Source organism: Adlercreutzia equolifaciens, assembly GCF_029076695.1.
Classification (GTDB): domain Bacteria; phylum Actinomycetota; class Coriobacteriia; order Coriobacteriales; family Eggerthellaceae; genus Adlercreutzia; species Adlercreutzia equolifaciens_A.
In genome coordinates this window covers 1,209,857-1,266,283 of the sequence record NZ_JARFIK010000001.1, presented here as the reverse complement: position 1 = coordinate 1,266,283, position 56,427 = coordinate 1,209,857, and the positions used below count along the sequence as shown (strand labels likewise).

The following is a 56,427-nucleotide window of genomic DNA, read 5'->3' as shown; positions in this document are numbered from 1 at the left end:
AGATAAGGCGCCAGCGTGGAGGCCAACTGCTTGGTGGCCTCGGGAGACGTGGTGGTACGCGCGTATGTCAGTCCATTTGCCATAGCGCTATAGTACGAACAGAATGTTGCATTGACCAGCACTTCCACCGAAAGATGCAAAACCCACGGGATTTGCTCATAAAACAAGCGAAAGATACAGCCTCTCGGTGCCGACCCCCTGCCGGCTCGCGGCCCTATTTCGCCTTCGTGCCGTGGCAGGCGTACATGACCAGACCCACCAGCACACCGCCCACAATATTGCCCAGAGTAACGGGGATAAGGTTGGCGGTGATGAAATCGCCGAAGGTCAGCAGCGCCGTGTTAATGCCCGCCGCGTCGATCATGCCCGTATAGGCTGGGTTCAAGTACGCGAAGATGCCCGCGGGCACATAGTACATGTCAGCCACGCAGTGCTCGAAACCCGCCAGCACAAAGCCCATGATGGGAAAGAAAATGGCCAGGAGCTTACCCGCCGTGTCCTGAGCCGTGTTGGCCAGGTACACCGCAATGCACACCATAAGGTTGCAGAAGATACCCAGAACAAAGGCGTTCATCCAGGGCAGCCCGTTCTTCGTAGCGGCCACCTTGGCGGTATAGACGGCCAGGTCGCCCCCGCCGATGTTCAGCTGTCCGAAAAACGCCATGAGCGCCGCCAGGGCCACCGCACCCACCAGATTGCCCAGAAACACGATGCCCCAGTTGCGCAGCAGCTTGCCCCAGGTGATCTTGCCGGAAATGGCGGCCGTCACCATGAGAGCGTTGCCCGTGAACAGCTCGGTGCCCAAAAGGATGACCATCATAAGGCCGATGGGAAAGATGAGACCCGACACCAGACGCACCATGCCGGCGTTTTCCAACGCATGGGCCGCCGTGGAGGATGTGACCGCGCCCAGACCGATGAGCACGCCCGCGGCCACCGCCAGCACGAAGAGGCGCCACGCGGGCGACTCCGCCTTGGCAATGGAGGCCTTGGCGTAATTGTCGGTAATCTCGGTGGGGGTCAGGATAGCCACAATCGCTCCTTCTCGCGCAGAATGATGCGTCCCATCATTCCACAACCCCGCACTTATGGCCGCCGCTAGCCGCCCCAGCGCGCAAGCCTTTCGGCAAGCGCACCGCCGAACTGCGAGGGGCGCCTGTCAGCAGCGTTTAATCCGCTTCCGCCGCGCTCGCGGCCGCCTCGGCCTCAGCCAGTTCCTCGCGCCGCTCGGCGGCGGCCGAGGAGCCAAAGGGGCACGACGGGGCCGACAGCTTGCAGCTGGTGGCGCATCCCTCGCAGTTCTCGCGACTCAAGCGCTCGTCGATATCCACTAGGCCTCCTTCGCGAACGGGATGTTTGCAGCCTGCTCAGCCGCCCGTACCACGTGGGCCATAGTGACCGACGTGGTAACCCCGCCGATACCGCCGGGCACCGGCGTAATGGCACCTGCGTCACCCAGCACTGGCTCCACGGCGTCGAAGTCCACATCGCCGCACAGGGCGCCGTCAGCGAAGTTAATGCCCACATCGAGTACCACCTGACCCGCGGAGAAATACTCCGGTCCGTAGGCCTTGGCACGGCCCGTGGCGCACACCACGATGTCGGCCTCGCGCGTATGGGCGGCAGCGTCGGCTGTGCGCGAATGCACCAGAGTGACCGTGGCGTGGCGGGCCAGCAGCATCATGGCCACAGGACGCCCGATGACCAAACTGCGTCCCAGCACCACCACGCGTTTCGACGCCACGGGAATGTCGTAGAAGTCCAGCATTTCCAAACAGGCCTGGGCCGTAGCTGGCGGAAAGCCCTCGCCGGTGTCGGCGAAGACGCCGGCCAGCGAGGCCGAGGAAATGCCGTCGATGTCCTTCTCGGGAGCCAGGCGGTCGCACACCGCGCGCTCGTCAATTCCTGCCGGCAAAGGACGGAAGAGCAGGCAGCCGTGAATGGACGCATCGGCGTTCACCTCGTCGATGACCGCCTCAAGTTGGGCTTGGGTGGCATCGATGGGCAGCACGAAGGAGCGCACCGCAATGCCCAGGCCCTCGGCCCGTTTCAAGGCCGTACGCTCATAGGACAGGTCGTCGGGACGCTCTCCCACGCGCACGATGGCCAACGTGGGCGTCACGCCCACGGCAGCGAGGCGCTCGATGCGGGCCAGCAGATCGTCGCGCAAAGCTGCAATCACTTCCTTACCCGTAAGCGTTTTCGCCATGAAACTCCTCCTCACTACCAAGCAGAAAGCCGCAGCTAAGCAAGCCGCTTCAACACGTCGTCATACACCTGGTCGGCCAAGGCACCTCCGGCAGCCAGGGCATCATCCATGCGCTCGCGATAGGACGCCGCGCGAGCCGCATCGTCCATGGAGCCGATGTTGATGACCACGTTCAAGCTGGCCGCCTGCAGCGCCGCTTTGGCCAGTACCGCCGCCGCACCGGCATCAGACAGAGCCATCACCGAGCCGTTGTTAGCCACAAAAGAGCAGGACTCGATAACCAGCAGGCACTGGTCCATGATGGCTAGCGGCACTTCGCAGGCCTCCACCAACGCTGTCTGAATAGCGTCGTTACGGGCAGCAGCTTCTTCCTCGGTGGCGCGGGGCAGCCCATAGGCCGCCGCCAGCGGAGCGAAGGCCGCTGCATCGCCGTCGATAAGCTCCAGCAAGCGCAGGCGCGTGTCAGCCAGCGCCCGCAGCTCGTTCTGCATAAGCTCTTCCACGGCAGCGTACTTCTTCTTGCCCACGGTCAAGTTACCCACCATGGAGGCCAGAGCCGAGGCCAGAGCGCCCACATAGGCGGCCGCCCCTCCCCCGCCCGGCGTAGGGGCATCCGAGGCCAAAGCCTCGACGAATTCCGTGTTTACCACCATCGTTCCTTTCTGCACGCCCATCTCGGACTTTGCCGGTGCTCGGCATTCTAACATCAAGCGGCCCCCGCTTTGCTTCGCGGGAGCCGCTTCCATGTTAATTCGGGTTAAGCCGAACTTTCTTCACAAGCGCCTTAGAACAGGCCGGTGATGGTACCGTCCTCCATGACGTCGATCTTGTGGGCGGCCGGCGCCTTGCCCAGGCCCGGCATGGTCATGATGGAACCCGTGAGCGCCACGATGAAGCCGGCGCCAGCGGACACCTTGACCTGACGCACCGTGATGATGAAGTCGCGGGGGGCGCCCAGCTTGGCGGCGTCGTCCGAGAAGGAGTACTGAGTCTTGGCCATGCACACAGGCATGCCGCCGAAGCCGAGAGCCTCCAGCTGTGCGATCTCCTTTTGGGCCGCAGGCTCGAACACCACGCCGTCAGCATGGTAGACGCGCTTCGCAATGGCCTCGATCTTCTCGGCAATGGACAGGTCGTCCTCGTAGGCGAAGGCGAAGGTGTCGGCCGAGCGGCCGGCCTCGTCGCCGTTCTCGCACAGGGCCACCACTTCGTCGGCCAGGGCCAGGCCGCCCTCGCCGCCCTTGGCCCACACCTCGGACAGGGCCACGTTCACACCCAGCTCGCGGCACTTGGCCTCCACCAAGTCCAGCTCGGCCTTCGTGTCGGTGGGGAACGCGTTGATGGCCACCACGCAGGGCAGGTTGTACACGTTGGTGATGTTCTCCACGTGCTGCAGCAGGTTCGGCAGACCCGCCTCCAGGGCTTCCAGGTTCTCCTCGTTGAGGTCCGCCTTAGCCACGCCGCCGTGATTCTTCAGCGCGCGCACCGTGGCCACTACCACCACGGCGTCGGGCTTGAGACCCGCCAGACGGCATTTGATGTCCAGGAACTTCTCGGCACCCAGGTCGGCGCCGAAGCCGGCCTCCGTGACGCAGTAGTCGCCCAGGGCCATGGCCATGCGCGTGGCCATAATGGAGTTGCAGCCGTGGGCAATGTTGGCGAAGGGACCGCCGTGCACGAAGGCCGGCGTGCCCTCGAGGGTCTGCACGAGGTTCGGCTTCAAGGCGTCCTTCAGCAGAGCCGCCATGGCGCCCTCGGCCTTCAGGTCGTGGGCCGTGACCGGCTTGTCGTCATAGGTGTAGCCCACCACAATGCGGCCGAGGCGCTCCTTCAGGTCGGTGATGGAGGTGGCCAGGCAGAAGATGGCCATAACCTCGGAAGCCACGGTAATGTCGAAGCCGTCCTCGCGCGGCACGCCATGGGCCTTGCCCCCCAGGCCGTCCACAATGTGGCGCAGCTGACGGTCGTTCATGTCCACCACGCGCTTCCAGGTGATCTTGCGCACGTCGATGTTGAGCTCGTTGCCGTTCTGGATATGGGCGTCCAGCAGGGCTGCCAGCAGGTTGTTGGCCGCACCGATGGCATGGAAGTCGCCCGTGAAGTGCAGGTTGATGTCCTCCATAGGCACCACCTGGGCATAGCCGCCGCCGGCAGCGCCGCCCTTGATGCCGAACACGGGGCCCAGCGAAGGCTCGCGCAGGGCCACGACCACGTTCTTGCCGCGCTTCGCCAGCGCATCGGCCAGACCCACCGTGGTAGTGGTCTTGCCCTCGCCGGCGGGCGTGGGGTTGATGGCCGTTACCAAGATGAGCTTGCCCGGCTCGTGCTCTTCCTCGCGCAGCAGGTTGTAGTCCACCTTGGCCTTGTAGTTTCCGTACAGCTCAAGGTACTTCTCGTCGACGCCGGCAACTTCGGCAATGTCACGCACGGGTTTCGGTTCGCATGCCTGGGCAATTTCAATGTCGGTCAACACGTCGGGCCCTCTTTCTCATGTCGCGGCGCCGGAGCCTCCGGTCAGCCATACTTGACGGATGGCTCTATTCTACCGATCTTCCCCACCCCGAGCCACGGCCCTCTGTCGAAGGGCAAAAAAGAAGGGCTTCCGTGCGGAAGCCCTTCGAAAAGCCAAGATGCAAGCGCCTAGGCCTTGAAACGGTAGCCGTAGCCGCGCACCGTCTCCACCAGACCCGGATCGTAACCGGCGGCGTGAATCTTGTCGCGCAGGCGCTTGATGTGGGTGTCCACCGTCTTGGTTTCGGTGAGGTACTCCCAACCCCAGGCGTCGCGCAGCAGATCCTCGCGGGAAACTACCTTGCCGGCGCTCTTCATGAGGCTGGCCAGCAGCTCGAACTCACGGGGGGTAAGGTCGATCTCGCCATGGTCGCCCGAAGCGGTGTGGGCGTCCTCGTCCAGCGTAATGCCGGAAGCGGTAATGGAATTGGAAGCGCCGGGGAACTCGCCGCCCTGGCCGCGGCGGAGCAGCGCGCGAACACGGGCAATCAGCTCGCGTACGCCAAAGGGCTTCGCCAGGTAATCATCGCCGCCGATTTCCAGACCGACCACTTTGTCCAACTCGGTGTCGCGAGCGGAGAGGAACAGCACGGGTGCTGTGGTCTTGGAGCGCAGGCGACGGCACAGCTCGTAGCCGTCCATGCCGGGAAGCATGATATCAAGAACGAACAGGTCGTAGTTATTCGCGCTGGCCAGCGCGAAGGCATCTTCGCCATTGTCGACAACGTCGGCCTCGTACCCTTCCTTCTTCAACGCATAGCTTACGAATTCGGTGATCGATGGCTCGTCGTCAACGACAAGGATTCGGCTCGGTGTCTCGATCATAGTCTTGCCTTTCTCTCGTCATTTCGACGATTGCCCCTGGAGGGCATATCGTTTAAACCTTGATATAATCAAGCTCAGCGTTCACTATACGCATTATCACGTATTTTGCCGTTAAATTGAGGAAGATTGTCATATTTATGTTACTTGCTATTGATATTGGTAACACTCATACCGTAATTGGCGTCTATTCAGGGGATTCTTTGGTAGCCATGTGGCGCATCGCCACCAACCGCTGCGCGGCCGCCGACGAGCTCCGCATCAAGCTCTCATCGCTCTTTTCCCTGGAAGGACTGGCTCTTGACGCCATGCGCGCCTCGGCGCTGGCCTCCGTGGTGCCGCAGCTGACCGAGGCCTGGACGCACGCCATCAAAGATGCTACCGGCTGCACCGCTTTGGTGTGCTCGGCGAAAACCGCCGGCGATCTGTTCCACACCAACTATCCCAACCCCAACGAGATCGGCGCCGACCGCGTGGCCGACGCCGTTGCGGCTCGCGCGCTCTACGGAGCCCCCGTTATCGTGGTGGACTTCGGCACCGCCACGAACATCGAAGTCATCGACCGCGACGGCACCTTCCTGGGCGGCGTCATTGCGCCGGGCGTGCAGACTTCGGCCAACGCGCTGTTCTCGCGCGGCGCCCAGCTGCCCACCATCGATTTGGTTGCACCGCCGGCCGTTATCGGCCGCTCCACCATCGAGGCCATTCAGTCGGGCATCATGCTGGGCGAAGCCGACCGCGTCGACGGCCTGGTGCGCCGCATCTTCGATCAGCTGGGCTACGAGGCGCCCGTCATCGCCACCGGCGGCCTGGCTCCGGTCATCGCCCAAACCGCCACCACCATCACGGCGGTGAACGCCGAGATCACCCTCGAGGGCCTGCGCCTCATCGCCGCCCGCGCTGCGGAATAGAGAGAAGCGCTCTGACGCCGCCGCGGGGAGAGGGCTCTGCGGCGGTGTCTGAGCGCCCCCTGGAGAACGCGGCCGTTAAGAAATAGCTTCTACTTCGCCAGCACCAGGCTTGGGATGGTACCGACTGATGGGCATCATCTTCGCTATTTCTTTTTGCCGCGTTCGGAAGGGGATCAGCGCGAAGTCTCCGCCGCAGAGCCCTCTCCCCGCACCTGCGCCATCAGGTTGCTTTTACCCTACAACTTCTTTCACGGCTCGGGCGCATACCACCGCTGCGATGATCTTCGCCAGGTCGAGCGCGATGAAGGGCGCGCAGGCTGTCAAGAACGCTACCTCGGGGCCCACTTGGGCTACCACCATATACTGCGCCCAGCCGCACACGTAGGCCACGGCGGTGAAGATGATGCCGGCCACCAGCTCTAAGCCGAAATTGCGCAGGAAGCTGGCCGCACGCTGTAGCACCGATTGAGCGGCGCGCTCGGCCCGCGAAAGGCGCGCCTCTCCCCTGGCGTTCCCAAAGGCCTTGCGGGCGCCGGCCAAGAACAGTGACGCCAAGGGCACGCCCAGCAGGTAGCCCCACAGAAAGCCGCCCGTGGGACCGGCCAGCACACCGATGCCACCGCGCATGCCCGAGAACACCGGCACGCCCACCGCACCCAGCACCAGGTAGCCTACGATAGCGGCCGTAGCTGCCTTCGGCGGCAACACCACAATGGCGAAGGTGATGGCGAACATCTGCAACGTGATGGGCACAGGCCCAATGGGCACGGCAATAATGGCCGAGGAGGCAATGAGGGCGATAGTCAGCCCCACAAAGGCCACCGAGCGAGAACGGGACGAGGCCCCCTTGCGAGAAGCGCCGTCAAGGACCTTCGCTGCGCCTCGCACAGGCTGCGGGCTCTTCGCGCCCAGCTCGCCCTCGAAGCTTTCACTCAAGTCGACAGATTCCATACCTAGTTCTCCTTTCCTCGAAGGAAATACTAGGCCAGCCCTCCTGCCGAGCCCGCGACAACCCTTTTGCAGCGGTCAGCGGGAGCGAGATTGCGCAGTTTTGTGCAACTGCCTGTCAACAACTGACTCCTGCATCAGCAGAGGCGCAGATGCCTACTTCCCGAACATCTGCTGCATACGGTGCAAACGGCGCATTTCCCATGCCACGAAAACAGCCGTGACCACAATGGAAAGCAGATCGGCCACGGGTGTGGCGAAGTACAGAGCGTCCAGTCCGTTGAACTGAGGGAGAATTTGCGGCAGAACCAGGGGCATCAGGTACAGCAGGGGAATAAGGAACAGTATTTGGCGCGTCAAAGTCAAGAACACGGACTTTGCCGGCTGCCCGGTAGCTTGGAAGTAATTCGAGCTGACAATTTGGAAACCCACAAAGGGCAGCATGAGGAACTGCACGCGAATGGCGAAGGCCGTAAAGTCGGCTAATCCGTCATGGGAAATACCGAAAGCGTGGGCAATGGGCGTCGCGAACACTTCGACAATGAGAAACATAACCAGAGCCAAACTGGTGGCAGCCCCAATGCCATACCACAGAGTTTTGCGCACGCGGGCCACATTGCGGGCACCGTAGTTGAAGCCCAAAAGAGGCTGGAGGGCAATGGCCGTGCCCACCAGGGGCATCACCGAAAACTGAGCGATTCGCTGCACCACGCCGATAGCTGCCAGGGCGTCCTCGCTGCCAATGGGCGACAAGGCCCCGTACTTCACCAGTTGGAAATTGATGAAGAAGTTTACAACCGCCATGCCCGCCTGCACGCAAAAGCTGGGTAAACCGAAAGCCAAAATGGTAGCATCCATGGAAGGCGCCAGCCGCAGAGCGGGCAGACGCAACCGCATGGGGACGTCCTTGCGCAGGCAGAAGTACTGGAGTACCGCCAAACACGAGCATGCCCAGCCAAGCACCGTAGCCAGTGCGCTGCCGAAAACGCCCCAGCCAAGCCCCAGCACAAACAGCGCGTTGAAGGCCACTGAGCCAACCAGGCCAATGACCATGGTTCCCAAAGCGCGGTTAGGGGCACCGCAGGTGCGGATGAAATTGTTCACGCCAAGGCCAATGCACTGCAGAATAAAGCCCGCGCAGATAATCTGAATGAACGTCTGGGCATAGGGACGCACGTCGGGCGTGGCGCTTGAAACATCAAGCACCCATGACACCAGCGCGGGGTTCCATCCCACGAACAGCACAACAACCGCTGCCACGAGGCTCATAGCCACCACGTTGCCCAAAGCGCGTTCGGCGTCTTCGCGCTTACCCTCACCCAGGCGAAGCGCCGCCAGCGCATTGCCGCCGTTGCCGATGAGCATGGCTATGGCCATGAACACAATCATGATGGGATTGGCCACGGTCATAGCCGAAAGACCGATCTCTCCTACCGCGTGACCAAGGAACATGGAGTCGATAATGGCGTAGGAGCCGTTGATGAGCATGCCCACCACTGACGGAATGGCGAACTCGGTAATCAGACGCGGAATGGAGGCCGTGCCCATGCGCATGACCTTGTCATCGCCCGTCGACTGAGCGTGAAGCTTCTGTCCTCGCGGGTCGGGAACCGCGCCATGAGAACCCGCAGAAGGAGCCGCGGGGAGGGTATCGGGTGTCTTGTCGTTCATAGTGCGCCTTTCTTGGTATCAGGCGCTATTGTAGTCTTAGGCGACGGGAATGACGTGAGCCTCCCCTGAAGACACGGGCACAACCCCGTCAGCGGCTCGCACAAGCAGGCGACCGCGATCGTCGATGCCGTCGGCCACGCCCTCCACGGTAACGTTGCCCGCCATGTCCTCGATGCGCACCGTGCGGCCGTCCAGGAACGAGGCAGCACTCAAGCTGGCCACGGAAGGCTGCAGGCCCAACTCGCGCCAGCGACCGTAGCTCACCAAGATGCGAGCGATGATCTCGCGCTGGATGTCGGTGATAATCTCCTCGCGGTACGCCGTCAAAGCACGGCCGGAAAGAGCGGCAGCCGCCTCGGCCACCGTCTGGGGATGCTCGGGCGTGGAGTCGGCCGCAGCCATGAGGTCGGCCATGTAGGAGGGCACATTGCGCCCCTCTACCGGTACCGCTACCTCGGGGGCGAAGACATTGACGCCAATGCCCACGCACACGCCACCGCCGCAGGTCTCCAGCGAAATGCCGCTCAGCTTGTGATACTCGTTGGCCGGCGTATCCTCGCTGGGCATGAACACCACATCGTTGGGCCACTTGAGGCGAATGCCGTCTTTGTGCTGAGGCGCCGCCAGTGTCTCAAGGGCACGCTGCACCGCCAAACCCACCACGAGGCTGAGCGTGGCCAAGCCGCTGCCGCCCACGTCGGGGCGAAGCAGCACGGACATATACAGGCCGCCCTCCGGGCTGTCCCAGAGGCGCCCTTGGCGACCATAGCCGCCGGTTTGGCGACGAGCGCGCACAATCAGACCCTCGGCCTTTCCCTCTAGCAGCGCTTCTTTGATTTCCTCGTTGGTGGATTCCACCTCGTCCAGAACAACCAGCTTCATGACTACAACCGATGTGCCTTTCCCACTCGCTCGTCCTCGGGGACCGAAGCGACAGGGGTGCCATCGGCCAGTTCGTATCCGGGAAGAATTTCCAATAGAGGCTTCACGACGAAGTCGCGCTCACAGACCCGCGGGTGAGGCAGCGTGAGCTCCGGCGTAGAGCCGACGTACATTTGATAATCAAGAATATCGATGTCGAGGGTGCGCGGACCGTTCTCGATCTGGCGCACGCGGCCCAGAGAATTCTCAATACCGTGCAGGTAGCCCAGCAGCTCTTTGGGCGGCAGACCGCAGCGCAGCGAGACCACGGTGTTCACAAAAGCGTCCTGGTCCTCATAGTAGGCCGGCTCGCTCTCGTAGAAGGAGGCCATGTCGATGATCTGCGTGTCAGGCAGAGCGCACAGCTGGCCCACCGCAAGGTTGATCTGGGCAATCTTGGCCTCGGTTTCCTCACCGGGCTCGGCTACCAGAGCCACGTTGGAGCCCAGGCCCAACAGCACCAGGGGGCGCAAGTCCTTCAGTGCCGCCACGGTTAGCGGGACGTTATGGGTGCGCACCACGGCGGCGCCCAGCTCGCACGCAAGAAGCGCCTCGGCGGCCGAGGCCACATCGCGCTCGTGGGGCTCGTCCACATGATAGGCGTAGCCCACGTAGCTTTTGCGCGAGGCCGCCACCATCACGGGATAGCCCAGGCGCACCAGCTCGTGGAGGTTGCGCATCAACTCGATAGTCTGCTTCGGCGTTTTGCCAAAGCCCGGACCGGGATCGATGCAGATGCGCGAGCGATCAATCCCCGCGGCCTCGAGCTCTTCGGCACGGGCGGCCAGGTAATCACGTACCTCGGTCACGACGTCCTCGTAAACGGGCTCGTCCTGCATGGTTTTCGGCTGGCCCTGCATATGCATGACTACGCAGCCGCAACCGGAATGCTTGACGGCCTCGACCATAGCGGGGTCGCGGAAACCCGACACATCGTTGATGATGGAGGCACCGGCGTGCAACGCCCGCTCGGCCACTGCAGCGTGGCGCGTGTCCACCGAAACGCACAGGTCATAGTCGACAAGTGCGCGCACGACAGGCTCGATGCGACGCCACTCCTCTTCGGGATCGACAGGATCGGCACCGGGGCGCGTGGACTCGCCGCCCACGTCGATGATGACGGCACCCTGCTCGACCATTTCGAGTCCATGGGCCACCGCCGCATCGGCATCAAGATACGCTCCCCCATCCGAAAAAGAGTCGGGGGTCACATTCAGAATGCCCATTACTAGAGGCGTCGTCGCATCGAAATCGAAGCGACCGCAGTGCCAAATCATCGAACCGTTGCCTTCCTATCATCGAGGGTAAGGGCACAGTATACCCATTGCCGCTGATGAATAAGGTAACGAACGGCGCAGCGGCACGATACCTCCATTGAAGTGCGGTACAAGAAAGGGCGCCCCGCAAGGCGCCCTTTCGTACTTATAGCTCTAAGCGGCTTCATCAAGCCATGGTGCTCCTACTTTTTGTCAGGATCGGGAGCATCGGCCGAGGAGTCCATGTCGTCCTCGCGGTCGATTTCGGCGTCGACCTGCTGCTGCGTGGGCATGTCAGCGCGGTCGGCATCCTCGGCCGGGGCCCGGAAGGGGCCGTTGGGATCCTGATCGCCCGGCTCCACCGGCTCCTCGCGCCAGTTCGGGTCGGCCAGGGTCTCGCCGGCGTCCGGGTTTCCACCCTCGGTAGCCTCGCGCTCAGCCAGCAGCTGCGCATCCTTGGCGCGCGCCGCCGCCTCTTCGGCCTCCTTGGCGGCAATGATGTCGCCCTCGCGGGCCAGGTACTCGTCCCACTTATTGTCGAGCAGCGCCTCGCAGGCCTCGCCCTCCACGGTCTCGCGCTCCAGCAGCACACTGGCCATCAGGTCCATCTGATCGGCGCGGGCGGTGAGGATGTCGTGGGCCCGATCGTGGGCTTCCTTCATGATCTTCGCCACTTCCTCGTCGATGCGGCGAGCCGTCTCCTCGGAGTAGTCCTGGGTGTTGCCGTAATCGCGACCCAGGAACACCTCGTGGTTGGGCTGGCCGAACACCTGGGTGCCCAGGGGGCTCATGCCGTACTGGGTGACAATGGCGCGGGCCATCTTGCTGGCACGCTCCAGGTCGTTCGAGGCACCGGTGGTAATGTCGTCGCAGAAGATTTCCTCAGCCACACGACCGCCCATGAACACGGCCAGCTCGTCCTTCATCTCGGAGAGCGAGTTGAGCACCTTGTCCTCATCGGGAATGGACAGCGTGTAGCCCAGGGCGCGGCCGCGGGAGATGATGCTGATCTTGTGCACCGGATCGGCATGGGAGAGCAGGTGGCCCACCAGGGCGTGACCGCTCTCGTGGTAGGCGATGGTGTGCTTGGTCTTCTCGTTGAGTACGCGGCCCTTACGCTCGGGACCGGCAATAACGCGCTCCATGGACTCGCTGACCTCGCGCATGGTGATGATCTTCTTGCCGCGGCGGGCCGTCAGCAGCGCCGACTCGTTCATCAGGTTGGCCAGATCGGCACCGGTGAAGCCCGGGGTGATCTTCGCGATCTTCGACAGGTCCACGTCGCTTCCAATGGGCTTGTCCTTGGCATGCACGTTGAGGATCTTCTCGCGGCCCTTCACGTCCGGCGTGTCCACCACAATTTGACGGTCGAAACGACCGGGGCGCAGCAGCGCCGGGTCGAGGACGTCGGAGCGGTTAGTAGCAGCCAGCAGCACCACCGAGTCGTTGGACTCGAAGCCGTCCATTTCCACCAGCAGCTGGTTCAGGGTCTGCTCGCGCTCGTCATGACCGCCGCCCAGGCCCGTACCACGCTGACGACCCACGGCGTCGATCTCGTCGATGAAGATGATGGCCGGAGCCGCGTCCTTGGCCTGCTGGAACAAATCGCGCACGCGGGAGGCGCCCACGCCCACGAACATCTCCACGAAGTCGGAGCCGGAAATGCTGAAGAAAGGCACCCCGGCCTCGCCGGCCACGGCGCGGGCCAGCAGCGTCTTGCCGGTGCCCGGAGGGCCCACCAGCAGGCAGCCGCGGGGGATCTTCGCGCCCATGGACTGGTACTTCGCCGGGTTGGCCAGGAAGTCCTTGATTTCCTGCATCTCCTCCACAGCCTCGTCCACGCCGGCCACATCGGAGAACTTCACGTCGGGACGCTCCTCGGCGGCCTTCTTCGTCTTGGCCTTGCCGAAGTTCATCTGGGAGTTGTTGGCTTGCTGCATCTTAAAGAAGAAGAAGAACAGCAGGCCGCCGATGATGAGGATGGGCAGCAGCGTGGTGAGGATTTCCAGGAAGGGGCTCGGCAGCGTGACCTGATAGGACACGTCGGGATGGGCGGCCAAAAGCTCGCCCAGCGAGTCGGAGCCCACGTAGGTAGAGCGGTACTGATGCTCTTTGCCCAGCGTGGACGGATCGAGCGTGGTGGTGCCCACCCCGGCCAGCGCTTTACCGTCGTCGGCGCGCTTGGTGGCCATGAGGGCGTTCATGGAGTCGAAGGCGCCGTTGAAGGCCTTGGCCGCCTCGGAGCCCGCCGTGGCCGCCGGGAAGTAGGTTCCCGACACCATGTAATCGCCGGCCGAGTAGGTAACGGACTTCACGCGGCCCTGCTCCACCGCCTGGGTGAACTCGGAGGTGATCAGCTCGTCGGTGACGGTGGCCTCATTACCGCCGCGCATGAACTGGCTGCCCACAAAAAACGCCACGGCCAGCAAGATGATGACCATGAGCATGGTGGTGCGGGACGACGAGGACGAGGGCCCGAGGTTTGGTTTCTTAGGGGTGTTGTTGTCTGCCATGAGTGTCTGCCTTTACTGATAAACTTCAGGCTTGAGGACGCCGATATAGGGAAGGTTGCGGTAGCGCTCCGCGTAGTCGAGGCCGTAGCCGACGATGAACTCGTCGGGGCACTCGAAGCCCACGTAACGGCAATTGACGTCGGCCTGGTTCGGGGTGTCCTTGCGCAACAGCGTGGCCACCGAAATAGAAGCGGGGCCGCGGGATTCCAGGTTCTTGATGAGATAGCTGAGCGTCAGGCCCGAGTCGAGGATGTCCTCGGCAATGACCACGTGACGGCCCTGGATGTTGCTGGACAGATCCTTCAGGATGCGCACCACGCCGGAGCTTTTCACGCCGCTGCCGTAGGACGACACCGCCATGAAGTCGACCTCCAGCGGCATGTCGATGGCGCGGATAAGGTCGCATGTGTACATGGCCGCGCCGCGCAGCACGCAGATGACCACGATGCCCTCATCGCCGGCAATATCCTTGTAGTCGCGCGTGATGGCGGCGCCGAGTTCGCTTACGCGATTGGCAAGATCCTGCTCGGAGAAAATGATCTCTGAAACGTCGTTATGCACCGTTGCACCTTCTCTTTTGTCGGAGGGACAGAGGCTCCGTCCGCCCGAGTTGGACTTGCCCGTGACCAGGAAGGCCCCGGGCGTCTAGTTTCCGTTTCAGTTTACCAAAGACCTTTCAACGAACGGACACAATACGGTAACGCCACACATTAAGCGCGGTTACCAATGGGGTTTATTTGCTGGAAAAGCATCCCGTTTAACTGCGAACGCCCTTAGGACTGCGCCAGATCGGGAAATTCCTTGATGAGGCGCTCGACAGGGAGACCAACGATGGTGTCATAGGCGCCATCGTAGTGATCCACCAGCGCCGCGCCCGCGCCCTGGATGGCATAGGCTCCGGCTTTGTCGAAGGATTCGCCCTTCTTCAGGTACTCGGTGATCTCCTCGTCGCTCAGATCCTTAAAGGTGACGCGGCTCACGTCGGCCAGCGTGCGGAAACCCAGGGAGACTTCCTCCACCGTGGGAGCCGACACCATCCACACCGACACCGCGGTGATGACCTCGTGGGTGCGTCCCGACAGCTGGCGCAGCATGTGTTTGCCGTCCGAGGCGCTGCGGGGCTTGCCGAAGATCTTGCCGTCGAGCACCACCATGGTGTCGGCGCCGATCACAATGAGCATGCCCGTGTAGTTCTCGGCCAGCACTTCTTGGATGACCGCGCCGGCCTTGCGCTCGGCCAACTTCTTCGCCGCCTCCACGGGATCAGCCGCCAAGTCGGGCTCCAGAGACTCGTCCACCGGGGTCACCGGCGTGCGCACCGTGAACTTCACGCCCGCGTCAGCAAGCAGCTCGCGACGACGCGGACTGCCGCTGGCGAGGACTACCTCAAAAGGGGCAACATCACCGGCTTCCTCATAGCGCTCGGCCGCAGCCGGATCCTCGTAGGCGTCATTGTAGTCGGCCGCCGTCTCATGCAAATCGGTCTGCGCTTCGCGCACCGCCTGCTCGAGAGAGGCGTTGCCCACTGCCTCGGCTATTTCGTCGGTTACCGATACCTTGCTCTCAGTCATGATGGTCCTTCTTTCTACGGGCGCGGAAGTAGGCCATGGGCTCTACCAACACGCCGCGCTTGTTCGCACTTACCGCTAGATCATACTGGATATTGGCCACGTAGCCGCTGTTGGGCTGGCCATCGGCAAAACCCTGTAGGACAGCCTCCACACTTGCCGCCTCGACACGGGCATCCGGACCGAGCATGGCCTGCAAAAGCTCGCGCACCGCGCGGCGCTGCAGCGGCCGTTTCGCCTGCCCGAACGCCGGCAGCAACCGGAAGCCCTCGGAACGATCGATACCGAAGGTATCGTCCTCGGCCACCCAGACGCTGGACTCCTCCACCAGATCGGCGGCCATTTCGTCAAGCATGTCGTCCTCGTCGGCAATGAGGTTCATGGAGCGCACCAGCACCTCAGGCAGGGCACTGTTCCATTCCTTGGCCGGAGGCACCACCTTATGGCGCACGTAGGCGCGGAAGCGATCGGTGTGGGCGTTGGTGGCGTCCTCACGCCAGAGCGCCCCCGCCGCATCGCGAACCACCGTCTCGCCCGCTTCCTCCCGGGCCGACAGGTAGTCGCGCAGCTGGTCGCGGGTCACATCGAGCAGCGGGCGCACCACCGGCCCGTTGCGATACTTCATGGAGCGGAAGCCGCCCGGTCCCGTGCCCACAATGGAGCGCATGTAGAAGTTCTCGATGCGATCGTCGGCGGTGTGGGCCGTGAAGATGCGCGCCTCGGACAAGGGGCAGCCCTCGTGCTGGCACATCGAGCGCAGGGCCTCGTTAGCAGCCAGATAACGCTCGCGACGCGCCACAGCCTCCACGTTCTCATGGGTGCGCTCGGCCTCGGCGGCAATATCAATGGCGCAGATGAACAGCGGAATATCGAGGGCCTCGGCCAACTTTTGGACGAAGGCCTCATCGTCGTCGGCGTCCTGGCCGCGCAGCTTGTGGTTCACATGGAGCATGGCCACGGGCCCCAGAGCGCCCGCCTCCCGCAGCGCAGCCGCCACGTAGGCCAGAGCCGTGGAGTCGGAGCCGCCCGACACCATGAGCAGAGCGCCCCCGTCAGGAGCTATCAGATGATGGTCGGCGATGGTGGCCTGCGTTTTTTCTAGAATGTCAGTCGTGATCATGGTTGTGACTCCTCGGGGTCGGGCCCTTTGGTTCGCTCGCGTGCTTTTCCAGCATCACGATCGATTCTATGTGATCGGTGTGGGGGAACATGTCCACCGGGCGAATTGCTTTTATCTCGTAACCGCTGTCGACGAGCTGGCGCACGTCACGGGCTTGAGTGGTGGGGTTGCAGGAGATGTAGACGATACGCTGGGGCGCCAGGGCGCAGGCCGCCGCCAGGAACTCGGGCGTCGAACCAGCGCGGGGTGGATCCATGAGCAGCACCAGGGGCTCCGGCCGCTCATCTGAGGCGGCCAGGCGCTCCATGAACGCCGTGGCGTCCTCGGCCACGAAATCGGCGTTCCCCACACCGTTATGGCGCGCATTGGTGGCAGCGTCGCGGATGGCGGAGGCCACGCTGTCGACGCCGATGACGCGGCGAGCCCCTCGCTTGGCGGCCACCAGGCCGATGGTGCCCGTGCCGCAGTAGGCATCGATAACGGTTTCGGCGCCCGTCAGCTGCGCCAGGCGCACGGCCTCATCGTAGAGCACTTCGGTTTGCGTGGCGTTCACCTGGTAGAAGGACTTCGACGAAATGCGGAAGCTGAGACCGCACAGGGTATCCAGGATGAAGCCGGGGCCGTAGAGCGTGCGCTCCTTTTCGCCCAGGATGACATTGGTCTGGCGCGTGTTCACGTTCTGCACGATGGTGGTGATAGCCGGCACACGGCGCACCAGCTCGCGGCAGAAGGCTTTGGCCGAGGGAAACTCCTCGCCGTTGGTCACCACGGTGACGAGCACTTCCCCGCTCTCATGACCCACGCGAACCACCACATGGCGCACGAAGCCCTCGCCGGTGTCCTCGTTGTAAGGCGCCATGTCCCAGCGGGCCATTATGTCGCGGACGGCCAGGGTCACCTGCTTGGCCGTCTCGTTCTCGATGGCACAGGCGTCCGTGGGAATAAGGCGATGCGTGCCCGGCGCGTACATGCCGGTGAGAATGGCTTCTCGCGCTTGCTGGGGGTTGCGCGACCCCTGGGTGCTGCGAAGCGCCTTCGCACCATGGCGCTTGGCCGACTCGGCGCCGCGCTCGGCCGCGCGTTTACCTGCGCCCGTGCCGCGCTTGCCCTTCGCCGGCGCATAGGGAGACACCACTTTATTGCGATAGTGAAAGGGATGCTCCATACCCAGCACTGGCTGGAACGCCTCGGCGGGAGCCAAGCCTTCGAACAGCTCGAAAACGGCGCGTTGCTTGGCGGACAGCTGCTGGTCGTAGGGCACATCCAATTGACTGCAACCGCCGCACTGTCCGAAAACGGGGCAGAGCGCGCAGCCCGAAGCCACCGGCCCACCTTGCTGAGCCTTCGGCGCACCCGGCTGACCGCGGTTGTTTTTCCGCGGCCTTGCGGGGTGGTTACTGCTGCGTTTCGGCTTGTTGTCGTGTTTTCTGGTCATGGTCTCATTTTGACATAATGGCCCCAATGGAAAAGGAGGCACTTATGAACTTCATTATTCGCTGGATTGCCACCGCCATCGCCGTTGCCGCTGCGGTATGGATTGTTCCTGGCATCGAGATTGTCAATAGCGGCTCTACCTGGGTGGGCATTGTGCTTTTCGCCCTTATCCTGTCGCTCATCAACATGTCCATCAAGCCCATCCTGCAAGTGCTGTCGTTGCCCGTTACCGTCCTTACCCTGGGCATCTTCTACCTTATCGTGAACACGCTGCTGCTCTACATTGCCGCATGGCTGGCCAACGGCCTGTTCGGAGCAGGCTTCTACATTGCCAGCTTCGGCAGTGCCTTCGTGGCCTCTATCGTCATTTCGATTGTGTCCGCTCTGGTGAACGGCCTGGTGGGCAACGACGCCTAAGGCTGCAGAAATAAAGCGGCGGCAGGTTCGGAACCCATGGCCCGCATAAACGGCATCGCCACGCTCAGCCCGGTTTCGGCCGGGCTTTTTTGTACCGGCAAAGCGTTGGGCCCACTGCAGGTTGCTCATCCTGCAGTGGGCCCAATAATCAAGCTCGTGATATTGCTCACGCCTTGTTGCCACGCCCCCATGGTAGCCGAAGACCCACCCTTCGGTGACCGAACCCCTTATTTGTTGGTTTCATGAAACAAACCACGATCCGGGAGGGGGTGTTCCGCCTGTGGCCTTATCGAAATGTCTAGATTTGTACATTTCGATAAGGCCACAGCACCTACTACGGTATACCAGCAGCTCCAATTCGAGACTTTCTCCACAGAACGGCGCTGACCGCGGTGCCGCACCCGCAAATTTCCGCTTTTCGCTTTCGTTAAAATGAAAGGAATCCGACCACTTTTTTCTCAAGCGCGGTATGCTGTCATCGTTCGATTTTGCCGCGCACCACGAGCAGCGCGGCACCAACAAGAAAGGATTTCCATGGACGCCAAGGTCTACGAACTCATCAACGATCAGATCAACAAGGAGCTGTACTCCGCCTATCTGTACCTATCCTTCGCCGACTACTACGAGGAGGAGGGCCTGTCCGGCTACGCCAACTACTTCGAAATCCAGGCTCAGGAAGAGCGCGATCACGCCATGATCTTCCGCAACTACCTGCACGAGAACGGCGAGAAGGTGAAGCTGCTGGCCATCGACCAGCCTGACAAGGTGTTCGCCAACTTCCTGGAGCCGCTGGAGGCTGCCATGGAGCACGAGAAGTACGTGACGTCGCTCATCAACGACATCTATGCCGCCGCTCTGGAAGCTCACGACTACCGCGCTCAGAAATTCCTGGGCTGGTTCATCGACGAGCAGCTGGAGGAAGAGGACAACGCCGACACCATGATCACCAACATGAAGCTGTTCGGCGGCGACCCCAAGGGCCTGTACGACCTGGATCGCGAGTGCGCCACCCGCACCTACACCGTGCCGAGCCCGCTGGCTGCCGAGTAGCGAAAGCCTGCCATTTGAAGCGGCCGAGGCGCAATGCTCGGCCGCTTTTTTTTGGTTGAGGAACCCCGTCAAGGAAGTGAAACCGGAACTATGACCAACATGCTTCTTCATGCTTGCTGTGGGCCGTGCTCCCTTGAGCCTGTGCGCCTCTTACGCGAAGAGGGCTTCAATCCGGTCATCTTCTACGCAAACTCGAACATCCACCCCGCCGATGAGTACGCCCATCGCCTGGAAACCCTGCGCGAATGGGCCGAAGGCGAAGCGGTGCCGGTGATCGAGGGCACCTACGATGCAGACGCCTGGGAGGCCACGGCCGGTCGTGTGGGCGATGCCGCATTTGAGCGCTTCGGCATGGTGCACGGCCCGGACCCCCATACCGCAGAAGACGAAACAGCCGCACATACACCCAGCATTTCAGCAGATTCCGAGGCCGCGGCGGCCCGCGAGGCACGCTGCCGTGCCTGCTATCGCCTGCGCTTCGAGGAGGCGGCCCGCTATGCCCGGGAGCACGGCTACGACACCCTGGGCACCACGCTATCCGTCAGCCCCTACCAATACACCCAGGTCATCCGTGAAGAATTGGAGCGCGCTGCGGCCGCCGAAGGGCTGATCGCTCACTTCGAGGATTACCGCCCCTTCTACGATGAGGCCACGCGCCGATCGCGCGAGGGGGGCATGTACCGCCAGAACTACTGCGGCTGCCGCTTCTCCGATGCCGAGGCCGAAGCCGAGCGCGAGGAGCGCAAGGCTGCGCGCCGGGCGGCCCGCGAGGCTGAAGCCGCGGCCCATGCCGAAGAACGCGCCGCCGCCGAGGCCGAGCGCGCCCGCCATCGCGCCGAGAAGCAAGCCTACGCCGACAAGCAGGCGAAGAAGCGCGCCATCCTGAAGGCAATGAGGGAACAGGAGCGGCGTTCATAGCGCTTGCAGCGCCGATTAACGAACCACGCCAAAGCCAAATGGAGCGCGCCTTCGCTTGTTATCGTCTGTCTTCTTTTGTTCTTCCTGCCCCGTTTCCCTTCTGTTTCCCGATCGGCCCCTTCCCTGAACTATCATGAGACTCTATCCACTCCAAGGAGGATCCATGAAGGCCATCCCACTCAAGCATCCCGAGCTCTCCCCCAACGCCGCTGCGGCGGCGGCCAAACCGTGCCCCGTGGGAGTGACGAAGCGCCGCGTGCGCGAGTATTCGGTGGGCGAGGAAATCTTCAACGCTGTAACCCATGGCGTAGGAGCGGGCCTGGCCGTGGCGGCATTGGTGCTGCTCGTTGTGAAGTCGGTAGCCGATGGTGGCGGCATGCTGCTTTTGGCGGGCCTGGTATTTGGCATCGCGTTGCTGCTGGAGTATTTGATGTCCACGCTTTACCACGCTATTGCCATCGAAGGCGCCAAGCGCGTGTTCAAAGTGCTTGACCATTCAGGCATCTACCTGCTTATTGCCGGCACCTACACGCCCTACTGCCTGGTCACTTTGGCGCCCTATGGCGGCATATGGCTCGCCGCGTTCGTGTGGGGCGTGGCGCTTCTGGGCATTGCCTTTGAGGCATTCTGGACCTTCCGCCCGCGCTGGATTTCCGCCGTGCTCTACGTGGCCCTGGGCTGGTCCATTGTGGTGTTTTTGCCCACGCTGTTTGCGGTAATGAACCCTGTGGGGTTCTGGCTGCTGGCTGCGGGCGGCATCTGTTACACCGTGGGCGCCGTGTTCTACATCTTCAAGAAGGTGAAGTACCTGCACTCGGTGTTTCACCTGTTCGTTTTGGCCGGCAGCTGCCTGCAGTTCTTCAGCGTGTACTTCTTTGTGATTTAGAGCGTCTACCCTTCCTGATGAGCGGCGCGCAAAGCGGCAATTTCTGCCGCCCAGCCGTCCAGGTTATCCTGGGGTGTTTCCAGAAAAAAGGGCAAATCGCGCAGGGCCGGATGGTTCGTCACCGCCGCGAGGGCCTCGAAGCCGATGTGCCCTTCGCCAATGGCCTCGTGACGATCCTTGTGCGCGGCAAGAGGATTCTTGGAATCGTTGAGGTGAATGGCGCGCAGGCGATCGAGGCCCACAATGCGATCGAACTCCTCAAGCACGCCATCAAGGTTGCCGACAATGTCGTAGCCACCCTCCCATACATGGCAGGTGTCCAAACACACGCCCATTTTGTCCGCCTGATCCACGCGCTCGATAATGGCCGCCAGCTCTTCGAAGCGACCGCCCACTTCCGAGCCCTTCCCCGCCATGGTTTCCAAGAGCACCGTGGTGGTTTGGTCCGGAGTCATAACCTGGTTGAGCGCGTCGGCAATGAGCTCGATGCCCTTTTCCGTGCCCTGACCCACATGGCAGCCAGGATGCATGTTGTACAGCTGACCTGGGGTGTTCTCCATGCGCATAAGGTCATCAGTAAGCAGCTCGATGGCGAACTGGCGCGTTTCCGGCTTCGCCGCCGCGGGGTTCATGGTGTAGGGAGCATGGGCTAAGAACGTGGTAATGCCATGCTCATTGGCGTACTCGTGAAAGGCGGCCACATCGGCCGGATCGATGGCCTTGGCCTTTCCGCCGCGCGGGTTGCGCGTAAAGAACTGGAAGGTGTTGCCGTCGATGGACACCGCGTCCTTCGCCATTTTCAGATAGCCCTTGGCGCTGGACAGGTGGCATCCGATGGTGAACATGGCAATCCTTTCAACGACGAAAAACAGCAGTGGCCAGTATACGACAACGCCCGACCACATCAGAGACCTCCACAGAGCAAGCATCGAGGAAAAAGGCGCCCGAACGTTGAAGGCGCCAGCAACACGCAGGCTTTTTTTCGTTTTGTTAGCCGCTTTGCGCGGCGCATGGGCCGCGAAGCTGCCGGCGTCCCTCGCGCACCCTCTCGTTCAACGGCAAAACCCCAGGTCGTATTTTCCTCAGAGGAAGAAAACTACCTCTTGCGGGTCGTGTCTGACTGATCGGCGTTAACTAACCGCAAAATAGTGGCCAAATAAGCCTCGAAAAGCTTCCGTTGGATTGCGCCCGCAAAGGGCGACCCAACAGCGACAGAAAGGACGCTGCCTGTGCCCGAAGGCATGCTTGGCATATTCCAGGAAATTGTGACGCTCTTCGCCATTGTGGCCGTGGGCTACGGGGCGAAGAAGCTGCGCTTCATGAACGATGAGTTCGATCGCATGTTGTCAAAGCTGGTCATCAATATTGCTCTGCCCGGCATGATTCTGGGATCGGTGCTTACGGCCACGCAGCTTCCTTCGGCTCAAGAGGTGTGGGAGTGTCTGGGGCTTTCGTTTGCCAGCATGCTCATTATGTTCGTGGTGGCCTACGGATTCACGCTGCTGCTGCGCATTCCCGACGGGCATCGCGGCGTGTACCGGTTCATGCTGTGCTTCGGCAACGTGGGCTTCATCGGATACCCTGTGCTCACCGCCGTATTCGGGCCCGACGCGCTGGTCTATGCGGCTGTGTTCAATCTGCCCTTCAACCTTTTTGTGTTCACCGTGGGCGCCTGGTTTCTTACCCAGGACACCGACGGCGTCAAAGTGCAAACTACGTGGCGCACCTTCGTCACGCCCGTCATGATCTCATGCCTGATTGCCATCGTGCTGACGCTTTTGGGCATCCACCATGCGCCCATCCTCGGCGACGCGCTGAACACCCTGGGATCCATCACCACCCCGGCAGCCCTGCTTATTATCGGGTCTTCTTTGGCGAATATGCCGGCACGCGAGCTGTTGGGCAGCCCGCGTCTTTGGATTTGCTCGCTGTTCCGCCTGATGGTTATGCCCGTCCTGATATGGGCCGTTTTCAGCCCCTTCGTTCCCAGCGGCCTCATGCTTGCTGTTACCATCATGCTCACCGGCATGCCCGTGGCCACCAACGGCACCATGCTCTGCTACCAGTACGGCGGCAACAGCCGGGTAATGGCCCAAGGCACCTTCGTCACCACCGTGCTGGCCCTGGCCAGCATTCCGCTTCTGGCCACGTTCGTCACCAGCGTGCTGTAGGGAGCCATTGTCTCTCGCAACAAGAGGGGCGGCTTACCGAAACGGCAGCCGCCCCTCTGCAATTCGCTCGTTTGCGCGCCAGCCCCTTTAGTCCTCGTAGTGCTCCACAGCCTCTACCAGGTGGTCGATGATGCCGATGGACTGAGGGCACATGGCCTCGCAGGTGCCACACTGAATGCACTGGGAGGCGCGGCCGCCCGTGGCCTGCCAGCTGTACTGGTTCTTCACGAAAGCACGATCCTCGGTGGTGCGCTCCAAGTTCAGCATGCCCATGATTTCGGGGATCTTCACACCCTCGGGGCAGTCCTTCACGCAGTACCCGCAGTTGGTGCAGGGAATGAGATCCACCGAGCGCAGCGCGGCGATGGCGCCGTCGATGGCCTCGCGTTCGGCGGCGGTGAAGGGCTTGTGGGTCTGGAAGGTGCGCATGTTGTCCTGCATCTGCTCAAGCGACGAGGCACCGGCCAGCACGGTCAGCACGTTCGGCTGCTCGAGGCAGAAGCGATAGGCCCAGGAAGCCTGGCTGGCCTCGGGGTTTGCGGCGCGAAGCACCTCGGCACCGCGCTCGGGCAGATTCGCCAAGCGGCCGCCGCGCACGGGCTCCATGATGATGGCGGGAACGCCATGCTTGGCCGCCACTTCCAGCAAACGCCGGGACTGCACCACCGGGTCGTCCCAATCCAAGTAGTTCACCTGCACCTGCACGAAGTCCATCTCGGGGTGCGCCGTTAGAATCTCGTCGAGCACATCGGCGCCGTCGTGGATGGAGAAGCCCGCGTAGCGAATGAGCCCGTCGGCCTTGGCCTGGGCCACGAAGTTCCACATGTCGTACTCGTCGAACTTGGCCGTGCGGGGGCCGCCCACGTTGTGCAGCAGATAGTAGTCGATGTAGTCGACGCCCAGGCGCTCCAACGAGGTGGGCAGGCAGGCCTGCGCCTCCTCCTTGCTGGGACAGGCCCAGGCCAGGCACTTAGTAGCCACCGTGAAGGCCTCGCGCGGGTAGCGCTCCACCAGCGCCTGGCGCAGCGCTCCTTCCGAGTGACCGTTGTGGTACACGAAGGCGGTGTCCACATAGGTGCCGCCCTGGGCGATGAACTCATCGATCATGGCTTTGACCTGCTCGATGTCGATAGCCGTTACGTCATCGGGGTCGGTCAGGGGAAGGCGCATGGCGCCGAAGCCAAGCTTGCCGACGCCCTCGAACGGTGCAGTCATGGAGTCTCCTCTCAGTAGTCTCTGATCATGATAGTAATAATTAGAGCCAACTCCAAGTCAAGAGAACTTTTGACAGAACGACAAGCGGCCCCTTCCGAAGAAGGGGCCGCCTGTCCCAGGAAGGACAAAGCGCCGAATATCCAGCACTCCCATCAACCATAAAGGACCGTCGCCCAAACCGCGTTCGGCGCAAAGCACCGCGCTATACGCGACGCGGCGCAGCGGCGTCCCGCTATTCGGGGCCCTTAGGCAGCCAGCTGCTGCAGATGCTGCTCGGACTGCTCGCCCACCAGGGTCTTTTTCACTACGCCGTCCTCAAAGAGCAAGAAGGTGGGCACGCCGTTGGAGGCATACTTCTGGGCCAATTGCGGGCATTTGTCGATATCCACCTGATAGACGGGCACCTCGCCCTCGAGACGATCAGCCACCAAGCCGATAACCGGCATCATGCGCTGGCAATGCGGGCACCACGTGGCGAAGAATTCCACCAGCACTTTGCCCGGCGCGTCGATAACTTTCTGGGAAAAGTCGCTTTCACTTAATTGCTCAATCATGGCACATCCTTTCTTTTGAAGTGCACGTACCATAGCCATTGTGCGCCCAGCCGGACGACATCCCTGGCCACCAAGCCATTCGTCAAAACACCGAGAGCAAGTGTTTCCCCAACCGTTGCCAGCGGGATCTGCAGCCGCAAAGGAACGATTTCGTGCCCGCCATCCGCCTGCTCGATGGAAAACAGCCGCCGATTGACCAGAAGCGACCCACGGACAAGGCGACAACCCCGCAAGTGGAAACGCCTGCTATGCTGAAGCTAACAACTCGCCGTCCCCGACCCCCTTGGCACTGAGGCTGGCGCCGTCCTTTCCCTGCGGGCTTTCTTGGCGCCGACGACACCCTAACGGCTGACAGGCCGACGGCAACGTTTTACCTTAGGAGCATCATGAACCGCGCGCATCTCACAACCAACGGCAAAAAGCCGCTGCGCCAACAAGCGCAGGCGCTGCGCGACAGTCTCGATCCCCCAACCCGCATGGCTGCCGACCGCGCCATGGCCCAAGCCGTCATAGAGAGCAGCCTCTTTTCCCGCGCCCCACTGATCCTCGCCTACCGCTCCTTCGGAAGCGAAGTGGACACTCATACCCTGATCGAAGAGGCGCTGCGCCAGGATAAGGAAGTTGCCCTTCCCCGCTGCCTACCGGGCAGCGGCCTCATGACCTGGCACGCCATCACCTCCCTGTCCGACCTTGTCCCTGGCTATGGCGGCATACTGGAACCGCCGAACAACTCCGCAACGCTCATCGATCCCCGGACGGTCAACCCTCGTGCGCTGGCGCTCGCGCCCGGGCTGCTGTTCGACGATGTCGGCTACCGTCTGGGCTATGGCGGTGGCTATTACGATCGCTTCCTCGCCTCCTTCCCGGGCACAAGCCTGGGATTGACTCGCACCGTCCAGCGTGTTTCCGACCTGCATGCTCTGGGCGCCGTTGCGTCCTTCGATCAACCTGTCGACTGGGTTGCGGACGAAGCGGGGCTGCGCTCAAGCGGTGCAGCGCCAACAATCTTGTGACACTTCCCCCACCAACGCCGCAACAGCACCTTACTCGGTGCACCATGGAACCATTGCCTACCTGCCTGGTCATGAAAAGGAAGATGATCCCATGAGCCTGCTTGCCGCCTACGCCGTCCCCCATCCACCCCTCATTGTGCCCGCGGTGGGCCGCGGCCAAGAAGCCGCCATCGCCGACACTATCGCCGCCTATCAGGAAGTGGCCCGACGCGCTGCCGCCCATCAACCGCAGGTCATCGTCATCACCTCTCCCCACGCACCGCTCTACCGCGATGGCTTCTTCATTGCCGACACCCCCGAGGAGCACGGCTCGATGGCCGCCTTCGGCCAGCCCCAAGAGCGCATCACGGTGCGCACCGATCGGCCCTTCGCCGAAGCCGTCGCTGCGCGCTTGCGCCATCGCTCCATTCCCAGCGCCGGCGCGCCCCAGGGCATGGAGGAGCTCGATCATGCCACCTTTGTCCCCCTGTATTTCTTGGCCCAGACCGTGGACCTGTCCGCCGTGCCTGTGGTGCGCATCGGCCTCTCAGGTCTGAGCGACGCCGACCACCGTTTCCTCGGCCAGGCTATTGCCCAGGCGGCTGACGTTCTGGACACGCGCTGCGTGCTTATCGCCAGCGGCGATCTTTCCCACAAGCTCAAGGCTGACGGCCCCTACGGCTTCGCGCCCGAAGGTCCGCAATTCGACCAGGTCATTGCCGACATCTTCTGCCAAGGGCGCCTCCAAGAGCTGTTCGACCTGAACGAAGCGCTGTGTGACGGTGCCGCCGAGTGTGGTCTGCGCTCCTTCGAGATTATGGCCGGAGCCCTGGAGGGGCTGCCCTATACCGCCGAGCTGTTGAGCTACGAAGGCCCTTTCGGGGTGGGCTATGGCGTGGCAGCGTTCGAGGTGGAGAAGGCCCCTACCAGCACCGAAGCCGAAACGGCCACAGAAATACGGGAAGAGGAAGAGCGCGGCCGCGACATTGATCCCCTCGTGGCGCTGGCCCGTGCCAGCGTCGAGTCCATCGTGCGCGACGGCCGCGTGCTGCCAGTTCCCGCCAACCTGCCGCCCGAGTTGACCCACCGTCGCGCCGGCGCCTTCGTGAGCCTGCATGAGTTCGGCAACTTGCGCGGCTGCATCGGCACCATTGCCCCCACCCGCGCCTCCCTGGCCGAGGAAATCATCATGAACGGAGTGGCGGCAGCCACGCAGGACCCGCGTTTCCCCGCTGTGCGCCCCGATGAGCTGGACCACCTGTCCTACTCGGTAGATGTACTGGGCGAGCCCGAGCCCGTCGATTCGCTGGAGCAGCTGGACCCGAAGCGCTACGGCGTCATCGTAAGCCACGGCTTCAAGCGCGGGCTTTTGCTGCCTGACCTGGAAGGCGTCGACACCGTCATGGACCAGATTGCCATTGCCAAGCAGAAAGCCGGCATGCGTCCGAACGAGAACGCCAAGCTGGAACGCTTCGAGGTGGTGCGCCACACCGTCGGAGGCGAGCCGCGCCATGAATGAGCATTCGCTGTCCGGGACGCCCTCCATTGACGGCCGCGTCACCTGTTTCGTCTGCCCACATGGCTGCGCGCTGGCCGAAGGGCAATGGGGACTCTGCCGCGGGCGCCGCGCCCTGGACGGTCGCGTCGTGGACGACAACTACGGGCGCCTCACGTCGCTGGCCCTCGACCCCATTGAGAAGAAGCCGCTGACACAGTTTCATCCAGGAGCCTTGGTGCTGTCCGTGGGCTCCTATGGCTGCAACCTTCGCTGTCCGTTCTGTCAAAACGCCTCCATCGCCTGCGCCGGGCCAAAGGACGTGCCCTGGAAAGAAGTGCAGCCCATCGAACTGGTAGAGTTGGCCGAATCTGTGCGCAACCAGGGCAATATCGGCCTTGCCTTCACCTACAACGAACCTCTTATCGGCTACGAGTTCGTACGCGATACGGGGTACTTGGCCCACCAGCGCGGCCTGGTGAATGTCCTGGTGTCCAACGGCTTCGTGAACCCCGAGCCCTTGGCCGAACTGCTGTCTCTTATCGATGCGGCCAACATCGATCTCAAGGGATTCACCCCGGAGTTCTACGATTTCGTCGGCGGCAACCTGGAAACGGTCAAGCGCACCATTGCCACGCTGGCCGCCACATCTACCTGCCATCTGGAAGTCACCACCCTTGTCATACCCGGCAAAAACGACAGCGAGCAGGAAATTGCCGCAGCCGCCCAATGGCTTGCCTCGCTGGATCCGACCATCCCCTATCACCTGACGCGCTTCTTCCCCTGCCACCGGTTGACCGACCGCCCCGCCACCCCCGTGGCCGACGTCCATCGCTTGGCAAGCGTCGCGCGATGCTATTTGGAAAACGTTTATACCGGCAACTGCTAGCGACAAGTTGTCGAAGGGCAAAAAGCCGCTTTGCCAAAATCTACGAACGGAGATGAAAATCAGGCGTACACTGGGGACGTAGCGCAACCGCGCACCCTGCCGTCTGTCCAAACCAGGAGTCCCTATGGATGTCTTCGCCAAAGCTCGCGAGAAGTTCCCCCTTCCGCAGGAAGAGGAGAGTCGCCTGATCCAAGTCTTAGTCGGATCAGTACTCGCAACCACGGTGGCAGCTATCATCTGCACCATCGTGCTGTGCTGCCTGCGCGGCGAGGATTTGTGGCAGGCCGTCACTAACGGCTGGGCCGCGGCATGGGCCGACGCCCTGGCGATCGGATGGCCCTGGTCCTTGGGCTGCGCCATCGTGCTTGCCGCGCTCATGTTCGGCATTGATCGCGCGGCCGAAGGGCTGGCTTGGCGTACCGCGAAGGGCCGCGAAGAGGTGCTCGAAGTGCGCCGTGGCCTGAGCGGCGAGATAGCGCGCCTACCCCTCGGAAAAATCGCACCCCTCATGCTAGGTGTAGGCTGCGCCGAAGAAGTGGGCTTTCGCTTCGCCGTCATCGGCGTAGTGATGGCGGTGGCCGAGCCCGTTCTGGGCTTCGCGGGTGCGGCGATCATCGCCGTCATTGCCTCAACGGTGGTATTTACCCTCATGCACACCCAGTACCACTGTCTCTATGCCAACCTGGTGGTAACAGCCATCGGTCTTCTTCTGGGCACGTTCTATGTGCTGACGGACATGCTGGCCGCCGTGGCCCTGGCTCACGCTCTCTACGATTTCGGGATTACGGCTTTCGAGGCCCGTCGCATGGTGCGCGATCCTGACTACTTCCAAGGAGAAGCACCCGTTAACGCCGTGAAAGACGAGATCGATCGCCAGCTCAAAGAGCGCGAAGACGGGCAGGACTAGAGCTGCTCCACCTTCAACTCACGCAGATACGGGCCATCGGCATCGGCCTCCACCACCGCGTAGCTAAGGGCCGCGGCCACCTTCGGCAACCCCTCGCGCACCCGCTGCCAGGCTGAAGGCGTCACCTGGATGAATCCAAACTCCTCATGAGCTTCGGCAGCCGCAGAGAGCCCTGCCTGGGCTAACGCGTCTTGCACCAGCGGCACCGCCGGACCGAACGCCTTGACTGACTTCAAGAAGAAGTCGTCTTCGTCCATTTCGTAGCCTGTAAACGCAGATTGGGCCGGGAGGTTTTGCTGGTACACCTGCCCCGTCAGCTTATTCTCCAACGAGCAGTAATGCACTCCCAGCGATAGCCCGCGCTCAAGGGCAAACTGTACCAGGTTGAGACACACTTCCTCGCTGCCAGCAATGGGGAGACCACCGCCGTACCAGTAGTTGTACAGCACGCGGTAGGGGCTGGGCTTGAGCCGGTAGCCGCGAGCAGCAAACTCCTGGGCGTTGTGGAAGGGAAAGCACAGCTCAAGCAGGTTGATGCCCGTAACACCCAGCTCATCGAGGCGCACCAGCAACGACTCCATAGCCTGCTGCTGGTCGGACATGACCGGCATCTCGACCATCACAGCATCGAAGTGCCCCACGGCCGACCCAATGGCTGCGAGCACTTTCTCGATTTCCTCGGGAGCGTCCTCCATTTTCACGCTGAAACGCACCTCGGCAAGGCCTGCGGCCGCCAGCGCATCGCGCACCTCGTTGGTCCAGCCGAAGGCGCTGGTGTACAAGCGCGTACGCACTTGCGGGTACAGGCGCTGCGCCGTTTCCAGGAACGCGATCACCTCGGGCAGGTGCAGCAACGGCTCGCCGCCCGTAATGGCCAGCTCCTTGAATGCCGCCTTCTGGCGGTAGCGCTCCTCCAACTGCTGAGCGATGGGGTTGACGTGGGCAAGAAAGAACTCGTAGTCCTCCTGGTTGGGGTTGAAGCAGAAGTAGCAGTTACGCGGGCACTTCGTGGACGTGAGAAAGGTTTCGGTGCCCACACCCATGATGCAAGCTTCGCAGGCGGGCGACTTCCAGGTAGTCCACACGCTCTTGCCATCATTGGCCACGTGCGCGCCCTGAGCCGCCAGTTCGGCCACACGCTGGCGATAGGCCGCATGCGGTGCCACCAAGTCGACCGCAGAAGCCTCGCGATTCCCCGCAGCATCCAAAGCGAATTCAAGCCCGAACGATCCCGCCGCTTCTAAGAATCCCCGCTCGATATCCTCGTACTGCGCCGCGTAAGCATCACGCTCCGCCTGGCCAATCAATTCCGCCACCATACTCCCCTCTCATACCTTTTGCGGCCACTATAACAAAGAACACCGGCCGTCTTCGCCAGATAGCGCAAGCCCCATGACGCCTCCTTGGCAAAGAGTCAACACCGAATTCTGCTCCGTTTTTTCGCCAGGAAAAAGCCACCGCAAACTGCAGCCGCTCCATCCCTAGCAGGAAACCAGAGGAACAGGAAGCGAGCGCACCGTGCCGTCAGCGGCTGGGCACTCGATCTCTACCCGCAGCCTTCCCCCCAATGCAGCGGCATAGCGCTCGAGCGTACTTAGCTTAATGGCGCCCGCCTTGCCATGCTCAATTTCAGAAATGCGTTTCTGGCTGACCCCCATGCTTTCCGCCATTTGAATCTGAGTGAGCCCCGCCTCTTTGCGAATCTCCGCAAGTTCATAGGCCTCAAGTTTAGCCTCGAGTCGCTCCTTTTCCTTAGCGACAGCAGCGCGATCAAGCCCACGCCGATCAATGTACTCGTCAACAGTCACCATTACGTTGCCCTCTTTTCGCCAAATCATCGAGATGCTCTTGATACAGCCTATCAGCCAAGGGAATAGCTCGCCGATACCATTTGTTCCACCAGCGCTGCTTGTCGCCCGCAAACAACATGATTGCACGCCTACCAGGATCGAACGCGAAGAGGATGCGAATTTCAGATTTCCTCGTAGATCCCGGTCGCAGCTCTTTCATGTTGCGAAAGCGCGACCCCTCGACCGAGCCAACGAAAGGCCGCTTGAGAGCCGGACCCTTATCAGCCAGCAGATCGATTGCCGCCAAAACCAATTGCACAGTTTCATCGTCGAGAGAATCTAGCCAGTCAACAATTCGGCTGAGGTCTACTTCCCACTTAATTATACGGTTTTTCGTATAGTAGTCAATTGGTATATTTTGCGATGAGGTATTTTGCACCACCGTACCTCCTCCCTTTATGGCTGTCCTTCCGGGAGGAAGTTAGGGCACACCCAGCCTCTTCTCAATTCTCGCCCCACTATAGCAGTTACCAAGACTATTTAAAGAACAAATGTTTGCTATTTTCCCAACTGTCAATTTCCACGCTCTCTATGAGGAGCCCAGAATTGCATTCGACCGCAAAAAGCCCGCCATGCTGGGAGGGGCGCATGGCGGGCGAAGGAGGGGGTGCAGTTATTCGTTGCTCGACAGTGAAGCGACGAGCTGGCTGGCAAGAGCTTGATCGGCCTCTACAAAAGCACGCGTGACCTGAGCGTAGGCCGCGAAGAAACCCGTAGCGTCCTTCGCTTCCAGAGCCTCGCAAAAGAGTGGCAGCCAGTTGGCCAAATGCTGCTGGGCAAATGCAACTTGCGCCTCAACCAGGCGCTGCGCCTCAGCGTCATCCCCACTCGCGGCCGCTTCGTAGGCCCGCTCGGCCACGGCGCCCATGAAATCGAGCATCATCGAGAGATGGTCTTCGGGGAAATGACCCTTCTCCTGCGCTTTGAAGCCTAGAGCCTCGTAGCGGCTGCGCACATCAAGGGTAACCTGCGTGAACAGAACGTCGGTTTTGCCCACGTACACCGATTCCCACGGCTTCACGTAGCTGTCCCCGGGTACCGCGAACAGGCGCGTAAACTGGTTGCGCAAAAGCTCGGTGGTCGACGCTTCAGAAACCGCCTCATCCTTGAGACCCACCTGATCAATGAGCGATTCTACAGGATAACCCACCGCCGCAAGCGCCTGGCATGCCTGAAGCGTCTCCGGACTCTTCAGAAGCTGCAGTTCCTGTTCGGTCGGCTCGCTTCCGAACACAATGTGCAGCACGCGATACGCGTACACCCGGGCCGCAAGAGCCTCCAGGGCCTCTTCAGCAGAAAACATCACCATCTCCCCCTCTTCCAAAAGGGTCGCCCGACTAAGCCGGGCGACCCTTCGTGCTTCTACCAAGCCACCTCGGTGGGCTCACCGGTAGTGGCAGCGTCCTTCACCTTGATGAGCAGGCTGGGGCCCGTCATGCTGGGATCGGGATGCACCGTGGTTTCGTTCACCAGGTCCTCACCGTACTTCGCCTTCAAGTCCTCGATCTCGCCGAAGTCCAGGGCGCGATTGGGGCAGCCGGCAACGCATGCCGGCTGACCGCTAGCGGTACGGATGGCGATGCAGCTGTCGCACTTGCGCGAAATGCCCTGCTCCTCGTCGATGACCGGAACCTGATAGGGACAGCTGTTCACGCAGGTCTTGCAGCCGATGCACACATCATCCTGATGGAGCACCGCGCCGTCCTCGGACTTGAACATAGCCCCCGTCGGGCAGTTGGCCACACAAGCCGGCTCATCGCAATGATTGCAGCTGAAGGTGCAGGAGAACGCCCGGACGTCCGGGAAGCTTCCCACCGAATAAGTGTGAGCGTTACGGAAGCGCATACCGCCGCTCAAGCGGTTTTTATCTTTGCAGGCAACCTCGCAGGCACGGCATCCCGTGCAGCGCGTCACGTCAACGTAGAATCCAATAGCCATTGTATTCACCCCTCGCTTACGCCGTCGGCTCAGCAACCGTTGCGCCAGCAATCAGGCGCGGCGCAACATCGCAGTCCAGACCGATGGGCTCCCCATCGTATTTCTCAATGTTGCAGACGTAGTTGTTGTAACCCGACACGCCAAATCCGCCGTACTCGGCACCCAACAAGTAATTGTCGGAGCCCGCGCGATCGATACCCGTCTCCTCGTCAACATCGACCCAGGCGCCATGCGGAACGCCTACAACGCCAGGCATCAGAATATCGAGAATGGCCGCCCGGCGCAGACCCTGGCCCGCCTTCGTGCTAATGAGCACCGTGTCACCTTCTGCGATGCCCTTCTCTTTGGCATCGTCTCGGTTCAGGAACACCGGATTGCCCCAGGTTTCGCGCAACCAAGCGCAGTTATCGAAGACCGAGTGCGAGCGACGCAGGTAATGCGGGTTGTACATGAGGTAAGGATACTCGCTGCGCTTCCCGCCGATCTTGCCACCTTCGAACGTCGATTCGTAGCCCACGCAAGGCACGACGTACGTGGGGTAAGGCTTATAGTCCTCGATACCCGGGAAACCGTAAGAGGCCATCAGGTCATAGCGAGCCTGGCAGTAAATCTCCAGCTTGCCACTGGCACTCGTGAGCGGATTGGCCACAGGATCAGAAACGAAGTCCGCGTAGCCGATGTATCCATGACCGTCGTCGGGAGTGCGCTGGTACTGATAGCCGCCGTTCGAGATAAAGTCGGTAAGGCTCACCACGCCTTCCTGCGGCTGACCGTCAACACCCCACTCGGCAATATCCTCAGCCGTAATGGTAACGAGAGGCGCCATCTCGCCGTCGTCGCCCATGATGGTGCTGCCCGCAATTTGCTCGAAGAACTGCTGCTGTTCGGATTTGCCGTAAGCCAGAGCAGGATCAATGCCCATGCCCTCAAGGAGCAGCGTACCGATTTCCTGATCGGTCTTAGCCTCGCCAATGGGCTCGGTGACCTGCGAGTAGCAGTACACGAACTCACGGTTGCAGCTAGTCACGCTTCCCACACGCTCCCACTCGGTTGTCACCGGCAGCACGATGTCCGAATAAAGGGCGTTCGTGGTCATAAACTGAGCACGAGTAAGCACGAACTCCACCGCACGGTGCGCCTCAATGCCCTCTTTCTGATTCAGCGACGTCTGCAGAGTGGCATCAGTGACATGGAAGATACCCTTGATGGGACCAAGCGTGGTGGGAATAGGCTCATGGAACGAACCGTAAGAGTTCGAGACATCAACCACGTCCCCGCCGCCGTTCAAAATGAGCTGATACAGCTGAGGCTGACGAACGCCGGTGCTCACCGGGTTCTCAGTAACGGGCATTTCAGCGCGTCCCGCGGCCACAAGACTCGGACCGTAGTTGCCGCAATCGGCATGGTAATTGCCGCCCGTAGCGTGACCCGATTTGCCCATGTGGCCACCCATGGCGCCAAGAGCCATGAGCATCTGCGGGATCATTTCGGCACCATTGCAGCGCACCATGCCGTAGTTGTGCAGGAGCATGGTCTTGTTCTCTTTGCCCAGGATGCGCGCGAACGCCGTCACCTGCTCGGGTTTGACGCCGCAAATCGGCTCAGCCCACTCCGGAGTTTTGGGGGTGTCGTCGTAAGCACCCAGAATATAGTCTTTGAGATTCTCTTTAATCTTTGCATCGGCCGGCATATGGTCGGCATCAAAACCGACCGTATAGGTGTTCAGGAAGTCCCAGTCGATGATGTTGCCCTCTTCTTCGTCCAAGCGCAGCATCTCATAGGCCGTGGCAAGCATGAACGCCATGTCGGTACCATTGCGGACGGGAATCCAGTCGGCATCCAGCATCTGGGCCGAAGCGTTGAACAGCGGATCAATGGAAACAAACTTCGTGCCCGACTCCTTAGCCTGGATAAAGTAGTACGTCGGGGTGCCAGCTGCGGACCACGTGGGGTTCGACGAATAAAGAATGATGTAGTCGGCATTCGGCAGATCGAAGCGATCGTTGGCCTTGCCGCAATCCACCGGAGGAAGGCCAATCATGTCGCAGCCCAACGTGTACGTGCCATGCGAAGTGGTATCCCAGCCGCGCACGCAACCGCACATCAAATTGATGGTAGGATCAGGCGACTTGCAATAGAAACCCGTGGGGCCGTACTCGTCGCTAATGCGCTTAATCTCCTGGCAGGCCAGGCTGATGGCCTCATCCCAGCTAATGACTTCCCACTCGTCCTTGCCGCGCATCTCGCCGTTGGAATTCTCTCCGCCGCCGGGCTGCCAGCCTTTGCGCTTGAGAGGATGCATCAGACGGTCGGCACCGAAGCACTGCTGCTGCTGGGCCTTGCCGCGAACGCAGCCGCGCTGCTGAGGGTACTCCGCGCTGTCTTCATGGGTGTCGTCAGTCTTCTGACGGACGACTACGCCGTCTTTCACCATGACCTTGTTCATGCAGCGGCCGCCACAGTTGTGCCAGCAAGCTGCCGCAACCCATTCCCCGCCCTCTTCGGGGTTCGTGATAGCCAGTTCGGTGACACCGGCCGTTTCGTCCTCCTCGACGGTGGTGCCCGGTGCGCAGCCAAAGGCCGACAAGGCCGCTGCAGAGGCGGCAATGGCACTACCAGCTTTAACGAAGGAACGACGGCTCATGGTGTCCATCGTAGCAGACCCGTGTGGAGTCTCCATAATCTCCCCCTTCATGTGTTTCGTTCCGTGAATCCCCCGGTGCAGAACTCAAGCACACAAGCAACCCGGAACCTTTCTTTCTCCTAGAAACCGTCCGGATCGATTTCCCTAACTGATATACTATAGTGGTTCAGTAAATCAGTCAATAGGTTTTGCCGACATAGTAAAGTGATTCAGTGCTGCACTATTCCAGAACAGCGCATCTTCGTGGATAATGCATTCATGAGGGGATGTGTCGTCAATCCAGGGGGACCATGTACGGAACGCTGATCATAGCCTATTTGTTCCTAGGCGGGGCTGCCGGCGGCTCGTTCCTGGTCATGGCTCTTTGGAGCCTCGCCTTCCATCAACGGCACCCCCATCGCTCTGATGAATTGCGCGGAGCCTTCCGTTCTCTGAAGTCCATCGTCTACCCGCTGAGCACCATCGTGCTGGCCGTGGCCCTTTCGTGTCTTCTGTGGGACTTGGAGCACCCCCGTCGCATGATGCTCATTTTTCTTCTGCCGCACCCCACCGTGCTCACCTTTGGCGCAGCCTCCCTGGCGCTTCTTCTGCTGATAGGGCTGCTTCTTTCTCTAGCCAACCTCTTTCACCTGCGCATCCTTGGCGGCCGCATCAAGGCAGCACTTGAGCTTTTGTGCGTGCCCGTCGCGGCTCTTGCCATGGGCTATACCGGCGTGTTCCTCTACAGCAACCTGGGCGTTCCCCTTTGGCACACCCTCACGCTCATCGGGCTGTTTTTCTTCTCGGCGCTTTCGTCGGGCCTTTCCGTCATCATGCTTGTCGATTATCTGGCCCAGGGCCAAACGCGCTCTCTTAACGCCCTGCGGCCGCTGCAACGCTGGCACCTTGCCTGCCTTCTTTTAGAGGGTGCTTTCCTGGTTGCGTTCTGCCTGAGCGCCTGGCTCAACCCCAGCGCAGCTCTCGCCATCGAGACGCTGCTCGCACCAAACGTGCTTTCCACCGCCCTTGTGGGAGCCGTGGGCTTCGGGATCGTGATACCCTTCCTGCTCGAGAGCTATACGCTGCTTCGCAAGGAGCAGCGCGCTATACCCGTGTCCGATTTTCTCTGCCTGATCGGCGCTTTTTGTCTACGTTGGAGCGTTATTGTCTGTGGGGTGCATTGAGATGAATGCCAGCAATATGGTCGATGCGAAAATTGCGGATGTCGAGCCGAACCGCTTCGAAGCCGCCAGCGAGACGCCTCCCGAAGGCCGCGAGGCTCGCGTGCCTTTGGCAGCCTCTGGCACGCCCGAAGGGACGGCCGCTACCGACGACGCCCACGACGAGCGCCTTTTCGCCATCGACGAGTCCTCCGACCTGCCCCTGTGGGTGCAGCTGCGCAATCGCCTGGCGCACCTCATTCGCACCGGCCACTTCAAGGCTGGCGAGCAATTGCCCAGCCTGCGCAGCCTTTCCGCCGAGGCGCGCCTGAACTACAACACGGTGTCGAAAGCCTACCGCGATCTGGAAACGAGCGGCCTCATTGTCTCTGTCCGCGGCCGCGGCATGTACGTGCAGAAAAATGTCACGGTTGACGATTCGCCCGAAAGCGCAGTGGACGCCCTGGCCGAACAGTGCATCGAAGAGTATCGTGCCTGCGGTCTGTCCTTCCGCGACATCCAGCGTCGCCTTACTGGCATCGTGCAGGCCAAGTCCGACGAGGCCGCGGCCGCCGCCAACGAGAAGAGGGAATACTATGACGGAAAGCACTAAGACCGGGCGTCGCTTTGGTCGCGGCGAACGCGCCGATCGCGCCGACGCGGCCTTCGACCGTCCCGTCATTGAGCGCTACAGCTCGCCGAAAACCAAGCACACCGACGACAATGCCTCGATCGTATTCTCGGCCGCTCTGTTTGTTGTGGTGTTTCTGCTGGTGGGCGCTATCGGCTTCGCGCTCACGGGCGGCATCGACATCTGGATTGTCTGCATTGCCGTTGTCCTGGCTGTTTTGGCTATCTTCACCATCCGCATCGCGCCGCAATGGGAGCGCGTGGTCATTCTGCGCTTCGGCAATTACCAGCGCACCGCAGGGCCGGGCCTGTACTACACCATCCCCTTCATCGATCACATTGCCCTTCACGCCGACCAGCGCATCATGCTCACGGGTTTCGGCGCCGAGGAAACCCTCACCGCCGACTTGGTGCCCATCAACGTGGACGCCGCCGTGTTCTGGAACGTATGGGATCCGAAGAAGGCCTGCCTGGAGGTAGAGGACTACTACGACTCCGTGGCCATGGCCGCCCAAACCGCCCTGCGCGACGCCATCGGCCGCAAGAACGTGGCTGACGTGGCCATGCGCCGCGTGCAGCTGGACGACGAGCTGAAGCGCGCCATCGAAGAGAAGACGAGCACCTGGGGCGTGTCCATCCTGTTCGTAGAAATCCGCGACATTGTCATTCCCAAGGAACTGCAGGAGTCCATGTCCGCCGAGGCCCGTGCCGAGCGCGAGCGCGACGCCCGCGTGGTGCTGGCCGAGGTGGAGCAGGATATTGCCGCCATGCTTCATGAGGCCGCCGACATCTATCGCGACGACGAGATTGCCTTCCGCCTGCGATCCATGCACCTGCTGAACGAGGGCATCAAGGAAGCCGGCAGCACCATGGTAGTGCCCAGCGCCTACGTCGACGGCTTCACCGAGGAAGCCGCCCGCGAAGGCGCGCGAACAAGGTAGCCATCGGACGTAGCTGTCATCGAGGGCACTAGCCATTGGCTGCGGATTGGCGGTTCACCAAGAGAGCAGGGGGCACGGAAGACTCCTGGGAGCTGCCGCCCATCAGGCGTGGTCGCCGCGGGGGTAAGGGGCCCCATCGGAAGAAGGAGCCCCGTCGCGACAGGCAAGACAACGATGGGAGAGACGACACCTTCAACCAACGAAAGAAAACCGACAGCCTCAAAGGTGTTGTCCAGCGCACGCCGCTGCAAAAGTGCGGTTTTGTAATTTCATAAAGCGCGCAGAGGAAAATCCGTTACAAAAGGTCGATTTTGCAGCACCAACAGGACCAAAACGGAAGCAAATGATAAGCCGTCTCGACGTTTTCCCAGATGGGATGAAGCTAAAGAGCGGTATCGCTGGGAAAATAACCTAGCCAATGATGCAAAATCGTCAGTTTGAAACGAATTTTCGCCATCGCAGTTCACGAAATTACAAAACCGCACTTTTGCAGCGGCCGCTCGGAAGGCTACGAGGCGAAAGGCCAAAGAGGCTCCCACGTTTTCAACAGGTACAGGCCTTGTTCTTCGCAGTAACGTTCGCAGCTTTCTACGAGCGCAGGAAATTCCTTGACGAGCACCTGCCAAACAATTGCCTTGTCAACCGTTCCGTACGCATGGGCTATGCGATTGCGCAGCGCGCTCATTTCGCGCATCTCGAAGCCGTATTCGGCGAACTCCTCGGAGAGCTTGCCGCCTTCCTCGGTTACTCGCAGCACGCGATTGACTAGACCATCGGCCACCAGATCTTCCTGGGCGCTCGCCGGATTGAGGAACTGCTCTTCGGTGATCCCGAGATCCTCAAATTGCGCCAGTGTCTGCGTTGTAACATCATATATTTCCTGGATACGCTGGGCATCGTTAGCCTTCGCGCTCATAGACCACCACCCCTTCCCTTTCTATAGCTTGCGCCAAGTTCTCATTCCTGATGCGGTCAGCCGTCACGATGTCGACCTCCCGGCCCGTTCTGCGCTCAACTGCTTTTTGCAGCCGCGCCATATCGTACAAGCTGAACTTTTCCTTGCGATCCACCTCCAGCCGAACGTCGACATCGCTTTCGGCCGTCGCATCACCGCGGGCGAAGGAGCCAAATAGTATCGCACGTCTTATGGCAGAAAAATTGCAGCATTCATCCGCAATGGCGGAGCTCACTGAATTCGCACGAAAAGCCGGCTCCTCGGGCAGTCGACGCAGAACTTCAGCGAGCATTTTTTCCATCTCGCCCAACCGTGCGTCAGCACTGCCCTCGCTCTGAATGCCGAGCCTGAGGTAATGGAGAAAGGCGTCAGTCTTCGTGATGCCCGACGAGCGGGCGTAGTCAGCAACAATCTCCACTTCGCGCCTTGGAAGACGCATGGTAACGGGTAGTTTGGTTTCGACAGTCGCGTCCATGGCTCACCTCATATCACGTTTGTGATACATATTGTATCACGTATGCAATACGTTAAACTGAAAGTATTAGGCAGCAAGCAGAAAGGAACGACCCCATGATTACTACCACGACGCCCACCATTGAAGGGTATCGCGTTACCGGCTACTACGGCATCGTGTTCGGCGAGGTCATCACGGGCATCAACTTTCTGCGCGACTTTGGCGCCGGCATCCGCAACATTGTGGGCGGGCGCTCGGAGGGCTACGAGGAGGAACTCCTGCAGGCCCGCACGCAGGCCATCGCCGAGATGGAGCAGCGCGCCGCGGCGCTAGGCGCCCACGCCATCATCGGAGTAGACGTGGATTACGAAGTGCTCGGCCAGGGCAACATGCTCATGGTAAGCGCCTCGGGCACCGCCGTCACGGTAGAGAAAGCATAGGCGGACCGCCGCTACGGCATCAGGCATCGGGCACCAGGCACAAGGTGTCAAAGGCGGGCAGCACGCAACGTTACGGCCGCGTCGGCCAAGAGCGTCATACCCTGCGTCTCGCCACCACCCACGGTCACCGAGCCCGACAAGACGCCCTCATTACCCCTGAAAGCTGCTTCAGTGCGCTCAGCAAGGACAACGATTTCCTCTGCTCGGCGGCGGAGCAGCTCGCCATCCTCCGTAAGCTCCAGAGGTCGACCGTGCTTTCCTCTCACGAACAGCTCAGCGCCCAACTCCCGTTCCAAATCGGCAATCTGCCGCGAAAGAGTTGGTTGCGTTACATGCAAACGCTCCGAGGCGGCGGTATAGCCGCGCTCATCTACCACGGCAAGAAAATACCGCAGTACGCGAAGCTCCACGAAACCCTTCTCTCTTTATGCCTTTTAGACATACATAAGCATACCGTATAGGAATTTGATATCTAATAGCCGTGCGCTCACAATGGGGGACACGCTAAACCCTTCCGAAAGGCCCTCCATGATCACACGACGTACATTTGTCAGCACTGCAGTGGTCGCAGCATCCTCGATGGTGCTCGGCGGATGCGCGCAGCAAGTAGAAGGGGCAACCAGCGAGTTCAAAGAACAATCCAACGCTCCTGAGCCTCAGAAGGCTCCTGCTCCCAGCACCGAGCCTTACGCCACCTCAACGGCAACGGATGAAGAGGCAGCCCAGGAGCCGACTGCCCAGAACGATGAAACCGCAAGCAAAGTTCAGGAGGAACCCATGGCAGCCAACAACATCCTTATCGCTTACTTCTCGAACACCGGACACACGCAAGCCGTTGCCGAGAAGCTGGCCGCCGCTACCGAAGCCGACCTGTTCCGCATCGAGCCAGCCGTGCCCTACACGGAAGCCGACCTTGACTACAACGACGACTCGGCTCGCTGCATGCGAGAGCTGAACGACCCCGCGTCGCGCCCGGAAATTACCGGCACCGTGCCTGACTGGGGCCGCTACGACACCGTCTTTCTCGGCTATCCCATCTGGTGGAGCCGCACGCCTCCCATCATGCAGACGTTCGTGGAAAGCTACGACTGGGCCGGAAAGACCGTTGTCCCCTTCTGCACCTCGGGCTCCAGCTCCCTGGGCTCGAGTGCCTCGGTTCTAGCCGACGCCGCCCCCGAAGCCACCTGGCTTTCCGGCCAGCGCTTCGCAGCCGCCGCAAGTGAAAGCGAACTGGCCAGCTGGGTGGAAGGCCTCGGAATCTAACCTACGCCTACTACAAAACACCGCGCGGCTACCATCCCCGCTCGCTGAACTCCAACGAAGGCTGGAACGCCACCTCGACACTGCCGTTCCTGAATATGCCGCTGCTCACCTATATTGACGAGATCCAGAACGCGGTGCTCCTCGTCCACGGTGAGAAGGCGCATTCCAGCTATTTCAGCAAGGACGCCTTCGCCCGCCTGGGCCAGAACAAGGGTGACTTCCAAAACGCCAACAAGAACCTGATTATCGTGCCTGGCGCCAGTCACTGCGACCTCTACGACCAGCTCGATATCATCCCCTTCGACGCCATTGAGACCTTCTACCGCGAGTATTTGGGATAACCCGGTAGATGCCCACTATTGCAAGCGAGAGCACCGGGTCAACTGCAGGCCTGGTGCTCTTTGTAGCGACATACCTCCAAACGGGTATCTGCCCTACGCTCCACCAGTCGTTCTAATGGTTGGTTGGTAAGGAAAGTTTTACTCTGACCAGCCAGAACACTCTTACTTTGTTGCGGGGCTATAATTGAGCGCCATCTGCCTCTTCGCCAATAATGGCGCGCAGCTCATCGAGAAATGCCTGGCACGCTCGTGAAAGAGGGCGCCCCTTCTTCCAGATGAGTGCATTTCCCGTTACCAACGGCGGTTCGAAGGGAATTCCCCGTGATCCCATAATGGGATCGTTCTCGTTCTGGAAATAAAGATAGCCGAGCATATGACCCGCACAGCCCTCAACTAAGCGACGCCAGTCCTGCGGGAAAATATCGGTGGAAACCACCGCCTTGATCTCGGGATAGTAATCCCCCGCCCAGCGCTTCAAGTAGCTGCTCTTAAGAAACTGGCGCGACACGATGAGCGGCTCGCCCGCCAAGTCCTCCGGAGTCACACAGCTCTTTTGCGCAAGCGCGCTGCCAGGCAGCGGATACACCCCCCACACGTCGGTGCCGGGGATAGTCAATTCCTCGAACTCCACCCGAGGCACATGCTCCACCTCGAAGACGAAATCAAGCTGTCCCCCATTCAGCCGATCAAGCAAAGAGATTGAATTACCCGCGAAGAGATGAAACACCACGCCCTCGTAAGCAAGCCGCGTGGCAGTGATGGCATCCATGATGTACGACATCGCCTCGGCATCCCCGAAACCAAGGCGCACAGGTCCTTTCGGATCCTCTTCCCCCCTGCCCACGGCAACGGCTGCCTCGTCAACCAAAGCAAGGACCGTTGCGGCATACTCGAGCAGCTTCCTGCCGGCATCGGTTAGCTTCGCATGTTTCGAATCGCGCACGTATAGCTGCACGCCGAGCTCGTCCTCGAGGCGAAGAAGGTGGCGCGATAAATTCGGCTGACTCATGTGCATGACCGAAGCAGCCTTGGTAACGCTCCCCTCTTCGACCAGCTTGACAAAGCAACGCAGATCGAGCAGTTCCATACCAACCTCCTTCGCATTCACCCATCATTATAGCGGCAGCAGGCGATGCCCGAAGGAGGCATCGCCTGCCGCCGCAGGAAGATTGCGATTATTCGAACCGCTGAGCAATCACCGCAGCGTCCCGACGTGCAAGTCTTGCGATAAGCTGAATGAGCGCAGCGTAAAGGGACGAGGGCGCCTGCGCAGACAGATCGGCAGCGTAATCATCGATCCAACGCAGCAGGTGATCATTCAGGAAACCGAGAGAAGCCTCCTCGGCATCCCGCACCGCCCGGCCGTCGCCTCCCTGAAGAGATTCCAGGGATTTCTCCGCCAAGGCTGCCATGAACCCAAGCTCGAGTGCAATATGGTCATCAGCAACCCGGGGATACGCTCGGGGCAGAAATCCCTGCGCGCGATAGGCGTTGCGCACTTCGAGCGTCTCCTGACGAAACAGCGCCTTAGATCGCGACCGATACGTCGACTCCCACGGCGTTGCCGCCGGAGTAGCGGGACCGATGAACAGCTTGGTCCACAGGGCAGCGGTTCCGTCGACATCCTCTCGCGCCGCCGCCAGAGCCACCGCAAGGGCCCCATCGTCCTCCAGCCCTACAATAGCCAGAGCTTCCGAAAGAAGCTCTTCGTCCACTGCAAGGCGATCAGCCGTTGGCTCGTTGCCCAGCAGCACCTGACCGAGCGCGTAGAGATAGCGTCGCGCTGCCTGCATCTCCTCCGTCGCGAGCTCCAACTGTTCCATGGCTACATGATCCAATCCTTGAAGTCGCTCTGAAGGGCGGCATCCTTGGGGTTCACCAGTACATTCGGCTCTGTGCCGCCATCAGGGGCGCACGGCAGTTCTGCCACCAAACCGTCGCCGTACTTGGATCGAAGCTCATCCAAATCTCCGAAATCCAAAGCGCGGTACTGGCACGCATCAACGCAAACCGGATGCTCGCCATGGTCGCGGAAGGCCTTGCACGAGTCGCAGCGGATCGAGATCTTCGCCTCCTCGTCAAGCATGGGATGCCCGTAGGGACACGCAGCCACACAGGACCCGCACCCGATGCAGGCCTCTCCGTCGCGAAACACGGTACCGTCGTCGGCTTTCTGACAGGCTCCCGTCGGACACACTTCCACGCAAGCGGGGCTTTCGCAATGATTGCAGCCGGCAGAATAGTGATAGGGCATCGCAGCGGGGTAGGTTCCCGCCACATAGCTGGTCACCTTTCGGGCCGCGAGACCAACCGGCAGATCATTGCGATCCTGGCAGGCAACTTGGCAGGCGCGGCAACCCGTGCAGCGCTTCATATTGAAGTAAAATCCCAAAGCCATGACAACTCCCCCTTCTTATTCGATGCCAGCCGGCGCTACCAGCGGGCGCTCATCGGCCATTGGTACGTCTTGATCCTCGTATTTGCGCACTTCCACCACGGTATCGTGATAGGAGTTGTACCAGCCGGCCGCCTGATAGTTCACCGTGATGCTGTTCTCGCAGCCGTTCTCATCCACACCCTCGTCATTCACTTCGGCCCATGAGCCATGGGGGAGACCGACGCAGCCCGGCATAAGCGTTTCCACAACCGAGGCAAGGCGCAAGATCTTGCCTGTCGGGCTCGAGATCTCCACCACGTCGCCATTCTCGATGCCACGCTCTGCCGCATCCGGAGCGCTCAGATACACCGGGTTCTTAAATGCCTGGCGCAGCCACCCCACGTTGTCGTGAGTAGTGTGGGCGCGGCGCAGATAATGGGGCTCGTACACCATGAGTGGGAATTCCCCCGACACGCGCTTCTCGTCGAAGTAGCCGCCGAACTCAGTCAAGCAGCCATAGGGCTTGATCTCGACCATTAGACCCTTGGCGTTCTCGGCGTCTGCCGCCGTTTGGCAGTACAGCTCCCATTTGCCGCTTGCCGTGTTCAGCGGATGGCCCTCGGGGTCGTCCACGAACTCCTTGTAAGCGATGTAGCCGTAGTTATCACCCTCCCTGCGGGCCACGTGATACATGCCGTTGGCACGCAGTTCGTCGTAATCGATCACGCCATCGTGGGCTTCGCCCTCGAAACCCAGTTCCTCGATGCGCTCCTGGGTAATGGATACGAGCGGCTTATAGGTAACGCCGTCCTCATCACATACCGTCGCGTTCAGAATGCGCTCGAATTGGCGCTGCTCTTCCGAGTAGGGCCACAGAGCCTCCGCATCGAGACCGAGGCGCTTCGCCAGCTCCTTGGCAATCTCCACGTCGGGCTTCGATTCGAACAGCGGCTCGGAGAACGCTTTGGGGAAGAAGAACGACTCGCGGTTGAACTGCTTGTACTGCTGGAAGGCCATTTGATCGTAGCCGTACTCCCAAGGCGTCGAGGCGGGCAGCACGATATCGGAGTACTGGGCCTCGGGCTTGAAGTTGAACGCCTGCGTGAGGACGAAGTCCATCTTGCGAAACGCCTTGATGCCGTTGTTCACGTCGGGCTGCGAGGTAAGGTACCCGCCGGACTCGCACCAGATCATGCGCATCTCCTTGGTCACATCCTCGCCCGTTTGGCCATCGGGACCGTGCCCCTCGGCCATTGCCTTCCAGCTGCTTGCCGCGCGATAGCCCGTATCGAACGCGCCGAAAGGCGAGTTCTGCGGCAGCTCGATACCGTTCCCCTGGCGCATTTCACCCGGCTGCACCAAATTGGGGCCGCAGTTATGGGCGAAGAAGTGGTACGTCGGCCCGAACTGCTGGCCTTCGGCACCGATATGCGCGCCCATGCAGGCGAGCGTCAACGCCAGCTGAGGCAGCGTAGCCGCAGCAGAGTTGCGAGCGCAAGCATAGGAGTAGTACATCGACACCTTGTTCTGCTTGCCCACTTGCTCGGCGTACCAGCGAATGTCCTCGGGCGTACAGCCGCAAATCTCAGCCGCCCATTCCGCCGTCTTCGGCGTTTTGTCATAGGCGCCCATCACGTAGCCGCGCACGTTCTCCCTCAGCTTCGCGTCCGCAGGCATATGATCATCGTCGAATCCCACGGTGTGGCTGTAGAGGAAGTCCCAGTCGACAACGTCGCCCTTTTCCTCGTCGAGCTTCAGCATCTCGTAGATGACCGCCGAGAGGAAGGCCGCATCGGTGGTAGGACGAACGGTGATCCAGCGAGCTTTCAGCATAGCAGCGGTGGGATTGTAGTCCGGGCCGATAAACACGAAGGGAATACCGGCCTCGTGAGCACGCATCAGATGGAGCGACGGAGCGCCAGCGGCGGCATGCACCGGGTTGTTTCCGTGCAGCACAATAAGGTCGGACTTCAACATGCTCAGACGATCGTTAGTACCCATCGTACCTGGCTCGCCTGCAGTATTGTCGATGCCGATGGCGTCAGGCTGGCTGGTCCACGAACCATAGGAGGTGAATCCCAGATGCCACGTATAGCCGCCCAAAGCCGGCAGCAGCGTTTGAGCCACAGGGGCATTGTAGAAGGGGATGCCGGCGTAATTGATCGACATTGGACCATAGGTGTCAACGATACGCTTCACCTCGGTGGCCACCAAATCGAAGGCCTCGTCCCAGGAAATGCGCTCCCACTCGTCCCGACCGCGCATTTCGCCGTTGGCGTTCTCTCCGCCACCAGGCTGCCAGTTCTTACGCTTCATGGGGTACTTGATGCGATCCGCGCCAAAGGCATGCATGCGCTGGGCGCGACCACGCGGGCAAGCGCGGTTCTGGAAATGGTCGAAGCTGTCCTCTTCGATGTCGTCGGTCTTGATGCGCATGGGCATGCCGTCCACCACATAGGCCTTCAGAAGGCAGCGGCCGCCACAACTCGTCCAGCAGCTTACGGGAACCCACTCGCCGCTCTGGCTCTCATCGAATTCAGCATCGATGCGATACCCTGTACCCGTGCCTGCTAAGTTCGTCTCCGTCTCGGTGCGGTCAAGCGCGCTATCCGGCGCGCACCCCGCTACCATGGCAGCCGTTGCCAAGGCGCTGGCGCCAACAAACGAACGTCGAGAAATGCTAGTCATTCGATCCCCCTTGCTTCGCTTCTCCTGACGGCCCACAGCCGTCCTCTCGGGAAAATCATATGAAGCAGAGGGTGAAAAGGCCAATTCGCATCACGACTACTTGATTATGCATATGGCGTATGGGCAGGGGCCTGATCGACGACTGCATGCCCTTAAAAACACGGAACGGTCTACTCCCCCACCTCGATTTGCTTGATGACGCGGGCGGGAAGAGCGCCGTTAACCCAACGGCTGCACGGCCTCGGTGATCAGGGCGAAGTTATCCGCGTGCTCAAGATAGGTGGCCAGATCGGCCGTGTTGCGGCTCTCGACCCCGTCGAAGCGTGTGACGGCGCCCAGCCCGAAACCGATGGTCTCGCACCCGTTGCGCTCCAGCACGGTGAAGCGGTCTTCCTCGCCAGGCCGCGCAAACGCGCCCGGGGCGTACTCCACGAAACCCTGGCTCTCCAGCGCCTCCGTCATAGCTGCCCGCTGGCGCTCCGCCTCCACGGGGTCCGCCTTGCGCGCGCCCTCCACGGGCACCAAGCGCACGTGAGCCACGTTCTCGCCTGCCGCCAAGGCGCTTCGGCGCTGCTGGGTAACCGCATCGGCCTCGCGCACCGGCTTGTAGCCGTAGGCAAGCACTACGCCAAGTGAGCGATTCGCATAGGCGTGCAAAAAGTGATCGCATACTAACGGATAGTCGGCCAGGTTATCCACGCTATTGAGCTCTGTGAAGTTAGCGGAGTTGAGCGAGAACATCTCGAAATCAAAGCGGTTGATGCCCGCTCGACGGAAGAACGGGAAGGTGGCGCCGCTTATGTTGGCAATGGAGGACTCCATGGTCACCACTACGTCCTCGGCCAGCGGCAGCGCCTCCCGCAGGGCGCGCATGATGGCGGCAATACCGCGGCCCGCATTGGAGGCCACCCCGCCGCCCAGACGCACCGCCCGTACCACGCAGTCATCGAACTGGCCGGCGTTCGCGCGAATTTCCCGGACCACGGCCTCGCTGTAGCGGGCTGCCCGTGCACTGTCCCACCCGAGCAGCATGCCCTCGCGCGCCAGGGTGTCGTCGTTCACGCACAGGGGCACCTCAATGGTCACGATGGCGTCCTTCTGGTCGGCCATGATTCTCCTTCCGAAAGAGAGGCGGCCGCCCGAGGGCAGCCGCCGTGAACTTGAGCCGATGATACACCCATGGGAGGGAGGGGGATGCCCATCGGCCCCGGATTGTTGCTTTAGGCCAGGTCGGCGATGACGCTGTCAGCGGCGCAGAAACCAGAGGTCAGCGCGCTGCCGCAGCTGTTGCCCGCGGTCGGCGTGGCGTACTGGATGCCGTAGCGCTGACCGCAGTTGTTGCCCGCGGCGTACAGGCCGGCAATGGGCTGCTTGGCCCCGGTCAGCACACGGTAACCGCCGTCGGTGCACACGGCCGCATGCTGGCACAGGCCGCCGGAGGGGTTGCCACCCGTGGTGCCGAAGCTGGCGAAGAAGGGAGCCTTCTTGATGGGGAACAGGCTCTGCGGATCGCAGCCCCAATCATCGTCGTGACCCTTGTCGCACAGCTCGTTGTAGCGCTCCACCTCGGCCAGGAAGTTCGTCTTGGCCTCGCCGGTGTAGCCGATGATGTCGGCCAGCTCGTCAAGGGTCTCGGCGGCGTACACCTTGGAGTACTCCTTGCCGAAGCGCGAGAAGGCGCGCACGTCGAAACCGTCGGGGCCGGTGGTGTAGGCGTCCATGTTGCCGCGCACCTCTTCCACCATGTAGTCGGAGGAGCGGTCCATGGTCTCATGGCCGAAGCCCTGGTAGCTCAAGTACGTCTCCCAGTTGGCGTCCGTCACGTTGACCATGAGGAAGCCCTCGGGCAGCATGTCCAGGTAGCCGTTGGAGCCGTGCTTCACCACGTTCTCGTTCATGAAGCGCTTGCCGTCGTTGCCGAAGCAGGGCCAGTTGCCGCCGAAGGCGAAGCCGGGCACGCCGTTGATGCCAGCGGCCTGGCCGGCGCGGGGACCGCCCTCCATGGTAGCGCCAGCCCACAGGCACATCTTGATGCCAGAGCCGTCGCGGCCCATGCCGCCGATGGTGGCCACGTCGGTACGATCCAGACCGTAGGACCAGGCCAAGTTGCGCATCTGATCGGACAGGTCAAGACGCATGTCGGGGTTGCCGCCGAAGTCGCCGGCGCACATGACAACCGCCTTGGCGTCGATCTGATGGTAGGCGCCGTCCACGTCCTGGAAGATGGCGCCCGTCACGGCGTCGCCGTCCTTCACCAGGACGATACCCTGGTAGCCCCAGCGAATCTGGCCACCGGCCTGCTCGAAGGAGCTATGCACCGAGCGGATGACGAAGGGCCACATGTTGATATTGGTCTCCTCGTCGCGCCACTGGGTCATGGCCGGCCAGGACATCTGACCACAGCAGTTGCCGTTGAAGTTCTCGTTACCCTTGTAGTTGGACGTCTTGGCGTACTTCTCGATGTACTCGGCGGGAATGTAGCCGCACATCCAGTCGAGCATCTCACCGGAACGCGTAGCGTAGTCGCGCACCAGCTGCTGATGGGCGTGGCCGCGGGACAGGCGCATGTACTCGTTGAACACGTCCATGGTGTCGATCTCCGGGGTGCCCTTGTCAAGGAACAGCTTGGAGTTGTAGCAGGCCATGTCGCAGGCGTACTCGTCGTACTCGTCATAGGTCTGCATCTCGGCCAGAATGACATTCTTGCCGGCCTCCTGGCAGCGCAGGGCCGCCACGGTACCGGCATTGCCCGCACCTACCACCAGCACGTCGCAGCTCTCGGTGTCGGCCACATCGCTGATCTGCGGGGCCTCGCCGAGCCACGCCGGCACGTTCTGCATGAAGTCCTCGGGGGTAATGCCCAGAGGATCGCAGCCGCCGCCGGCGGACAGCACGCCGTCGCCCTTGGAGATGATGTACTCCTCGGGGGTGGCAGCGGCCACCTTGGCAGTATCCTCGCCACGGTTGAACGTGGACAGCTGGCTCATCACGTCGTAGCTCTTGGCCGAAGCGGTCTCGCCCGTGGCGGCCATGGGCTCGCCAGCGGCATCGGCAGCGCCCTGCGGAGCGCAGCCGGCCAAAGCGCCCAGAGCAGCGATGGACATCGTGCCCGCTGCGGCGCCCTTCAGAAAGTCGCGGCGCGAATAACCCTGTTTCTTGTTCTCCTTCATACCCTCTCCCTTTCAAGCTTTGAAGGTCTCTTGCTTCCGCTTCCCCTGCGTTTCCAACAGCGTTTCCGGCGCTGCACGAATGCGCAGCCCTCGAAGTCGTATTGCAAATTTCTCGGGGCAAGCGGATTACGGTTGGCTAGAATAGAGATGTCGGAGGTTCTTGCCCATCGCTGAAAGGGATGATTTGAGCGAAAAGCGGCTTTCACCTGCGACAACGCTTATCACTGAAACTGGTGATTCGCAGCAATGACCAGGTATTACTCGCATCCTTGGGAGGGGCTATGAGCGAGGAAGAAACACCGGTGGCCCAGGCGCCCCAAGGAGGGCTGCGCCTGGCTCCACTTAGCTGGGGCGCGGGAATTTTGTTCGGCGCATTCCTCTGCGCCATTCGCTTTATCCACTTTGACACGGCTTCGCAACAGGAAGCGCTCTTCGCCGTGCTGCTTTCCATTGCCGTTGGCGGCGTCATTGCTGCCGCTGCCTTGTTGGGATTCTCGCTTTTTTCTCAGAACGCCAAACGCCACAATCGCATCGTCATTGCCGTAGGGGTTTGCCTTTGCTTTGCGGGACTTGTCGGTCTCGCCTCGTTGTACGGCTTCGCCCCTTCCCTGCCGCTGGCGGCCCTGTGCTTGCAAAGCGCGGGATTCGGCGTCGGCGCTTTCGCCCTCGCCGTCCAGTGGGGCGCCGTGTATGGACGAATGGAGCCAGAAAGCCTGCTGCCCAACGGAGCCGCCTCTTTGGTAGTGGCAAGCTTTGTGCACGGCTTACAGAATGCTGCCGGCCCCACCGTCGGCGGCCTGGGCATCATTGCTGCAGCCGTGGTGGCAAGCGCCGTCCTGCTCTGGGTCTCCCTGGCACGCGCATCGCTCTTTTCGGAAGAAGTCTCCCTCTCGGAAGATGCGGCAACTTCCCGCGACCGACTCACGGTGCTCAAAAGCATTGGGGGCGCTCTTTGGATGCCGGTAGTCGGCGCCTGTCTGAGCTGCTTCATTTTTGGCCTGATCTGGGATCCCATCGTCTCCGAAGAGCAGGCGAAGCAAGTGCTTCCCGGCAACCTTCTGGCCTCCATGAGCGGACCGGTGCTTATGGCGGCGGCCGTGGCCGTGGTGGTGCTGCGCAACCGGGGCACGTCTCCTCTGCGCTTCTTCAACCAGGCGGTCTTTCCCCTGGCCGTTGCACTCCTGCTGGTCATTCCCGTCATTTCGGAAAACCTTCCCGCCCTACAACCTGTCACCAGCGTGCTTTCCTCGGCAAGTTTCGCCGTGGTAGGACTGAGCGTTTGGTGCAGCATGGCAAGCCTGTGCCGCACCCTGCCTGCCGCACCCTCCTTAGTGTTCTCGGGAGCCTTTGTCTTGTTCGGCATCTGCTTCGTCGCTGGAGTTTTCGCCATCCTGGATCTGGGAATCATGGGAAGAACGCTTTGCCTGGTGCTTTTCGCTTTCTATTTGGCGCTCATTGCGCTCTATTTCGCCCGTAGCTCCAAGGAAGAGCGCGAAAACCGCACCGAGCCGCTGGCGGAAACCGACACCCGCAGCTTCATTCATCGGCGCTGCGAAGAGCTGGCCGAGGAATACGGCATTTCGCCCCGTGAGAAGGAAGTACTCTTTTACCTGGGACGCGGCTACAACCATGGCTACATCGCCAAGAAGCTGTTCGTATCAGAGAACACCGTGCGCACCCACGTGCGCCACATTTACGGGAAACTGGGCGTCTCCTCGCGCGAAGAGCTGCTCGACCTTATCGACGAGAACGAGCTATCGTAGCGTCCCGCAACCGCCCTCCGTGGACTTTTACCAACGATTCGCCGTCAATTCTCAGCGCCTCTGCCCCGCTGACATGCCAACTCATCGCTAGCTCACCGCCCCCAAAGCCGCCAAGAAGCGATCCCACCCTGCACGGCCGGCATCGTTCTGCTTGAACACGCCCGTGGCGCAAAGCACCTGATAGAACCCTTGGCTGGCCTCGTCCTTCACATCGGGCAGTTCTTGAGCCAGACGAGCGGGCAGAATGGCGCGGCCCATAATCTCGATAAGCCCGATGTTCTCCTTCTTAATATGGAAGAGCGACTCGTCGGGATGGAAGAGCCCGTAGGGGCGCTCGGCCGTGGTGCGGTTGTTGCGCAGCACCAGGTCCAGTACGTAGTCGTCGCCCTCGCGCCAGACGATGGGGTTGAGCGTGTTGTGGGGCGTGGATTCGGTAAATGCCCGGATGGCGCAGGCGGGATCATCGTAGGTGCGCCAGGTGCGGATGATCGATGCCGCCGCATGGCTGAGTGCCTCGCGATCGGTGCTGCGCAGGCGCATGACCGAGGAGGGCCAGCGCACGATGGCGACGTGGACACCCGGGGCATCTTTCAACGTCACGATGCGCTCGAGTGGTGCATCCATCAGGGGAAACCGGTAGCGACCGCCCTGGAAATGATCGTGACTCAGCAGAGAGCCGCCCACAATGGGCAAATCGGCGTTGGAACCGATGAAATACGCGGGGTAAGCGTCAACAAAATCGAGCAGCCGATCGACCGTTGCAGGCTCGATGCTCATGGGTCGATGCTCCGACGCCGACACAATCAGGTGCTCGGGAAAATAGCCATAGGGCGAGTACCACCAGGCCCAGGACTCGCCACCTAGCGGCACCACACGCGCCGGATCGCCCGAGCGTACCAGCCGCGCCGCATCGGCATCTACCAACTCCCAGCACAAATCGCAGGCTGTCGGCGACGTCGAGGCGCTCCCGCTGCTCGACTGCGCAGCCGCTTCACGGTGCGCCGCTGCGGCTATGGCCCGCGGATCCTTCTCGGGCTTCGCCAAATTGATGGTGATGTCCAGCACGCCGGCCGGCGTTTCGGCCTTCCACTGGGGATTATCGCGCCAGACCGTAGGCGGCTTCAAAAGCGGCGCTGTCACAGCCCGCGCACCGCCCACACGCCCGCGCCGCCGACGGCTACCACTTGACAGGCCTCATAGCCCAGCAGACGATTCATGGCCGCCACGAAATCGTCCACCTCTCCAAGCGGCACAAAGGCCAGCACCGAGCCGCCGAAACCGCCGCCATGGATGCGCCAGGCGCCCTTCTCCTCCAGCAAGTGGGCGCACAGGCTCTGGATGACCATGGCCGGCTGACGCGTCTCCGAACCTGGATCGCGCAGCGAGACGTTCTGAAGGAACTGGGCCGATGAAGCGCCGGAAAGCCGCACGTTCTTCAGGAAGAGCGAGAAATCCCCAGCCTCCAAAGCCGCCCGCTGGGCATTGACGCGCTCAACCTCGTCGAAGTAATGCAGGGCGCGCATGGTGCGACGGTCGCCCAGCGCGCTGCGCACTGCCGCCAGCTGGTCGAGCAACGCCTCAGCCGTGGTATCGCCCAGGCGTGTGACGCCCAGCATGTTCGCCACCATGCGCATATCGGCCGGAATGGCCGAGAACTCGTCCTGATGCAGCGAGTGATCATGGCGGCTATCGATAAGCACCGTGGCGTAGCCATAGGCTGCCGTATCCAGCTCCAGCGCCTCTACCTGCGGAATCTCGGGGGCAAAATCGATGGTCACCACACCGCCGCAAGCACTGGCCAGCTGATCCTGGGGGCCGCAGGGCTTGCCGAAGTAACGCTGCTCCACCTGGACGGCAGCCAGGGCCACATTCACCGCGTCCAGGGGGACGGGCGTTCCCGCTTGAGCCAGTTCGACGGGCACTGATGGGTTCTCCGCCGCTCCATTCCGGGAAGCGCTCTCCTCAGAGGCAGGCCCACCGAACAAGCCCTCCACCAGGGCTCCCATCATCACCTCAAAGGCCGCGGATGAGGAGAGACCGCACCCGGGTGGCACGTCGGAGGTGGTCACCGCATCGAAGCCGCGCACGGTGCCGCCGGCGCGCACGTAGGAAGCCACCATGCCGCGCACCAGCGCCGCCGAGGATTCGCGTTCCACGGGATGCGGCTCCAGCCAGGTGGGATCGTCCAGCTCGATGACATCGGTGCCGAAACCGTCCATCACCACGCGAATGCGCGGCAGGCCGTTCTCGGCTGCCAGACCCCACGTGCGCTCGTCAATGGCTCCGGAAATAACGCGACCGCCCTGATGGTCCACATGGTTCCCCGCTATTTCCATGCGCCCGGGCGCCGAGGCCAGCACGAAGGACGCCTCCAGATCCTGCTTGCGCTCACTGGCAAAAGCCTCGTCAAACTGGCGACGCAGCAGGGCCAGCTTCTCGCGCGCCTGGCACTCAGCCGGGGAAGTCGTGGCCATAGGAGTCCTCCTTGAGTTTGTTTACCCGTCGATCATAGGTTAGCAGACCGTTGACCTCTTCCTCCACATCGGAAAGCTGGGTGTAAACAAAGCAGCTCAGCCCCTGGGGCTCAAGCGACTCCGCGGCGGCCAACTGCGCCCGAACCGCCTCACGCCACGAGGGCAAATCGCCGAACACGTCATAGCCGTAGCTTTCAGCGAAGGCGCTGTGGCCCTCAACGCGGAAAACCGCGCCGCCGAACTCCGAGATAGCGAAGGCCCGCGCGCCGCTCCGGGCTGCGTAGCCCTGCAGCTTCCGCGGGTCGTCGCGATACACCTCAAGCGGGCGAAAGTAGTTGTGCACGCTGAGGAAATCGCCGCCGTGCTGGTCGTACCAGCCGCTGACGCTGTCGATGGGCCGCGTCGGATCCAGACCGTGCACCATCTCGGCGGCCGCCAGGGCATCGAACTGCCCCCAGGCCTCGTTGAACAGCACCCAGGTTACCACCGAGGGGTGGTTGCGCAGATGGGCCACGGTATCCCGGCATGCCTCGGTCCACTGCTGCCGATAGCGCTCGTCGGCGGCTCCCAGTTTTTCCTGATGACGCGGCACGTCGTCGCGGTAGCTTCCCCAGCTTTGGCGAAACAGCGTAGGCTTGTAGCTGGTTTCCCAGGCGCTCAACGGACCGCCGCCGGAAACCATGTCCTGCCACACCAGCATACCCAGGCGATCGCAGTGGTAGTACCAGCGGTCAGCCTCCACTTTCAGGTGCTTGCGCAGCATGTTGAAGCCCGCGTCCTTCATAGCCACAATATCGTGCACCAGAGCCTCATCGGCAGGGGCCGTCATCAGGCCGTCGGACCAGTACCCCTGATCGAGCACGCCCCGCAGCAGAAGCGGACGCCCGTTAAGGAAGAAGCGCGCCGTGCCCGCCCGATCGCGACGCACTGCCACCGTGCGGAACGCCGTGTAGCTGTACACCACATCGGCACCGAAGCGCACAGTCACACCGTACAGATAGGGGTCGTCAATCTCCCAGCGATGCGGATTGGGCACGGGAACGACCACGCGTACGCGCCGGCGCACAGGAGGTTCCTCCCCTGCCGCCAGCGTCCCATCCGAAGGTCGCTCGGTCACCGGCACCGCACCCTCTTCAACTGGCACGGTAGCCGAGGACACGGGAAGGCCCTCGGCATCGGCCACGTAGACGCGCAAGAGCCCTTCCTGGCCGTTAACATCCACGTCGACCACCAGCTGCCCCGCCTCGGCATCGGGATGCAGCACCAGCTGCTCCACCCAACGCTCGGGCACCACTTCCAACCATACGGGCTGCCAGATGCCGCTTTGGGCCGTATACCAAATACCGCCCGGCTCCAGCTTCTGCTTGCCGCGCAACTGGGTGCCGGTATCGCTGGGATCCCACACGCACAGCGCCACCACCGCTTGGCTGCCGTAAGAGCCCACCAAAGCGCCGGCTTCCCCCTCCTCGCGGGACGTCGCACCGCGAGTCAGGGCATCGGTTATGTCGAAGGAAAAAGGAAGGTAGCCGCCCTCGTGGGTGCCCACCACCCGCCCGTTGACGCAACAGGCGCAGGCGAAGTCCACCGCCTCGAAATGCAACAGGCAGCGCTCGCCCGGACGCAGGGCGTCCACCGTAACGCGCCGCACGTACCAGAGAATCTCATCGGGTTGCAGCGTGCGCCCCACCCCGGACAAAAGCGATTCGGGCGAAAAGGGCACCAAAATGCGGCCGTCAAAGCTATCAGGCGGCGTCATGGTGCGACGGGCCCCCATGGGCATGATGGCGTAGTCCCACCAGCCGTTGAGCGAGGTAAAGCGCTCGCGGGCAAACTGCGGGCGCGGATGCTCGGCTCGCACGCAGGCGGGATCCAGCTGCTCGCCCCAGGGCGTGAGCAAGGGGCACGGCTTGCCCGTTTCGTGCTTGCGCGGGGCGCTGGCCAGCACCCGCTTCAAATCCATGAAAGGCGGAGCGGCCTAGACG

General features: G+C 61.6%; 55 protein-coding genes (2 of these 55 only partly in view). 17 read left to right on the top strand and 38 right to left on the bottom strand.

What is annotated here, in order from left to right:
- From tsaE to PZH32_RS05070, 7 genes are all read right to left on the bottom strand, one after another.
- Window positions 1-83, bottom strand: the beginning of a protein-coding gene (tsaE, locus tag PZH32_RS05100) for a tRNA (adenosine(37)-N6)-threonylcarbamoyltransferase complex ATPase subunit type 1 TsaE (RefSeq protein WP_275206626.1). 430 nt of this gene lie to the left of the window's left edge; the window shows 83 of its 513 coding nt (coding positions 1-83); the start codon lies at window positions 81-83; its stop codon lies beyond the left edge, outside the window.
- A 131-nt stretch (window positions 84-214) separates the two neighbouring features.
- Window positions 215-1,033 carry a formate/nitrite transporter family protein gene (locus PZH32_RS05095; RefSeq protein WP_275206625.1) on the bottom strand — a complete coding sequence of 273 codons (819 nt, stop codon included), beginning with the start codon at window positions 1,031-1,033 and terminating at the stop codon, window positions 215-217.
- A gap of 136 nt (window positions 1,034-1,169) precedes the next feature.
- Entirely contained in the window at window positions 1,170-1,331 is a 162-nt protein-coding gene (locus PZH32_RS05090; protein WP_275206624.1) for a hypothetical protein, read from the bottom strand.
- The gene (locus PZH32_RS05085) at window positions 1,331-2,209 is read right to left on the bottom strand and encodes a bifunctional 5,10-methylenetetrahydrofolate dehydrogenase/5,10-methenyltetrahydrofolate cyclohydrolase (protein WP_275206622.1); all 879 of its coding nucleotides are present in this window, start codon (window positions 2,207-2,209) and stop codon (window positions 1,331-1,333) included. Before PZH32_RS05085 ends, PZH32_RS05090 begins: the two co-directional genes overlap by 1 nt.
- Before the next feature lie 35 nt (window positions 2,210-2,244).
- Entirely contained in the window at window positions 2,245-2,859 is a 615-nt protein-coding gene (locus PZH32_RS05080; RefSeq protein WP_275206620.1) for a cyclodeaminase/cyclohydrolase family protein, read from the bottom strand.
- Between the two features lie 134 nt (window positions 2,860-2,993).
- Window positions 2,994-4,682 (bottom strand): formate--tetrahydrofolate ligase, encoded by a 1,689-nt coding sequence (locus PZH32_RS05075; protein ID WP_275206618.1) that lies wholly within the window; start codon window positions 4,680-4,682, stop codon window positions 2,994-2,996.
- Window positions 4,683-4,849: 167 nt separating this feature from the next.
- Window positions 4,850-5,545: a response regulator transcription factor gene (locus PZH32_RS05070; protein WP_275206616.1), complete on the bottom strand. Its 696-nt coding sequence runs from the start codon at window positions 5,543-5,545 to the stop codon at window positions 4,850-4,852.
- Window positions 5,546-5,682: 137 nt separating this feature from the next.
- On the opposite strand from PZH32_RS05070, the gene PZH32_RS05065 reads away from it, so the two are divergent.
- On the top strand, window positions 5,683-6,453 hold the full coding sequence (locus tag PZH32_RS05065) for a type III pantothenate kinase (RefSeq protein ID WP_275206615.1): 771 nt from the start codon (window positions 5,683-5,685) through the stop codon (window positions 6,451-6,453).
- Between the two features lie 231 nt (window positions 6,454-6,684).
- Here PZH32_RS05065 and PZH32_RS05060 read toward each other — a convergent pair whose 3' ends face one another.
- The 9 genes from PZH32_RS05060 to rlmD form a co-directional block, all read right to left on the bottom strand.
- On the bottom strand, window positions 6,685-7,404 hold the full coding sequence (locus PZH32_RS05060; RefSeq protein ID WP_275206613.1) for a biotin transporter BioY: 720 nt from the start codon (window positions 7,402-7,404) through the stop codon (window positions 6,685-6,687).
- Between the two features lie 153 nt (window positions 7,405-7,557).
- Entirely contained in the window at window positions 7,558-9,072 is a 1,515-nt protein-coding gene (locus PZH32_RS05055; RefSeq protein WP_275206612.1) for an MATE family efflux transporter, read from the bottom strand.
- Window positions 9,073-9,108: 36 nt separating this feature from the next.
- A complete protein-coding gene (locus PZH32_RS05050) occupies window positions 9,109-9,954 on the bottom strand; it encodes a biotin--[acetyl-CoA-carboxylase] ligase (protein WP_275206611.1) in 846 nt (281 codons plus the stop codon).
- Between the two features lie 2 nt (window positions 9,955-9,956).
- On the bottom strand, window positions 9,957-11,270 hold the full coding sequence (gene folP / locus PZH32_RS05045) for a dihydropteroate synthase (RefSeq protein ID WP_275206610.1): 1,314 nt from the start codon (window positions 11,268-11,270) through the stop codon (window positions 9,957-9,959).
- Between the two features lie 182 nt (window positions 11,271-11,452).
- Entirely contained in the window at window positions 11,453-13,696 is a 2,244-nt protein-coding gene (gene ftsH, locus PZH32_RS05040) for an ATP-dependent zinc metalloprotease FtsH (protein WP_428994018.1), read from the bottom strand.
- 78 nt (window positions 13,697-13,774) lie between these two features.
- Entirely contained in the window at window positions 13,775-14,323 is a 549-nt protein-coding gene (hpt, locus tag PZH32_RS05035) for a hypoxanthine phosphoribosyltransferase (RefSeq protein ID WP_275206608.1), read from the bottom strand.
- A gap of 212 nt (window positions 14,324-14,535) precedes the next feature.
- A complete protein-coding gene (locus PZH32_RS05030; RefSeq protein WP_275206607.1) occupies window positions 14,536-15,333 on the bottom strand; it encodes a Maf family protein in 798 nt (265 codons plus the stop codon).
- Window positions 15,326-16,450 (bottom strand): tRNA lysidine(34) synthetase TilS, encoded by a 1,125-nt coding sequence (tilS, locus tag PZH32_RS05025; RefSeq protein ID WP_275206605.1) that lies wholly within the window; start codon window positions 16,448-16,450, stop codon window positions 15,326-15,328. Before tilS ends, PZH32_RS05030 begins: the two co-directional genes overlap by 8 nt.
- Entirely contained in the window at window positions 16,437-17,774 is a 1,338-nt protein-coding gene (gene rlmD / locus PZH32_RS05020; RefSeq protein WP_275206604.1) for a 23S rRNA (uracil(1939)-C(5))-methyltransferase RlmD, read from the bottom strand. The genes tilS and rlmD overlap by 14 nt, the downstream gene beginning before the upstream one ends.
- Before the next feature lie 155 nt (window positions 17,775-17,929).
- Between rlmD and PZH32_RS05015 the strand changes: the two genes are divergently transcribed.
- The 4 genes from PZH32_RS05015 (at window position 17,930) to trhA (ending at window position 21,155) form a co-directional block, all read left to right on the top strand.
- Window positions 17,930-18,301 (top strand): phage holin family protein, encoded by a 372-nt coding sequence (locus PZH32_RS05015; RefSeq protein WP_275206603.1) that lies wholly within the window; start codon window positions 17,930-17,932, stop codon window positions 18,299-18,301.
- Between the two features lie 534 nt (window positions 18,302-18,835).
- Window positions 18,836-19,351 (top strand): ferritin, encoded by a 516-nt coding sequence (locus PZH32_RS05010; RefSeq protein WP_275206602.1) that lies wholly within the window; start codon window positions 18,836-18,838, stop codon window positions 19,349-19,351.
- 90 nt (window positions 19,352-19,441) lie between these two features.
- Window positions 19,442-20,269 carry an epoxyqueuosine reductase QueH gene (locus tag PZH32_RS05005; protein ID WP_275206601.1) on the top strand — a complete coding sequence of 276 codons (828 nt, stop codon included), beginning with the start codon at window positions 19,442-19,444 and terminating at the stop codon, window positions 20,267-20,269.
- A gap of 163 nt (window positions 20,270-20,432) precedes the next feature.
- Complete coding sequence (gene trhA / locus PZH32_RS05000) at window positions 20,433-21,155, top strand: PAQR family membrane homeostasis protein TrhA (protein WP_275206600.1); 723 nt, start codon at window positions 20,433-20,435, stop codon at window positions 21,153-21,155.
- Between the two features lie 5 nt (window positions 21,156-21,160).
- Here the strand turns inward: trhA and PZH32_RS04995 are convergent, their stop codons facing one another.
- Window positions 21,161-22,000 (bottom strand): deoxyribonuclease IV, encoded by an 840-nt coding sequence (locus PZH32_RS04995; protein ID WP_275206599.1) that lies wholly within the window; start codon window positions 21,998-22,000, stop codon window positions 21,161-21,163.
- Window positions 22,001-22,384: 384 nt separating this feature from the next.
- Here PZH32_RS04995 and PZH32_RS04990 point away from each other — a divergent pair, with 384 nt between their 5' ends.
- Window positions 22,385-23,326, top strand: a complete 942-nt coding sequence (locus tag PZH32_RS04990; protein ID WP_275206598.1) for an AEC family transporter — start codon at window positions 22,385-22,387, stop codon at window positions 23,324-23,326.
- An 87-nt stretch (window positions 23,327-23,413) separates the two neighbouring features.
- On the opposite strand, the gene PZH32_RS04985 is transcribed toward PZH32_RS04990, so the two are convergent.
- Both PZH32_RS04985 and PZH32_RS04980 read right to left on the bottom strand, forming a co-directional pair.
- Window positions 23,414-24,541, bottom strand: a complete 1,128-nt coding sequence (locus tag PZH32_RS04985; RefSeq protein ID WP_275206596.1) for an aldo/keto reductase — start codon at window positions 24,539-24,541, stop codon at window positions 23,414-23,416.
- Window positions 24,542-24,786: 245 nt separating this feature from the next.
- Complete coding sequence (locus tag PZH32_RS04980) at window positions 24,787-25,095, bottom strand: thioredoxin family protein (RefSeq protein WP_275206594.1); 309 nt, start codon at window positions 25,093-25,095, stop codon at window positions 24,787-24,789.
- A gap of 386 nt (window positions 25,096-25,481) precedes the next feature.
- Here PZH32_RS04980 and PZH32_RS04975 point away from each other — a divergent pair, with 386 nt between their 5' ends.
- The 4 genes from PZH32_RS04975 to PZH32_RS04960 all read left to right on the top strand — a co-directional run bounded on the left by PZH32_RS04975 (window position 25,482) and on the right by PZH32_RS04960 (window position 29,378).
- A complete protein-coding gene (locus PZH32_RS04975) occupies window positions 25,482-26,108 on the top strand; it encodes a 5-formyltetrahydrofolate cyclo-ligase (RefSeq protein WP_275206593.1) in 627 nt (208 codons plus the stop codon).
- A gap of 91 nt (window positions 26,109-26,199) precedes the next feature.
- Window positions 26,200-27,606: an AmmeMemoRadiSam system protein A gene (amrA, locus tag PZH32_RS04970; protein WP_275206592.1), complete on the top strand. Its 1,407-nt coding sequence runs from the start codon at window positions 26,200-26,202 to the stop codon at window positions 27,604-27,606.
- Complete coding sequence (gene amrS, locus PZH32_RS04965) at window positions 27,599-28,471, top strand: AmmeMemoRadiSam system radical SAM enzyme (protein ID WP_275206590.1); 873 nt, start codon at window positions 27,599-27,601, stop codon at window positions 28,469-28,471. The genes amrA and amrS overlap by 8 nt, the downstream gene beginning before the upstream one ends.
- 124 nt (window positions 28,472-28,595) lie before the next feature.
- The gene (locus PZH32_RS04960; RefSeq protein ID WP_275206589.1) at window positions 28,596-29,378 is read left to right on the top strand and encodes a CPBP family glutamic-type intramembrane protease; all 783 of its coding nucleotides are present in this window, start codon (window positions 28,596-28,598) and stop codon (window positions 29,376-29,378) included.
- Here PZH32_RS04960 and PZH32_RS04955 read toward each other — a convergent pair.
- The 6 genes from PZH32_RS04955 to PZH32_RS04930 all read right to left on the bottom strand — a co-directional run bounded on the left by PZH32_RS04955 (window position 29,375) and on the right by PZH32_RS04930 (window position 35,846).
- A complete protein-coding gene (locus tag PZH32_RS04955; protein WP_275206587.1) occupies window positions 29,375-30,697 on the bottom strand; it encodes a radical SAM protein in 1,323 nt (440 codons plus the stop codon). The genes PZH32_RS04960 and PZH32_RS04955 overlap by 4 nt on opposite strands.
- Window positions 30,698-30,859: 162 nt before the next feature.
- Window positions 30,860-31,189, bottom strand: a complete 330-nt coding sequence (locus PZH32_RS04950) for a helix-turn-helix domain-containing protein (protein ID WP_275206585.1) — start codon at window positions 31,187-31,189, stop codon at window positions 30,860-30,862.
- Window positions 31,176-31,610: a type II toxin-antitoxin system RelE/ParE family toxin gene (locus PZH32_RS04945; RefSeq protein WP_275206584.1), complete on the bottom strand. Its 435-nt coding sequence runs from the start codon at window positions 31,608-31,610 to the stop codon at window positions 31,176-31,178. The genes PZH32_RS04950 and PZH32_RS04945 overlap by 14 nt, the downstream gene beginning before the upstream one ends.
- A 231-nt stretch (window positions 31,611-31,841) precedes the next feature.
- Window positions 31,842-32,537, bottom strand: a complete 696-nt coding sequence (locus PZH32_RS04940; protein WP_275206582.1) for a TorD/DmsD family molecular chaperone — start codon at window positions 32,535-32,537, stop codon at window positions 31,842-31,844.
- 53 nt (window positions 32,538-32,590) lie between these two features.
- Window positions 32,591-33,166, bottom strand: a complete 576-nt coding sequence (locus PZH32_RS04935; RefSeq protein WP_275206580.1) for a 4Fe-4S dicluster domain-containing protein — start codon at window positions 33,164-33,166, stop codon at window positions 32,591-32,593.
- Window positions 33,167-33,182: 16 nt separating this feature from the next.
- Window positions 33,183-35,846, bottom strand: coding sequence for a molybdopterin-dependent oxidoreductase (locus tag PZH32_RS04930; RefSeq protein ID WP_275206578.1), 2,664 nt, complete (start codon window positions 35,844-35,846; stop codon window positions 33,183-33,185).
- 254 nt (window positions 35,847-36,100) lie between these two features.
- Between PZH32_RS04930 and nrfD the strand changes: the two genes are divergently transcribed.
- From nrfD to PZH32_RS04915, 3 genes are read left to right on the top strand one after another with little or no spacing between them, the layout of a single operon-like run.
- Window positions 36,101-36,973, top strand: a complete 873-nt coding sequence (gene nrfD / locus PZH32_RS04925) for an NrfD/PsrC family molybdoenzyme membrane anchor subunit (protein WP_275206577.1) — start codon at window positions 36,101-36,103, stop codon at window positions 36,971-36,973.
- Between the two features lies 1 nt (window position 36,974).
- Window positions 36,975-37,562 (top strand): GntR family transcriptional regulator, encoded by a 588-nt coding sequence (locus PZH32_RS04920; protein ID WP_275206575.1) that lies wholly within the window; start codon window positions 36,975-36,977, stop codon window positions 37,560-37,562.
- Window positions 37,546-38,520, top strand: a complete 975-nt coding sequence (locus PZH32_RS04915) for a slipin family protein (RefSeq protein ID WP_275206574.1) — start codon at window positions 37,546-37,548, stop codon at window positions 38,518-38,520. Before PZH32_RS04920 ends, PZH32_RS04915 begins: the two co-directional genes overlap by 17 nt.
- A gap of 508 nt (window positions 38,521-39,028) precedes the next feature.
- Here PZH32_RS04915 and PZH32_RS04910 read toward each other — a convergent pair.
- Together PZH32_RS04910 and PZH32_RS04905 are read right to left on the bottom strand one after the other, a co-directional pair.
- A complete protein-coding gene (locus tag PZH32_RS04910; RefSeq protein WP_275206572.1) occupies window positions 39,029-39,436 on the bottom strand; it encodes a HepT-like ribonuclease domain-containing protein in 408 nt (135 codons plus the stop codon).
- Complete coding sequence (locus PZH32_RS04905; RefSeq protein ID WP_275206570.1) at window positions 39,420-39,950, bottom strand: nucleotidyltransferase family protein; 531 nt, start codon at window positions 39,948-39,950, stop codon at window positions 39,420-39,422. Before PZH32_RS04905 ends, PZH32_RS04910 begins: the two co-directional genes overlap by 17 nt.
- 95 nt (window positions 39,951-40,045) lie before the next feature.
- Here PZH32_RS04905 and PZH32_RS04900 point away from each other — a divergent pair, with 95 nt between their 5' ends.
- Window positions 40,046-40,369 (top strand): heavy metal-binding domain-containing protein, encoded by a 324-nt coding sequence (locus PZH32_RS04900; RefSeq protein ID WP_275206568.1) that lies wholly within the window; start codon window positions 40,046-40,048, stop codon window positions 40,367-40,369.
- 47 nt (window positions 40,370-40,416) lie between these two features.
- On the opposite strand, the gene PZH32_RS04895 is transcribed toward PZH32_RS04900, so the two are convergent.
- A complete protein-coding gene (locus tag PZH32_RS04895) occupies window positions 40,417-40,779 on the bottom strand; it encodes a LysR family transcriptional regulator (protein WP_275206566.1) in 363 nt (120 codons plus the stop codon).
- A 118-nt stretch (window positions 40,780-40,897) separates the two neighbouring features.
- Between PZH32_RS04895 and PZH32_RS04890 the strand changes: the two genes are divergently transcribed.
- Both PZH32_RS04890 and PZH32_RS04885 read left to right on the top strand, forming a co-directional pair.
- Window positions 40,898-41,632 carry a flavodoxin gene (locus tag PZH32_RS04890; RefSeq protein WP_275206565.1) on the top strand — a complete coding sequence of 245 codons (735 nt, stop codon included), beginning with the start codon at window positions 40,898-40,900 and terminating at the stop codon, window positions 41,630-41,632.
- A gap of 95 nt (window positions 41,633-41,727) precedes the next feature.
- A complete protein-coding gene (locus tag PZH32_RS04885; RefSeq protein ID WP_275206564.1) occupies window positions 41,728-41,973 on the top strand; it encodes an alpha/beta hydrolase in 246 nt (81 codons plus the stop codon).
- Window positions 41,974-42,151: 178 nt separating this feature from the next.
- On the opposite strand, the gene PZH32_RS04880 is transcribed toward PZH32_RS04885, so the two are convergent.
- The 6 genes from PZH32_RS04880 to PZH32_RS04855 form a co-directional block, all read right to left on the bottom strand.
- Entirely contained in the window at window positions 42,152-43,060 is a 909-nt protein-coding gene (locus PZH32_RS04880) for a LysR family transcriptional regulator (RefSeq protein WP_275206563.1), read from the bottom strand.
- 88 nt (window positions 43,061-43,148) lie between these two features.
- Window positions 43,149-43,796, bottom strand: coding sequence for a TorD/DmsD family molecular chaperone (locus PZH32_RS04875; protein WP_275206562.1), 648 nt, complete (start codon window positions 43,794-43,796; stop codon window positions 43,149-43,151).
- 2 nt (window positions 43,797-43,798) lie between these two features.
- Complete coding sequence (locus PZH32_RS04870; protein ID WP_275206561.1) at window positions 43,799-44,371, bottom strand: 4Fe-4S dicluster domain-containing protein; 573 nt, start codon at window positions 44,369-44,371, stop codon at window positions 43,799-43,801.
- 15 nt (window positions 44,372-44,386) lie between these two features.
- Window positions 44,387-47,038 carry a molybdopterin-dependent oxidoreductase gene (locus tag PZH32_RS04865; protein WP_275206560.1) on the bottom strand — a complete coding sequence of 884 codons (2,652 nt, stop codon included), beginning with the start codon at window positions 47,036-47,038 and terminating at the stop codon, window positions 44,387-44,389.
- A gap of 219 nt (window positions 47,039-47,257) precedes the next feature.
- Window positions 47,258-48,148 (bottom strand): coproporphyrinogen III oxidase, encoded by an 891-nt coding sequence (locus tag PZH32_RS04860; RefSeq protein WP_275206559.1) that lies wholly within the window; start codon window positions 48,146-48,148, stop codon window positions 47,258-47,260.
- 110 nt (window positions 48,149-48,258) lie between these two features.
- On the bottom strand, window positions 48,259-50,208 hold the full coding sequence (locus PZH32_RS04855; protein WP_275206558.1) for an FAD-binding protein: 1,950 nt from the start codon (window positions 50,206-50,208) through the stop codon (window positions 48,259-48,261).
- 281 nt (window positions 50,209-50,489) lie between these two features.
- Between PZH32_RS04855 and PZH32_RS04850 the strand changes: the two genes are divergently transcribed.
- Window positions 50,490-51,971, top strand: a complete 1,482-nt coding sequence (locus PZH32_RS04850) for a helix-turn-helix transcriptional regulator (RefSeq protein ID WP_275206557.1) — start codon at window positions 50,490-50,492, stop codon at window positions 51,969-51,971.
- A gap of 87 nt (window positions 51,972-52,058) precedes the next feature.
- Here PZH32_RS04850 and PZH32_RS04845 read toward each other — a convergent pair whose 3' ends face one another.
- The 4 genes in view from PZH32_RS04845 to PZH32_RS04830 are tightly spaced (at most 15 nt apart) and all read right to left on the bottom strand, a layout consistent with a single transcriptional unit that may run on beyond the window.
- Complete coding sequence (locus PZH32_RS04845; RefSeq protein WP_275206556.1) at window positions 52,059-53,111, bottom strand: galactose-1-phosphate uridylyltransferase; 1,053 nt, start codon at window positions 53,109-53,111, stop codon at window positions 52,059-52,061.
- Entirely contained in the window at window positions 53,108-54,445 is a 1,338-nt protein-coding gene (locus tag PZH32_RS04840) for a galactokinase (protein ID WP_275206555.1), read from the bottom strand. The genes PZH32_RS04845 and PZH32_RS04840 overlap by 4 nt, the downstream gene beginning before the upstream one ends.
- Window positions 54,423-56,405: a glycoside hydrolase family 2 protein gene (locus PZH32_RS04835; protein WP_275206554.1), complete on the bottom strand. Its 1,983-nt coding sequence runs from the start codon at window positions 56,403-56,405 to the stop codon at window positions 54,423-54,425. Before PZH32_RS04835 ends, PZH32_RS04840 begins: the two co-directional genes overlap by 23 nt.
- 15 nt (window positions 56,406-56,420) lie before the next feature.
- Window positions 56,421-56,427: the 3' portion of a TetR/AcrR family transcriptional regulator gene (locus tag PZH32_RS04830; RefSeq protein WP_275206553.1), read on the bottom strand. 614 nt of this gene lie beyond the right edge of the window; the window shows 7 of its 621 coding nt (coding positions 615-621); its start codon lies beyond the right edge, outside the window — the gene reads right to left on this strand; its stop codon occupies window positions 56,421-56,423.

Excerpts from the sequence above, each read along its gene's own strand:
- PZH32_RS05085 (WP_275206622.1), bottom strand. The coding sequence starts at position 2,209 with ATGGCGAAAACGCTTACGGGTAAGGAAGTGATTGCAGCTTTGCGCGAC.
- PZH32_RS05070 (WP_275206616.1), bottom strand. The coding sequence starts at position 5,545 with ATGATCGAGACACCGAGCCGAATCCTTGTCGTTGACGACGAGCCATCG.
- PZH32_RS05065 (WP_275206615.1), top strand. The coding sequence starts at position 5,683 with ATGTTACTTGCTATTGATATTGGTAACACTCATACCGTAATTGGCGTC.
- PZH32_RS05060 (WP_275206613.1), bottom strand. The coding sequence starts at position 7,404 with ATGGAATCTGTCGACTTGAGTGAAAGCTTCGAGGGCGAGCTGGGCGCG.
- PZH32_RS05055 (WP_275206612.1), bottom strand. The coding sequence starts at position 9,072 with ATGAACGACAAGACACCCGATACCCTCCCCGCGGCTCCTTCTGCGGGT.
- PZH32_RS05050 (WP_275206611.1), bottom strand. The coding sequence starts at position 9,954 with ATGAAGCTGGTTGTTCTGGACGAGGTGGAATCCACCAACGAGGAAATC.
- folP (WP_275206610.1), bottom strand. The coding sequence starts at position 11,270 with ATGATTTGGCACTGCGGTCGCTTCGATTTCGATGCGACGACGCCTCTA.
- ftsH (WP_428994018.1), bottom strand. The coding sequence starts at position 13,696 with ATGCTCATGGTCATCATCTTGCTGGCCGTGGCGTTTTTTGTGGGCAGC.
- PZH32_RS05030 (WP_275206607.1), bottom strand. The coding sequence starts at position 15,333 with ATGACTGAGAGCAAGGTATCGGTAACCGACGAAATAGCCGAGGCAGTG.
- tilS (WP_275206605.1), bottom strand. The coding sequence starts at position 16,450 with ATGATCACGACTGACATTCTAGAAAAAACGCAGGCCACCATCGCCGAC.
- PZH32_RS05015 (WP_275206603.1), top strand. The coding sequence starts at position 17,930 with ATGAACTTCATTATTCGCTGGATTGCCACCGCCATCGCCGTTGCCGCT.
- PZH32_RS05010 (WP_275206602.1), top strand. The coding sequence starts at position 18,836 with ATGGACGCCAAGGTCTACGAACTCATCAACGATCAGATCAACAAGGAG.
- PZH32_RS05005 (WP_275206601.1), top strand. The coding sequence starts at position 19,442 with ATGACCAACATGCTTCTTCATGCTTGCTGTGGGCCGTGCTCCCTTGAG.
- trhA (WP_275206600.1), top strand. The coding sequence starts at position 20,433 with ATGAAGGCCATCCCACTCAAGCATCCCGAGCTCTCCCCCAACGCCGCT.
- PZH32_RS04995 (WP_275206599.1), bottom strand. The coding sequence starts at position 22,000 with ATGTTCACCATCGGATGCCACCTGTCCAGCGCCAAGGGCTATCTGAAA.
- PZH32_RS04985 (WP_275206596.1), bottom strand. The coding sequence starts at position 24,541 with ATGACTGCACCGTTCGAGGGCGTCGGCAAGCTTGGCTTCGGCGCCATG.
- PZH32_RS04980 (WP_275206594.1), bottom strand. The coding sequence starts at position 25,095 with ATGATTGAGCAATTAAGTGAAAGCGACTTTTCCCAGAAAGTTATCGAC.
- PZH32_RS04975 (WP_275206593.1), top strand. The coding sequence starts at position 25,482 with ATGAACCGCGCGCATCTCACAACCAACGGCAAAAAGCCGCTGCGCCAA.
- amrA (WP_275206592.1), top strand. The coding sequence starts at position 26,200 with ATGAGCCTGCTTGCCGCCTACGCCGTCCCCCATCCACCCCTCATTGTG.
- amrS (WP_275206590.1), top strand. The coding sequence starts at position 27,599 with ATGAATGAGCATTCGCTGTCCGGGACGCCCTCCATTGACGGCCGCGTC.
- PZH32_RS04960 (WP_275206589.1), top strand. The coding sequence starts at position 28,596 with ATGGATGTCTTCGCCAAAGCTCGCGAGAAGTTCCCCCTTCCGCAGGAA.
- PZH32_RS04955 (WP_275206587.1), bottom strand. The coding sequence starts at position 30,697 with ATGGTGGCGGAATTGATTGGCCAGGCGGAGCGTGATGCTTACGCGGCG.
- PZH32_RS04950 (WP_275206585.1), bottom strand. The coding sequence starts at position 31,189 with ATGGTGACTGTTGACGAGTACATTGATCGGCGTGGGCTTGATCGCGCT.
- PZH32_RS04940 (WP_275206582.1), bottom strand. The coding sequence starts at position 32,537 with ATGGTGATGTTTTCTGCTGAAGAGGCCCTGGAGGCTCTTGCGGCCCGG.
- PZH32_RS04935 (WP_275206580.1), bottom strand. The coding sequence starts at position 33,166 with ATGGCTATTGGATTCTACGTTGACGTGACGCGCTGCACGGGATGCCGT.
- PZH32_RS04930 (WP_275206578.1), bottom strand. The coding sequence starts at position 35,846 with ATGGAGACTCCACACGGGTCTGCTACGATGGACACCATGAGCCGTCGT.
- nrfD (WP_275206577.1), top strand. The coding sequence starts at position 36,101 with ATGTACGGAACGCTGATCATAGCCTATTTGTTCCTAGGCGGGGCTGCC.
- PZH32_RS04920 (WP_275206575.1), top strand. The coding sequence starts at position 36,975 with ATGAATGCCAGCAATATGGTCGATGCGAAAATTGCGGATGTCGAGCCG.
- PZH32_RS04915 (WP_275206574.1), top strand. The coding sequence starts at position 37,546 with ATGACGGAAAGCACTAAGACCGGGCGTCGCTTTGGTCGCGGCGAACGC.
- PZH32_RS04910 (WP_275206572.1), bottom strand. The coding sequence starts at position 39,436 with ATGAGCGCGAAGGCTAACGATGCCCAGCGTATCCAGGAAATATATGAT.
- PZH32_RS04905 (WP_275206570.1), bottom strand. The coding sequence starts at position 39,950 with ATGGACGCGACTGTCGAAACCAAACTACCCGTTACCATGCGTCTTCCA.
- PZH32_RS04900 (WP_275206568.1), top strand. The coding sequence starts at position 40,046 with ATGATTACTACCACGACGCCCACCATTGAAGGGTATCGCGTTACCGGC.
- PZH32_RS04890 (WP_275206565.1), top strand. The coding sequence starts at position 40,898 with ATGATCACACGACGTACATTTGTCAGCACTGCAGTGGTCGCAGCATCC.
- PZH32_RS04885 (WP_275206564.1), top strand. The coding sequence starts at position 41,728 with ATGCCGCTGCTCACCTATATTGACGAGATCCAGAACGCGGTGCTCCTC.
- PZH32_RS04880 (WP_275206563.1), bottom strand. The coding sequence starts at position 43,060 with ATGGAACTGCTCGATCTGCGTTGCTTTGTCAAGCTGGTCGAAGAGGGG.
- PZH32_RS04875 (WP_275206562.1), bottom strand. The coding sequence starts at position 43,796 with ATGGAACAGTTGGAGCTCGCGACGGAGGAGATGCAGGCAGCGCGACGC.
- PZH32_RS04870 (WP_275206561.1), bottom strand. The coding sequence starts at position 44,371 with ATGGCTTTGGGATTTTACTTCAATATGAAGCGCTGCACGGGTTGCCGC.
- PZH32_RS04865 (WP_275206560.1), bottom strand. The coding sequence starts at position 47,038 with ATGACTAGCATTTCTCGACGTTCGTTTGTTGGCGCCAGCGCCTTGGCA.
- PZH32_RS04860 (WP_275206559.1), bottom strand. The coding sequence starts at position 48,148 with ATGGCCGACCAGAAGGACGCCATCGTGACCATTGAGGTGCCCCTGTGC.
- PZH32_RS04855 (WP_275206558.1), bottom strand. The coding sequence starts at position 50,208 with ATGAAGGAGAACAAGAAACAGGGTTATTCGCGCCGCGACTTTCTGAAG.
- PZH32_RS04850 (WP_275206557.1), top strand. The coding sequence starts at position 50,490 with ATGAGCGAGGAAGAAACACCGGTGGCCCAGGCGCCCCAAGGAGGGCTG.
- PZH32_RS04840 (WP_275206555.1), bottom strand. The coding sequence starts at position 54,445 with ATGGCCACGACTTCCCCGGCTGAGTGCCAGGCGCGCGAGAAGCTGGCC.
- PZH32_RS04835 (WP_275206554.1), bottom strand. The coding sequence starts at position 56,405 with ATGGATTTGAAGCGGGTGCTGGCCAGCGCCCCGCGCAAGCACGAAACG.